The sequence below is a fragment of the Streptomyces sp. Ru72 genome, from assembly GCF_002920635.1.
Taxonomy (GTDB): Bacteria; Actinomycetota; Actinomycetes; order Streptomycetales; family Streptomycetaceae; genus Streptomyces.
The window spans coordinates 57,672-114,730 of record NZ_PQSR01000012.1; the positions used below are offsets into that span (position 1 = coordinate 57,672).

Here is a 57,059-nt window from a genome sequence, read left to right on the forward strand (position 1 = left end):
GCGTGATGACCGGGAAGCCGTAGTGGCTGTCGACGGCGGTGTCGCCGTGACCCGGGAAGTGCTTGACGGTCGCCGCGACGCCGGAGGACTGATAGCCCCTCACCTCCGCGGCGACCAGGCCCGCCACCGCCTCCGGGTCGGCGCCGAAGGACCGTACGCCGATGACCGGGTTGGCCGGGTTGACGTTCACGTCGGCGTCGGGGGAGTAGTCCTGGCCGACGCCGAGGGCGCGCAGCTCGGCGCCGGCGATCCGGCCCAGGGTCTGCGCGTCTGCCCGGGAGCCGCCGGCTCCGATCGCCATCGCGCCCGGGAACAGGGTCGCGGGCCTGCCCACGCGGGCGACGATCCCGTGCTCCTGGTCGGTGGCGATGAGCACGGGCAGTCCGCGGGGCTGGTCGAGCGACGCCTTCTGGATGCCGTTGGACAGTTCGGCGATCTGCCGGGGATCGCGGGTGTTGTGCGCCCAGGTGAAGTAGATGATGCCGCCGACGCGGTACCTGGCGATCAGCTCGGCGGCCGTGCGGACGCCGATCTCCTTGAGGTTGGCCTCGATGTCGGCCTGGTCGGGGGCGGTCGCCGAGTGGCCGTAGACCCGCATCACGAAGAGCTGCCCGGCCTTCTCCTCGAGTGACATGCGGGAGATGAGGCCCTTGAGCCGTTCGTCGTCGTACCCGGCGGCCCGAGCGGCGCCCGGGGTGAGGGCGAGGGCCGCCGTCACACCAGCGGTGGCGGCGAGGAGCGTGCGTCTGGAGGGCTGTGCGGTGCTTCCCGTGCCGGAGTCGTGCACGTGCGCTCCTTCCGGAGGAGAACGCTGAAGGAAACTTCCGAGGAATCACCAATATCCGGGAAGTTTCTGCCGGTCAAGGCGCCGCACACGAGGTACCGCAATGAGGGGCCGCCATCGGCGCTGTGGAGGGGGGCGCGCCGACGGCGGCGTGCTGCCGGCCGCGTGCGGCGGAGAGGGTGGTCAGCGATCGCAGCCAGCAGCGAGGGCCGACACCGCAGCGCGGAGACTCATCCGGCAACCTGCCCATGGGACGAAGGCGTACCGGGTCGGGTTCCCCGGAAACGGCCGGACGCCGGAATTCGGTACGAGGGTGGTCAACGGGGCGTGTGCGCCGACACCGTGGGCCAGTGGTGCTGGAGGGTGCGTACGGTCTCGGCGATCGCCGGGCGCCGGGCCGCACCCCTGCGCCACAGTGCGTACAGGTGCCGTACGGGCAGGGGGTCCAGGGGCACCTCGACGACCCCCTCGGGCAGCGGGCCCCGGCCCAGCCGCGGGATCAGGGCGATCCCGAGCCCGGCGGCGACCAGGGCGACCAGGGTCGGGTTCTCGTCGGCCTGGTGGACCACCTCGGGCTCGTGTCCGGCCGCGCGCAGCGTCCGCACCAGCCACTCGTGGCAGACCCGGCCCGGCGGCTGGCAGATCCACCGCTCGCCGCCCAGCTCCTCGCGGCGCACCGCCGTCCGCCCGGCGAAACGGTGGCCGGCGGGCACGAGCAGATCGCACAGGTCGTCCCCGATCACCGCCTGTTCGACCCCCTCCGGGGCGGGCAGCGGCGCGATGTCCCAGTCGTGCGCCACGGCGACGTCGACCACGCCCTTGGCCACCAGGTCGACGGACAGATGCGGGTCCACCTCGGTCAGCCGGGTGTCCAGGGCGGGGTGCCGGCGCGCCAGATCCGCGAGCACCCCCGGCATCAGCCCCCGCGCGGCCGACGCGAACGCCGCCACCGTCAGCCGCCCTGCGGGCAGCCCCCGCCGCTCCTCCAGCTCGGTCTCGGCACGCTCCACGATCGCCATCAACTCCTGGGCGGTGGCGACCAGTTGCAGCGCCTCGTCGGTGAGCCGTACGCCGCGCCCCTCCCGTTCGAGCAGGACGGTCCTGGTCTCCCGCTCCAGCTTGGCGATCTGCTGGGAGACGGCGGACGGTGTGTAGCCGAGCGCGGTGGCCGCGGCGCCGACCGTGCCGTGGACGGAGACGGCGTGCAGAGCGCGCAGGCGCTGAAGATCGAGCAAGACGACCCCCTCAAGGATTAGAGGTACTTCATCCCACCATGCAGCAATCATCGCTGGTGCTTCACGGTCGTGGGCCGTGATCATCGACGTATGCGACCCGCACACCTTTGCCTCGCCGTCCTCGTCGCCGCCGTCTGGGGCGTCAACTTCACCGTCATCGAACTCGGCCTCGGCCACTTCCCGCCGCTGCTGTTCTCGGCCCTGCGCTTCCTGGCCGCGGCCGTCCCCGCCGTCTTCCTCGTGGGCCGCCCCAAGGTGGCGTGGAAGTGGATCGTGGCGGTGGGCCTGGTGCTGGGCGTGGCGAAGTTCGGGCTGCTGTTCCTCGGCATGGCCGCCGGGATGCCCGCCGGACTGTCCTCCCTGGTGCTCCAGATCCAGGCCGTGTTCACGGCGCTCATGGCCTTCGCGTTCCTCGGCGAGCGCCCCACGCGCCTGAGGGCGCTCGGGATGGTGGTGGCCCTCGGCGGCGTCGCCCTCGCCGCCGTCGACGAGGGAACGGCCGGCCCGCTCGGCGCGTTCGCCCTGGTCATGGTGGCGGCGGCCTGCTGGGGCCTGTCCAACGTCCTCACCCGCAAGGCGTCCCCGCCGGACCCCTTGAACTTCATGGTGTGGGTGAGCACGGTCCCGGTCCTGCCCCTGCTCGGGCTGTCCCTCCTCACGGAGGGCCCGTCCCGCGACCTCGCCGCGCTGCGCGCCCTCGACTGGCAGGGCGCCGGCATCGTCCTCTACGTCGCCTGGATCACCACGGTCTTCGGCTTCGGCGCGTGGGGCTGGCTGCTGCGCCGTCACCCCGCGTCCACGGTCGCCCCCTTCTCCCTCCTGGTCCCGGTCTTCGGCATGTCGTCGGCGGCCCTGTTCCTGGGCGAACCGATCAGCCCCCTGCGCTGGGGCGCCGCGGCGCTGCTGGTGGGCGGGGTGGCGCTGACGTCGCTGGCCCCGGCGGGGAGGGTCCGGGTCCTGTCGAAGAAGGTCCAGTCGGCGGGCGTGCCGGCGCGCGAGTCCGTCGGCGAGCCGGCCTGAGGCCCTGCCCGAGCCGGCATGTGGGCGGGTGACGGTGGGGGCTCTCGGTGCGACACGTGCGGCGGATCTGTCGCGGTGCGGGGGTGCGCGGGGTCGGCCCGCGCATTTCGTTCGACGAACCCGGGTGCGTACGAAAGAATTTTCCGGGTTCTGACGAGGTGTCCGCGGCGCTGCGGGGCGGGGTTGCCGGGCTGAGAGGGCTGGAGAGCGTTGACGTTCAAGCTGGAGGGGCCGGTTCTGGAGGGTCTGCCGCCATCTCGTCCCCCTGTTCAACGGCGGCTTCCAGTGTATTGGGGGAATGGGAAGCCCGTTGTGGGACTGGGGAGTTCGGACGGCTGGTGCGGGGTGGGAGAGGGCTGTCGTGCGACACATCCGGCGGATCTGTCGCACTCCGGGAGGCGGCAGGACCCGGGTGGGCCGACGGGTGTCGCCGAGCGGGGGGAACTGATCAAGGCGTGCGAGAACTGGACCTGTCGGTGCCGATCGGGAACGATCGCCGAATGAGCGCCTACCTCATCCTCCACGGCTGGCAGAACCACCGCCCGAAGGACCACTGGCAGCACTGGCTGGCCGACCGGCTCACCGGACTCGGCCACCACGTCGCCTATCCGCAGCTGCCCGACCCCGACGATCCCGAACTGGAGGTGTGGCTCGCGGAGTTGGCCCGCCACCTCGACGAGCTGCCGGGCGCGGGCCCGGAGCGGGTCGTCGTCGCCCACAGTCTGTCCGCCGTGCTGTGGCTGCACGCCGTGGCGCGCGGGATGAAGGGCCTCGACGTGGACCGCGTGCTGCTCGTCGCCCCGCCGTCCGCCTCCGTCCTCGTACGGCACCCGGAGGTGGCAGCCTTCGCCCCGCCGCCCCTGGACGGCCTGACGCCGCCCGGCCCCACCCGTCTCGTCGCGGGCGACGACGACCCGTACTGCCCGGAGGGCGCGCGCACCGACTTCGGTGACCCCCTCGGCATCCCGACGGAGCTCATCCCCGGCGCCGCCCATCTCGACCTGGACGCCGGCTACGGCTCCTGGCCCGCCGTGCTGGAGTGGTGCCTGGACGGCTCGGCGCGCCTCACGGCACGTCCGGCGTGATCCGGGCGCGCAGCGTACGGGCCACGCTCGTGAGCCGGCGGCGGGTGGCATGTCGCGGGGCGCGGCGCGTGAGGTCGACGGGCGCCCTGTCCGGCGGCCACCGAACAACGGCGGCCGCCGGGCCGGGGCTCCCCCAGCCGACTGGTCGAGCCGGGTTCCTAAGCCGACTCGTTCAGCAGCCGCCCCAAGTGCTCCCGTCCCGCGCCCAGCAGCTCCGGAAGCGGTGTCGCCGACTCGTACCAGCGCTTCTCGTACTCCCAGCACAGCCAGCCGTCCCAGCCGTGACGGGACAGGACCTCCACGCACTCGGCGAGCGGGAGGACGCCGGAGCCCAGCGGCAGCGGGGTCCTGTCGTCGGCGGACGCGATGTCCTTGACCTGGACGTAGCCGAGGTACGGGGACAGCGCCGCGTACGTCTCCTGCGGCTGCTCGCCGCCCAGCCAGGTGTGCATCACGTCCCACAGCGCGCCCGCGTTCCGGTGGCCGACGGCGCCGAGGACCCGCAGGGCGTCCGCGCCGGTGCGGTGCGAGTCGTGCGTCTCCAGCAGGATCCGCACACCGGCGTCGGCGGCGTACTCGGCGGCGGTGCCCAGGCGCCGGGCGGCCGTCGCGTCGGCCTCCTCCGCGCTCTGCTCGGTGCCACCGCCGGGGAAGACGCGGACGAAGGGCGCGCCCACGTCGCGCGCCAGGTCCAGGAGGTCGCGGATCTCCGCCAGGACCGGCGCGTCGTCACCGGGCGCGGCCACGCGTGCGTACCCCGCGAGCCCCAGGATCTCGACACCGGCCGCCTTGAACGCGGCGGCGGCGTCGGCCCGTTCGCCGGGGCCGATGCCCGGGTGCACGGGTTCGTCGGGATGCGCGCGCAGTTCGACACCGTGGTAGCCGTGGGTGGCCGCGAGGTGGACCACATCGGATATGGGCAGGCCGGGGACACCGAGGGTGGAGAACGCGAGCTTCATGCTCATGGACCCTACTCGGCACGTGTGGGGAGCGCCCGTCGGCGACACTCGGGCGCGCCCCGGCCGCGCGGCGCGCCCGAGGACCCCGTACGCGCCTATCTCCGCGGCGCCCCCGTGGAACCCCGCACCATCAACTCGCCCCGCACCGTCGCGATCCCGCCCGGCGGCGGTTCCTCGCGCCCCATCGCGATACGGCCCGCGCGGGCCCCCGCCTCCGAGAGCGGGAGGCGGACCGTCGTCAGGGCCGGTACCGCGTCGATCGCGAAGGGGAGGTCGTCGAAGCCCGCCACCGACACGTCGTCGGGGATGCGCAGCCCGGAGTCCCGCAGCGCCGCGCACGCGCCCAGCGCCACCGTGTCATTCGCGGCCACGATCGCCGTGAGCGACGGGTCCCTGCGCAGGAGTTCGAGTGTCGCCTCGTAACCGGCGCGGCGGTCGTAGCGGCCGTGCACCGTCAGCTTCGGGTCGTCCTCGAGCCCGGCGGCGGCCAGCGCCTCCCGGTGGCCCTCCAGGCGGTGCCGCGTCGTCGTGCGCTCCTCCGGGCCCGCGATGTAGCCGAGCCGCCGGTGCCCAAGCCCGATCAGGTGCTCGGTGAGCTGCCGGCCGCCGCCGCGGTTGTCGAAGGTGAGTGCGATGGCCTCCGGTGCCGGGGGCCGGCCGCACAGCACCACCTTCGTCCCCGCCGCCGCGAGCTTGCGCAGCTTCGCGCCCACGGCCTCCACATGTGTGCTGAGCTCCACCGCGCCACCGGTGAGCACCACGGCCGCCGCCCGCTGCCGTTGCAGCAGCGTCAGATACGTCAGCTCCCGCTCCGGCGAGCCGACGGTGTTGCACACCACGGCGAGCCGTTCACCACCGGCCCGTCCGCCCGGGCCCCCGATCTCCGACTGGATCGCGCTCGCCATGATGCCGAAGAAGGGGTCGGCGATGTCGTTGACCAGGATGCCGACCAGGTCGGAGGTGGCAGCCGCCAGCGAGCTCGCCGGGCCGTTGAGGACGTAGTCCAGCTCGTCCACCGCCCGCAGCACCCGCTCCCGGGTCGACGCCGCCACGGGATAGTTCCCGTTCAGCACGCGCGACACGGTGGCGGGCGACACCTGTGCGCGTGCCGCCACGTCTGCCAGGGTCACCGTCATCGTCGTCGTCCTCCGGTCGCCTGTCTCGTCATACCCGTCGTGCTCGGCGGCGTCCGTCGTGTCCGTCCAGCGACATCCACCGACATCCGCCGAGATCCATCTACAGCTCTACAGACACCCGTGTACAGGCCCGCGGTTCTCCGTGTTCGACGGACCGACCAACTTCACGCTCCCGGACCGGCCGACTTCACGGCACCGTGTCCGTCGTGTCACGTGCTGTGACGCTGTATGCGGACACGTGCATCCCGTCGGCCCCGCGGTCTTGTCCGAGCCGCCGCACAGAGGCTAGCGTCTTCCTGTATAGAAAGCGCTTGCTGTCACGCTCGTCCCGGAGCGTACGAGGCGCCGGACGCGTACGAAGGGATCGACGTGACACGCAAGACGGTGCGTATCGCCATGAACGGCGTGACGGGGCGCATGGGCTACCGCCAGCACCTCGTCCGTTCCATCCTGGCCCTCCGCGAGCAGGGCGGCCTCGACCTGGGCGACGGCGCCGTGCTGTGGCCCGAGCCGGTGCTCGTCGGCCGCCGGGAGCACGCGCTGAAGGCGCTCGCCGAGCGGCACGGCCTGGAGCACTGGTCGACGGACGTGGACGCGGTCCTCGCCGACCCGACCGTCGAGGTCTACTTCGACGCGCAGGTCACCTCCGCACGCGAGGAGTCGATCAAGAAGGCGATCGCGGCGGGCAAGCACATCTACACCGAGAAGCCGACGGCCACGGGCCTTGAGGGCGCCCTGGAACTGGCCCGCCTCGCTCATGAGAAGGGCGTCAAGCACGGCGTCGTCCAGGACAAGCTCTTCCTGCCCGGCCTGCTGAAGCTGAAGCGGCTCATCGACGGCGGCTTCTTCGGCCGGATCCTTTCGGTGCGCGGCGAGTTCGGCTACTGGGTGTTCGAGGGCGACTGGCAGCCCGCCCAGCGTCCCTCCTGGAACTACCGTGCCGAGGACGGCGGTGGCATCGTTGTCGACATGTTCCCGCACTGGGAGTACGTGCTGCACGAGCTGTTCGGCCGTGTGAAGTCCGTACAGGCCCTGGCGGCGACCCACATCCCGCAGCGCTGGGACGAGAACGGCAAGCCCTACGACGCGACGGCGGACGACGCCGCGTACGGCATCTTCGAACTCGAGGGCGGCGCGATCGCCCAGATCAACTCCTCCTGGTCGGTGCGCGTCAACCGCGACGAGCTGGTGGAGTTCCAGGTGGACGGCACGGAGGGCTCGGCGGTCGCGGGACTGCGCAAGTGCCGCGTGCAGCACCGTTCGGCGACCCCGAAGCCCGTGTGGAACCCGGACATCCCCGCCACCGAGGTCTTCCGCGACCAGTGGCAGGAGGTCCCGGACAACGGCGAGTTCGACAACGGCTTCAAGGCCCAGTGGGAGCTGTTCCTCAAGCACGTCTACGCCGACGCCCCCTACCACTGGGACCTGCTGGCCGGCGCCCGCGGCGTCCAGCTCGCCGAACTGGGGCTGAAGTCCTCGGCCGAGGGCCGCCGCATCGACGTACCGGAGATCTCGCTGTGACCATCCACCTCCCCGACGCGAGTGGGCGGCTCAGGGCGTACGAGCCGCGCCGCGAGCCCCTCGCCCTCACCTCCGGCACGCCGTTCACCTCCCGTACGGTCTTCTCGGCGGCGCACGTCGTCGCGGACCCGTACGCGGACGTCTCGCCCGACTCGCCCGCCGCCGTCGACTGGGACGCCACGCTCGCCTTCCGCCGCCATCTGTGGTCGCACGGGCTCGGTGTCGCGGAGGCCATGGACACCGCGCAGCGCGGGATGGGCCTCGACTGGGCGGGAGCGGCGGAGCTGATCCGCCGGTCCGCCGCCGAGGCGAAGGCGGTCGGCGGGCGGATCGCCTGCGGCGTCGGCACCGACCAGCTCGCCGCCGGGTCCCTGGAGGAGATCCGCAAGGCGTACGAGGAGCAGCTCGCCGTGGTGGAGGAGGCGGGCGCGCAGGCGATCCTCATGGCGTCCCGCGCCCTGGCCGCCACCGCGAAGGGTCCCGAGGACTACCTGGAGACCTACGGCCACCTGCTGCGCCAGGCCGCCGAACCGGTCGTCCTGCACTGGCTCGGCCCCATGTTCGACCCCGCGCTGGAGGGCTACTGGGGCTCGAGCGACCTGGACGCCGCCACGGACGTGTTCCTCGAGGTCATCGCCGCCCACCCGGACAAGGTGGACGGCGTCAAGATCTCCCTGCTCGACGCCCAGCGCGAGATCGACCTGCGCCGCCGCCTCCCACAGGGCGTGCGCTGCTACACCGGTGACGACTTCAACTACCCCGAGCTGATCGCCGGAGACGAGCAGGGCTTCAGCCACGCCCTGCTCGGCATCTTCGACCCGCTCGGCCCACTGGCCGCCGAGGCGGTACGGGTCCTGGACACCGGTGACGTGAAGGGCTTCCGGGAACTCCTCGACCCCACGGTGGAGCTGTCCCGCCACCTGTTCCAGGCGCCCACCCGCTTCTACAAGACGGGTGTGGTCTTCCTGGCCTGGCTCGCGGGTCACCAGGAGCACTTCACGATGGTCGGCGGCCTGCAGTCGGCGCGCTCGCTGCCGCACTTCGCGAAGGCGTACGAACTGGCCGACGGACTCGGTCTGTTCCCCGACCCGTCACTGGCCGAGACGCGGATGAAGACGCTGCTGTCCCTGTACGGGGTGGCCCAGTGAGCACGGCACCGGGGCGGTTCTCCATCAACCAGATGACGGTGAAGCAGCTGTCCGTGCCCGAACTGGTCGATGCCTGCCAGGAGTCGGGCGTGCGGGGCGTGGGCCTGTGGCGGGAGCCCGTGCAGTCGCACGGCCTGGAGGCGACGGCGAAGCTGGTCCGCGACGCCGGGCTGACGGTGACGACCCTGTGCCGGGGCGGCTTCTTCACCGCGATCGACCCCGACGAGCGGGCGCGCGCCCTGGACGACAACCGCCGGGCGGTGGACGAGGCGGCCACGCTGGGCACGGACACGCTGGTCCTGGTCTCGGGCGGGCTTCCGGCCGGCTCCAAGGACCTGCGCGGGGCGCGCGAGCGGATCGCGGACGCGCTCGCGGAACTGGGCCCGTACGCGGCCGAGCGCGGTGTGCGACTGGCCATCGAGCCGCTCCACCCGATGTACGCCTCGGACCGCTGTGTGGTCTCGACCCTGGCCCAGGCCCTCGACCTGGCCGAGCGCTTCCCGGCGGAGCAGGTGGGCGTCACGGTGGACACGTACCACATCTGGTGGGACGACACGGCCCCCGAGCAGATCGCCCGCGCGGGCGCCGGTGGCCGCATCCACACCTTCCAGCTCGCCGACTGGACCACCCCGCTGCCGGAGGGCGTCCTCAACGGCCGCGGGCAGATCGGCGACGGCGCGATCGACATGCGCGAGTGGAAGGGATACGTGGAGGCCGCCGGCTACACCGGCCCCATCGAGGTCGAGCTGTTCAACGACGCGCTGTGGGCGCGGGACGGCCGGGAGGTCCTCGCGGAGACGGTGGAGCGGTTCGTGGAGCACGTGATCCGGTGACGCCCCGGGCGGACCGGGCCCGCGCGGCCCGGTCCGTTCACAGCTCTCAGGGCGGAAGCAGCGTGCCCAGCGGGCCCAGGTCGATGTTGAGGTCGGCCATGGTGAGGCCGTACTGGTCGCACAGGTCGGCCATCCGGTCGTGCAGCAGCATCAGGGTCAGTCCGAGCCGTTCCTCCTGCTCCTCGCTGAGGTCGCCCTCGTCGACGCGGTGCAGCGCCTGCCGCTCCATCAGCTGGCGCAGCAACTCGACGATGGTGAGGACCAGTTTGACCAGGTCCCGTTCCACCGTGTCCGGGTCGGCGTGCAGACGGCGCGCGAGTTCCGTGCCCCGGCCGGTGGACGGCGGGGGGACCTCGTCCGGGCGGGCGGGCAGCAGCGAGAAGGCGCGGGTCGCCGCCTCGGCGACCTCCCGCAGCCGGTCCGTGCCCGGGCCGTCAGGCGGGCCCGTCACCGTGGCTCCCGTGGACGGGAAGCGCGGAGCTCCCCGGGGGCAGGAACGTCGCCCACCCCTCGTCCAGCTCCTCGCGGATCGCGACGATCACCGCGCGCAGCGAGATCCGCACCAGGTCCACGTCGGCGATGGACAGCACGAGATCGCCGGTGAGCACCACACCGCCGCTCAGCAGCCGGTCCAGCAGGTCGATCAACGCCACCTGCGGCTGAGCGACCGGGCGCTCGTCGAACGGGCCGTACTCGCTCACCGCTGCCCGGCCCCTTCCCGCGCGTCGGGCGCGAGCGGCGCGGTGAAGGAGTACGGCGCCCACGGCCCGGTGACGTCCACGCGGACCCCGGGCAGGCCGTCGGCGGCGTGCAGCATCCGGTCGCGGAACTCCTCGGACAGCCGACGCGGGACCAGATAGGCGTCGTTGGCGATGTTCTCGCCCGGCACCTGCGCGAGGCCCCCCTGCTGCGGCCGGTGCCGGGTGCGTTCCACCGCCAGGCCCCTGGCCTCCTGCTCGGTCCGCCGCACGGCCTCCTCGGCGAGCCGCCAGGCGTCCTCGCGTGCCCGCCGCTGGTGCCGACGGCCGCGCAGATACGCCCGACCCGGGGTCTCCTCGCCCGCCGGGGCGCCGGTGGGCGACCGGGCGGGCGGGGGCTCGGGCGGCGCCTCGACGTAGACCTTCACGCCCCACTCCACGTGCGCGGCGAGCCGGTCTAGGAGCGCGGCGAACTCCGCCTCCCGCCCGGCCAGCATCTCCCGCACCCGGCTCTCGTCCAGGTAGACGGTGGCCAGCCGCAGGGGAAGGACCGTGGTGTGCCCGGCCAGGGTCTCGATCACGAAGTGGTGCGCCCGGGCCGTCGCCTCCAGCCACCGCAGGTCCTCGAGACCGGCCCTCAGGGCCGCCTCCGAGAACTCGGCCGCGGGCACCGCGCTCACCGCGGCCGCCACCTGGCCGTGGCGGACCAGGGTGACGGGGGCGTCCGCCACGCCCCGGACAGGCGCGAGCGCCGTCTCGTCCAGGGCCGAAGCTCCCAGCACGGCATACGCATAGCACAGCCGCTCGTCCACCGTCCTCAGCTCCGGTCCTCGTCCTCATCGGCCCTGCGCCGGGTGCGCCGCGGCTCGGTGCGCCGCTCTCGTTCGGTGTCGCGGTCGCGTCGTGGCTCTCGTTCGGTGTCGCGGTCGCGTCGTGGCTCTCGTTCGGTGTCGCGGTCGCGTCGTGGCTCTCGCTCGACGTCGCGTTCCCGTCGTGGCTCCCGCTCGGTGTCGCGTTCCCGTCGTGGCTCCCGCTCGGTGTCGCGTTCCCGTCGTGGCTCCCGCTCGGTGTCGCGGTCGCGTCGTGGCTCCCGCTCGACGTCGCGTTCCCGTCGTGGCTCCCGCTCGGCTTCACGGTCCTCCCGCGGCCGGCTGCGGCGACCGGACGCGCCCTCCGACAGCTCGGGCGGTGGGGACGACGCGAGTCGTTTGCGCAGCTCCTCCACCTCTGCCCGCAGCCGCTCGTTCTGTTCCCGCAGGTTGCGTCGGCCGTCGGCGCGGGAGGACAGCGCCGGGTCGTGCTCCCACCAGTCGATGCCGATCTCCCGGGCCTTGTCCACGGAGGCCACCAGGAGCCGGAGTTTGATGGTGAGCAACTCGATGTCGAGCAGGTTGATCTTGATGTCGCCGACGATCACGATGCCCTTGTCGAGCACACGTTCAAGGATGTCGGCCAGGTTCGCGCCGGAGGACCCCTGACTGTAGGGGGTCAGGGGCCGCGACGCGGGGACGGCGGGCTCGGACACGGCACACTCGACCTCGTTTCCTTGCGCACCCGACGCCGGCCACGCGAAGACCGGCGAGCTCACGCACCTCAGCGCCCGCGACTACTCGCGGCGCCGACGCCCTTCGGGTGCCTCCCTCTCGTCGTAGCGGTCGTCGGGTTGCTCGTCTTCGTCCTCCTCCCACTCGTCTTCCTCCTCGGAGGACTCGGGCTCCTCGTCGCCCTCGTCCTCTTCGTCCTCTTCGTCCTCGTCCCGGCGTCCCCGGCGTCCCTCTTCTCTGTCCGCCTCTTCTTCCTCTTCTTCCTCTTCCTCGTCCCGGCGGCGCTCCTCGGGCTCCTCTTCCCGCTCCTCGGCCTTCTCTTCGCGCTCCCCGCGGCCCTCCTTCTCAGCCTCTTCCTCTTCCTCGCGTTCGACCTCCTCCGAGCTGCGGACCACCTCCCCGTCGCGGATCTCGCCGCGCCAGGCGCCGGTGGCCTCACCGCGGGTCATGACGAACGAGCGGTACAGCTTGAGATCGAGCCGCGTTCGCCGCCCCTGGGCGCGCCACAGGCTGCCCGTCTTCTCGAACAGGCCCTTGGGGTAGTACTGCAGGACCAGCAGCACCTTGGTGAGGTTGTCGCCGAGCGGGTGGAAGGTGACGACGCCCTTGTTCGTGCCCTTGGGACCCTCGGTGGTCCAGGCGATGCGCTCGTCGGGCACCTGCTCGGTCACGACGCCCCGCCATTGGCGACGTGACTTGGCGATCTTCGCCTGCCAGTGGGTCGAGGTCTCGTCGTCCTGCCGGACGTCCTCGACACCCTTGGCGAACTTCTCGAAGTCCGGGAACTGCGTCCACTGGTTGTAGGCCTCGCGGACGGGCACGCCCACGTCGACGTCCTCGATGATGGTCAGTCCCCGCTGCGGTCCGCCGGGCTTGTTCTTCTTGCCGCCTACGCCCGCCGCCTCCTTGGCCTTGCCGAGCAGCGTGTCCTTCGCCTGGGACAGCATCCCGCCCGCCCCCGCCCCCGCGCCTTCCCCTCCGAGGAGCTTCTTGCCGCCCTTGAGGGCGAGTTTGCCCAGCATGCCGGGACCGACGTGCGTCTCCGCCAGCCGGCGTGCCCCCTCACCCAGCCGCTCGCCCATGCCCTCGAGCATCACCTGGAGCCGGGCCTGCAGGTAGTCCTCCAGCTCTGCCTTGAGCCGGTCCGCGCCAGGGTTCCCCTGCACCTGATCACGAACCTTGTTGAGGGTGCCCTCAACCATCGTCCGGCCTCCTTGATCGCGCGGACCCGCTCTTCGCCTTCTTCTCCCGCCCCTCGCTCCGGCGCCCCGGCTCCTGACCTGCTCCGCTCCGGCGTTCTCTCCGGCTTCCGTCGTCCCGGCCGCCCCCGTCCCGGCCGCCCTCGTCCCGGCCGCCCCCGTCCCGGTCCCCTTCCTCGTCCGCGTCCTCCTCGTCGCGGGCTTCCTCGTGCCGACCGCGCCCGCCTTCGCCGTGCGCCCTCTCCTTCAGCCCCGCGGTGCGTTCGTGCAGGGCGTCGGCCAGGCTCTCGGCCTTCGCCGACAGCACGGTGGTGGCCGCGGCCTTGCCCGCGCTCGCCAGCTCACCGCGCACCTGCTTGCTGACGTTGCCGAGCACGGGGGAGTCCTGGAGCAGCTTGCCGACCTGCCCGGGCCTCATCCGCGACCCGGCCATCGCCGCCCCCAGGCTCAGCGCGAGCTTGCCCTTCTTCGTCCGGCCCAGCAGATAGCCGCCGAGAACAGCCGCGCCGATCTTGGCGTTGTTCATGGTTCCTTCTTCCTTCTTTCGCCGACGGTCAGAGCCCGCCCTGCGCACGCCGCAGGTGGTAGGCCCTGATCTCCTCCAGGCGGTGCAGCAGCGCCTCCTCGCGCTGCGCGAACTCCTCCTCGGCGATACGGCCCTCGGTCCGCGCCTGCTCCAGGTTCACCAGCTCCTCCTGGATGGGAGCCGGGTCGTAGTACTCCTGCTCCGCGGTCTTGACGACCTTGTCGAGCACCCAGCCGATGCCCTTGACCGGGGCGAACGGCAGCCCCAGGATGCCGCTGACCAGTCCTCCCACAGCGCTTCCTCCTCATGCCGTCCGGGCCGGTCGGTCAGGGCGGTCAGGCGAAGCTGTACGGCGGCAGCGGCCCCCGTACCCGCACCTCGATGCCCTCGCCGAGGCGCTCGGCCAGCTCCTGCCCGGCCCGTGTGAACTCCTCCGCCCGCTCGCCCTCCACCAGGAAGGACGCGTTCACGAAGTACTGCTTGGACGGCGGGGACACCTTCTCGGACAGTGCGAGCGGCCGCAGCGCGGCGAGGACCTCCTCCGCCTGCGCGTCCTGGCGGCTCTGCACCTCCTGCGCGATGAGCTGACCGAGCGCCAGGCGGTCGTCGTAGCTGCCGCCCTCGCGGGTCCGCGCGCTCAGCGCCCGGGCCTGCTCGGACTCCTCGAGGATGGTCCGCAGCAGGGCGTCCTCTTCCTGCACGCCCTTGACGTTGAACTCGGCCCGCCCGGTGAGCTCGTCCAGACGCTGGGAGAACTCCTCGGCCCGCGACTCCAGCACGGCGCGCACGGCGTCCTCGCTCTCCGCGACGTATCCGAAGCCGAGCGGCAGGATGCTCCCGCCGGCCCACAGACGTCCCTGGACCTCGTTGTGCGCCTCCAGGTCGCGGCGCGCGACCGACAGGTCCTGGGGGGCGTCACTGACCACGGCGCACAGCGAGCCGCTGCGGACGGTCCGCAACTCGGCGGGGGCCTCGCCCACGCCCTTGACACCGTCCAGATCCAGCGGATGCGAGTCCTTGGTGATCGCGTACACGTACAGCGACATCGGCTCGCTCACTCCTCCCGGTCCTTCGAGGAGCGGTGGCTCGAGCCGCGTTCGATGTGCTCGGGCTCCCTCTCGCGCTCCTTGCTCCCCTTCTGGAGCGATTCGGTGAACGCCTCCACCGCGCCGGTCAGCGCGCCCTTGCTCTTGCCCCGGGCACCACCCTCGGTGATGCTCTGGGTGATGTCCGTCAGCGTCGCGGGGGCCTTGCGGCCGGACTCCAGGTCCAGCCGGTTGCAGGCCTCGGCGAAGCGCAGATACGTGTCGACGCTGGCGACGACCACGCGGGCGTCCACCTTCAGAATCTCGATTCCGATGAGGGACAACCGTACGAATGCGTCGATGACGAGGCCCCGGTCGAGAACCAGTTCCAGTACGTCGTAGAGGTTGCCGGAGCCTCCGCCGCCCCCGCCGGCCGGCAGACCACCGCCCTGCGGCATTACAGTCACAATCTTCTGTCCCTTCAAGCGAAGGGCGTCAGCCGCTGTCAGCGGCCCTCTTTGTCGACCTGCGCGCGGGTGTAGCGGCGTACTTGTTCGTAGCCCATCAGATTGCCCGCGGGGTCCAGAACGACCCGGTAGCTGGCCATCACACTGCTCGTGTCCGGAACGCGCTCCAGCTCCACGACCTCGACGAGGGCCTCCCAGCCATGGTCCGTCGGTCTCAGCGCCGAAACGGACTGAGGAGCCCGCCCGAGCAGCTCGGTCAGCTGTTCGGCCGCGCTCCGCATGGCCTGGGGAGCGCTCACTCGCTGAGGAGCGGACGCCTCCCGCGACGAGGAGTCTGCCTTGTCCGGCTCACGGTCGTTCGTGATCCATCACCTTCTTGCTCTTCTTCCATCATCGACCCTGTCCACATCCCCTGCCAGTTCTTGCGCCGCCCGCGCCGGACGCCTCGGAAAAATCCCCGGCGAGAAGTGCAACCCTTGCCGCCCTCTGCGTGTCGTAAGGGGAGTCAGGACTCCCCGGGGGGATCCGGGGGGACAAGGGGGTTCTGGCGAGGAGGGGGAAAGCCGAGGGGCCCGGGTCGTGACCGGGCCCCTCGAAGTATCCCGGGCAGAGCCGCCGGTTCAGAAGAAGACGCCGCAGCGCAGGAGTACGTTCGCGTACGGGCGGGCCTCGCCGGTGCGGACCACCAGGTGGGCGTCGGCCGTCAGCCGCTTCAGCTCCTCGTGCGGGACCAGCTCGAGGTCCGGGAAGCGGGCCTCCAGCAGCGCCGTGGCCTGCGGGTTGGCGTCCCGCACCTCGTGCGCGGCCGTGGCGCCCTCCACCACCAGCTCCTGCAGCAGACCGTCCAGGACCTCGGCGAAGGACGGCACCCCGGCGCGGAACGCCAGGTCCACGACCCGGGGGCCCTCCGGGATCGGCATCCCGGCGTCGCATATCAGGACCCCGTGCCCGTGCCCCAACTCGGCCAGGGCGCCCGCGAGATGACGGTTCAGGATTCCGGCCTTCTTCACAGGGACTCACCTCGCGGGGATGTTCCCGGCTCGCCGACTCGGGCGGGGGGCCGGGGGCCCTCCCCGCGGCCGGCGCGGCACAGTGCGTCGACCTCCTCGGCGGTGGGGTAGGACTCCTGAGCGCCGGGGCGCGTCACCGCCGCCGCCCCCACCCGCGCCGCGTACGCCGCCGCGTCGGGCAGCGCCGCGCCCGTGCCCAGCCGCCAGGCCAGCGCCGCCGTGAACGCGTCGCCCGCGCCCGTCGTGTCGACGGCGTCCACCTTCACCGACGGCACGCGGGTCATCGAGCCGTCGGCCGCCACCACAGCGCCCTCCGCGCCCAGCGTCACCACCACCGAGCGGGGGCCCAGCGCCAGCAGCGCCCGCGCCCAGTCCTCGGGCGTCCCGCCCAGCTCGTCGCCCGCGATGACCCGTGCCTCGTGCTCGTTCACGATCAGCGGGTCACAGGCCGCCAGCACCTCGGCGGGCAGTGGCCTCGGCGGCGACGGGTTCAGCACGAACCGGGTGCCGGACGGCAGGTTCCGCACGACCTCCTCCACGGTCTCCAGCGGGATCTCCAGCTGCGCCGACACCACCCGGGAGGCGTGCAGCAGGCTCTGCGCGGCCCGTACGTCCTCGGGGGCGAGCCGCCCGTTGGCGCCAGGTGAGACCACGATGCTGTTGTCCCCCGACGGGTCCACCGTGATCAGCGCGACCCCCGTGGGCGCCCCGCCGACCAGGACCCCCACCGTGTCGACGCCCGCCTCGCGCTGCGCGTCCAGCAGCAGCCGGCCGTGCGCGTCGTCGCCGACCCGGGCCAGCAGCGCCGTACGGGCACCGAGGCGGGCGGCGGCCACCGCCTGGTTCGCGCCCTTGCCGCCCGGGTGGACGGCCAGGTCGGAGCCGAGCACGGTCTCCCCGGCCGCGGGCCGCCGCTCGACCCCGATCACCAGGTCGGCGTTGGCCGATCCCACGACCAGCAGGTCGTAGTCGTACATGAACTGTCTCCCAACGGATCCCAGCGGATCCCCGTGGATCCGACAAAGCGGTGAATCCGGCGCCACGGCCGCGGACCGCGCGTGCTGCGCGGCCCGCCGCCGTGGCGACCGGACGGGGCGGGTCAGCCGGTGAACCCGGCCACGTTCTCCTTCGTGACCACCTTCACCGGCACCATGACCGTCTCCTCGACCTTCTTGCCCTCAGCGGCCCGCAGCGCGTTGTCGATCGCGATCCGGCCCAGCTGCGAGGGCTGCTGCGCCACCGACGCGTACAGCGTGCCCGCCCTGACCGCGGCGAGTCCGTCCGGCTCACCGTCGAAGCCGACCACCTGGACGGACGTCCCGGCCTTCGACCCCAGCGCCTTGATCGCGCCGAGGGCCATCTCGTCGTTCTCGGCGAAGACGCCCTGGATGTCCGGGTGGGCCTGGAGCAGGTTCGTCATCACGTCGAGGCCCTTGGTGCGGTCGAAGTCGGCGGGCTGCTTGGCGACGACCTGGATGCCCGGGTAGGCCTTCAGGCCCTCCGCGAAGCCCGCGCCGCGCTCACGGCTCGCGGACGTGCCGGCCAGACCCTGCAGGATCACGATCTTGCCCTTGCCGCCGAGCTTCTCGGCCAGCGCCTTGGCGCCCAGCTTGCCGCCCTCGACGTTGTCGGAGGCGACCAGCGCGGCCGTCCGCGCCTTGTTGACGCCGCGGTCGACGCCCACGACGGGGACGCCCGCCTTGTTCGCGGCCCGCACGGCCGGGCCCGCGGCGTCCGAGTCCACCGGGTTGACGACGATCGCGCCGAGGCCCGAGCTGGTGAAGTTCTGCAGTTGGTTGGCCTGCTGCGAGGCGTCGTTCTGCGCGTCCGTGACGGTCAGGTCGACGCCCAGCTTCTTCGCCTCCGCCTGCGCGCCCTGCTTGATCTGCACGAAGAAGGGGTTGTTGAGGGTGGACAGCGACAGGCCGACCTTCGGCGTGGTGGAGGACGAGCCTCCGTGCAGGAAGGACATCCCGCCCACCACGGCCACCGCGACCACGGCCGCGAGCGCGTACGTCAGCGTCTGCCTGCCCCGGCCGCCCGGAGAGGTGCCGGCGGCCACGGGGGTTGCCCCGGCCTTGCGGCGCACGGTGTCGAGGAGCACCGCCAGGGCGATCACCACACCGATGACGACCTGCTGCCAGAAGGCGGACACCGACAGGAGGTTGAGGCCGTTGCGCAGCACCGCCAGGATCAGCGCGCCGATCAGCGTGCCCGACGCCTTGCCGGTGCCGCCCGCGAGGGAGGCGCCGCCGATGACGACCGCGGCGATCGCGTCCAGCTCGTAGCCGTTGGCGGCCTGCGGCTGCGCGGAGGAAAGGCGCGCGGCGAGCACGATGCCCGCGGCCGCGGCGAACAGACCCGACAGCGCGTAGATCGCGATCTTCTGCTTCTTCACCCGCAGACCCGACAGACGGGCCGCCTCCTCGTTGCCGCCGATCGCGTACATGGAGCGGCCGATGTACGTACGGCCGAGGACGAACGCGGTGATCAGGCCCATGACGACCATGACGAGGACCGGCACCGGCAGCCAGCCGCCCAGCGTGTCACCGAGGTGCGACACCGAGTTCGGGAACGCGATCGGGGAGCCCTGCGAGATGACCAGCGACAGACCGCGGCCCACCGACAGCATGGCGAGGGTCGCGATGAACGGCGGGAGCTTCCCGTACGAGATCAGGATGCCGTTGACGAGTCCGGCGGCGAGGCCGGTCGCGATCGCGAGGATCACCGCTATCGCGACGGGGACGCCCGCCGACGTGGCGCTCCAGGCCAGGACGGTGGCCGACAGCGCGGCGACCGACCCCACCGACAGGTCGATGCCCGCCGAGACGATCACGAAGGTGACGCCGAAGGCGAGGATGGCCGTGACGGCCGCCTGGACGCCGATGTTGAGGAGGTTGTCGGTCGTCAGGAAGTCACCGGACAGCGCGGACATCGCGATGACCAGGACGATCAGCGCGGTGAGCGCGCCGTTGTCGAGCAGGAGTCTGCGGACCCCCCCGGCGCCACCGGCGCCCGCCCGGCTCTTGAGCGTGTCAGTGGCCACGGGTGGCCTCCATTTCGTTCACAGACGTGGTGGGTGTGCTGACGGCGAGCGCCATGACGGAGTCCTGCGTCGCCTCGTCGGCGGAGAGTTCGCCCGCGATGCGGCCCTGGGCCATCACCAGCACCCGGTCGCTCATGCCGAGCACCTCGGGCAGATCGCTGGAGATCATCAGGACGGCGGCGCCCGCGGCCGTGAGTTCGTTGATCAGTTGGTAGATCTCGACCTTGGCGCCGACGTCGATGCCGCGCGTCGGCTCGTCGAGGATGAGCACCTTGGTGTTCGCCAGGAGCCACTTGCCGATGACGACCTTCTGCTGGTTGCCACCGGAGAGCGTGCGCACGTGCTGGCCGAGACCGGCCATCCGCACGCGGAGTCGGTCGGCGACCTCGGACGCGGCGGCGTGCTGCCCCTTGCGGTCGACGAGCCCGCCGCGGGTCGCGGCCCGCATGGTCACGAGCCCGAGGTTCTCCTCGATGGACGCGTCCAGGACGAGCCCCTGGCCCTTGCGGTCCTCGGGCACGAGCCCGATCCCGGCCTCCATCGCGGCGTTCACGTCGTACCGGCGCACCTGAGAGCCGGCCACGCGCACGACTCCCCGGTCATAGGGATCGGCGCCGAACACGGCCCGTACGACCTCCGTACGGCCGGCACCCACCAGCCCCGCGATGCCGACGACCTCGCCGGCCCGCACCTCGAACGACACGTCGTGGAAGACCCCGTCCCGGGTGAGCCCCTCGACGGTGAGCAACGCCGCTCCGGTATCGGGCCGTTCGCGCGGGTACTGCTGCTCGATGGACCGTCCCACCATGAGGCGCACGAGTTCGTCCTCGGGCGTGGAGGCGGGCACCTGGCCGACGCTCCTGCCGTCGCGGATCACGGTCACCCGGTCCCCGAGAGCGGCGATCTCCTCCAGATGGTGGGTGATGAAGACGATGCCGACGCCGTCCTCGCGCAGTGTGCGCACGATGGCGAACAGCTTCTCGACCTCTTCGGAGGTGAGCACGGCCGTCGGCTCGTCCATGATGAGCACGCGCGCGTTCAGGCTGAGCGCCTTCGCGATCTCGACCATCTGGAGCCGGGCGATGCCCAGTTCACGCACCCGCGCGCGGGGCGACACGTTCACGCCGACGCGTTCGAGGAGTTCGGCGGCGTCCGCCTCCATCTTCTTGCGGTCGATCATGCCGAAGCGGCGCGGCTGGCGGCCCAGGAAGATGTTCTCGGCGACGGTCAGGTCGGGGACGAGGTTGAACTCCTGGTAGATGGTGGCGATCCCGAGGCGCTCGGAGTCCTGCGCACCGTGGATGCGCACCTCCTTGCCGCCGACCAGGATCCGCCCGGCATCGGGGCGGTAGGCGCCGGAGAGCATCTTGATGAGGGTGCTCTTGCCCGCGCCGTTCTCACCGAGCAGCACGTGCACCTCGCCGCGGCGCAGATCGAAGTCGACGCCGTCGAGCGCGACCACGCCGGGGAAGGTCTTGCGTATGCCTTCGATGCGCAGCAACTCGTCAGGGTTGCTCACGACTGGCTCCTTTGTACGGGGAACTGCACAGCGGGGGCCTGTGCAGGCGGCTCGCCGCACGAGCGGCGTACGACGAGACGGGCGGGGAGGGTGAGGGACTCGGGGTGCCGCCCCTCGATGCGGTCGACCAGCGCGCGCACGGCGGCGCGTCCCTGCCGGCCCGTGGGCTGGGCGATCGCGGTGATCGGCGGATCGGTGTGCACGAACCAGGGGATGTCGTCGAACGCGGCGAGCGCGATGTCGTCCGGCACCCGAAGTCCGCGCGCCCGGACGGCGTCCAGCGCGCCGAGCGCCATCAGGTTGTCGGCGGCGAAGACGACCTCGGGCGGCTCGGGCAGGTCGAGGAACTCCTCGGTGGCGCGCCGCCCGCTCTCCGCCTGGAAGTCCCCCTGGCCGATGTAGGCGTCCGGGAGGGGAAGTCCGTACTCGGCCAGGGCCTCGCGGAAGGCCTCGACGCGCTCACGGCCGGTCGTGGTCGCCGCCGGACCCGCGATGATCGCGAGCCGCCGGTGGCCGAGCCCGTGCAGATGACGGACGAGGTCGTGGACGGCGGCGCGGCCGTCGGAGCGTACGACGGGTACGTCGACGCCCGCGATCCACCGGTCGACGAAGACCATGGGGGTGCCGGCCCGCGCGGCTTCCAGCATGAGCGGCGACCCGCCGTCCGTCGGGGAGACGAGCAGTCCGTCGATCCGCCGGTCCAGCAGGGTCCGCACATGGTGGTCCTGGAGGTCGGGCCGCTCGTCGGCGTTGCCGATGATCACGCTGTAGCCGAGGGCGCGGGCCTCCTCCTCGACGGAGCGGGCCAGATGGGTGAAGTAGGGGTTGAGTACGTCGCTGATGACCAGGCCGAGGGTGTGGGTCTGGTCGGTGCGCAGGGACCGGGCGACGGCGTTCGGGCGGTAGCCCAGCGCCTCGACGGCGGCCAGCACACGGGTGCGTGCCTCGGCGCTGACCGACGGGTGGTCGTTCAGGACGCGTGACACCGTGGCGACGGAGACCCCCGCCTCGGCGGCGACGTCCTTGATGCTCGCCATCGCCGGACCACCTCCTTGTGAGTCCGTGGAATCGTTTTCACGAATGACAAAGAGGATTGGAAACGATTACATTCCCCCCTTCAAGGGGTGGAGCGAGGGCGAGACCGGATTGTGACCTGTGTGACGGGGGTCACTTGGGGCGGGCGGGGTCGTGGGGCGACGCAGTCGGCGGTGGGCGGTCGGTGGGGCGGTCGTCAACCCCCGTCGGGGCGTCGGTCGTTGAGGGCGGCCGTCGTGTGACGTCGCGTCAGGGGCGCACGACCGGCCGGGAGCTGCGCCGCCGGGTGCCCATCGTGGTCCGGACCGCCCGCCCCCGTCTGTCACACCTCGGCGGTAGCGTCGGATCATGACCAAGGAGGCCAGTCGGGCAGGGCAGGCGGCCGACGCCGGAGAGCGGCGGCTCGCTGTGCTCGAAGGCGTGCTCGAGCGGATCACTTACGCCAACGAGGAGAACGGCTACACCGTCGCCCGCGTCGACACCGGCCGCGGCTCCGGTGACCTGCTCACCGTCGTCGGCGCGCTCCTCGGTGCCCAGGTGGGGGAGTCGCTGCGGATGGAGGGCCGCTGGGGGTCGCACCCCCAGTACGGCCGGCAGTTCACCGTGGAGAACTACACGACCGTCCTCCCGGCCACCGTCCAGGGCATCCGCCGCTACCTCGGCTCGGGCCTGGTCAAGGGCATCGGGCCCGTCTTCGCCGACCGGATCACCCAGCACTTCGGGCTGGACACCCTGAAGATCATCGAGGAGGAGCCGGAGCGGCTCATCGAGGTCCCCGGCCTCGGCCCGAAGCGGACCAAGAAGATCGCCGACGCCTGGGAGGAGCAGAAGGCGATCAAGGAGGTCATGCTCTTCCTGCAGACCGTAGAGGTGTCCACCTCCATCGCCGTCCGCATCTACAAGAAGTACGGCGACGCCTCCATCTCCGTCGTCAAGAACCAGCCGTACCGCCTCGCCGCCGACGTCTGGGGCATCGGCTTCCTCACCGCCGACCGCATCGCCCAGTCCGTCGGCATCCCGCACGACAGTCCGGAGCGCGTCAAGGCCGGCCTGCAGTACGCGCTGTCGCAGTCCGCCGACCAGGGCCACTGCTACCTCCCTCAGGAGCGGCTCATCGCCGACGCGGTCAAGCTCCTCCAGGTCGACACCGGGCTCGTCATCGAGTGCCTCGCCGAGCTGGCCGAGCCACCGGAGGACGGCGAGGACCCCGGTGTCGTGCGGGAGAAGGTGCCCGGGCCGGACGGAGGGGACCCCGTCACCGCCGTCTACCTGGTCCCCTTCCATCGCGCCGAACTCTCCCTCTCCGCCCAGCTGCTGCGCCTCCTGCGCACCGACGAGGACCGCATGCCCGGCTTCCGGGACGTGGCCTGGGACAAGGCCCTGGGCTGGCTCAAGGGGCGTACGGGCGCCGACCTGGCGCCCGAGCAGGAGCAGGCCGTACGGCTCGCGCTGACCGAGAAGGTCGCCGTGCTCACCGGCGGGCCCGGATGCGGCAAGTCGTTCACCGTACGGTCCATCGTCGAGCTGGCCCGGGCCAAGCGGGCCAAGGTCGTGCTCGCCGCGCCCACCGGACGCGCCGCCAAGCGCCTGTCCGAGCTGACCGGCGCCGAGGCCTCCACCGTCCACCGGCTGCTTGAGCTGAAGCCCGGCGGCGACGCGGCGTACGACAGGGACCGCCCGCTGGACGCCGACCTGGTCGTGGTGGACGAGGCCTCCATGCTCGACCTGCTGCTCGCCAACAAGCTGGTCAAGGCCGTGCCGCCCGGCGCCCACCTCCTCTTCGTCGGCGACGTCGACCAGCTGCCGAGCGTGGGCGCCGGCGAGGTCCTCAGGGACCTGCTCGCCGACGGCAGCCCGATCCCGGCCGTCCGGCTCACCCGCGTCTTCCGCCAGGCCCAGCAGTCCGGCGTCGTCACCAACGCGCACCGCATCAACGCCGGACAGCACCCCCTCACCGACGGCCTGAAGGACTTCTTCCTCTTCGTCGAGGACGACACCGAGGCGGCCGGCCGCCTCACCGTGGACGTGGCGGCACGGCGGATCCCGGCCCGCTTCGGCCTCGACCCGCGCCGCGACGTTCAGGTGCTCGCGCCCATGCACCGCGGACCCGCCGGCGCGGGCACCCTCAACGGCCTGCTCCAGCAGGCGATCACCCCGTCCCGCCCGGACCTGCCCGAGAAGCGGTTCGGCGGCCGCGTCTTCCGTGTCGGCGACAAGGTGACCCAGATTCGCAACAATTACGAGAAGGGGGAGAACGGTGTCTTCAACGGCACCGTCGGCGTGGTCACCGCGCTCGACCCGGTCGACCAGCGCCTGACGGTGCTGACGGACGAGGACGAGGAGGTGGCGTACGAGTTCGACGAGCTCGACGAGCTGGCCCACGCCTACGCGGTGACGATCCACCGGTCCCAGGGCAGCGAGTATCCGGCGGTGGTCATCCCGGTCACCACCGGAGCCTGGATGATGCTCCAGCGGAACCTGCTCTACACCGCCGTCACCCGGGCCAAGAAGCTGGTGGTGCTCGTCGGTTCACGCAAGGCGATCGGGCAGGCGGTACGCACGGTGTCGGCCGGCCGCCGCTGCACGGCACTGGACTTCAGACTGTCGCCGCGGCCCCTGGAGAGCTGAACCCTCCCGTCGACCCGGCGTGCCGCCCTGCCCACCTGGGCCATCGAAAAAATGATCGATCAAATGAGTCGCGAAGGTCACAGAGCACTTCCGGAACCGGTCGGACGGGGGCAGGATGAGCAGGTTGACGGCACTCAGTGCCGCCGATGAGCCCAACGGCCGACCCCGAGTGCACTCTCCTGCGCCAAATGGGGGATGGTAGAGACAGTCAGGGCACCTCGAAGATGAGGCACTACGTCGGTGAGGGAAGACGTGAGCGACAACTCTGTAGTACTGCGGTACGACGGCAACGAGTACACCTACCCGGTGGTCGACAGCACCGTCGGTGACAAGGGCTTCGACATCGGAAAGCTCCGCGCCCAGACCGGTCTGGTGACCCTGGACAGCGGCTACGGCAACACCGCCGCCTACAAATCCGCCATCACCTACCTCGACGGCGAGCAGGGCATCCTCCGGTACCGCGGCTACCCGATCGAGCAGCTGGCCGAGCGCTCCACCTTCCTGGAGGTCGCCTACCTGCTGATCAACGGCGAGCTGCCCACGGTCGACGAGCTCTCCGCCTTCAAGAACGACATCACGCAGCACACCCTGCTGCACGAGGACGTCAAGAACTTCTACAAGGGCTTCCCGCGCGACGCCCACCCGATGGCGATGCTGTCCTCGGTGGTCTCCGCGCTGTCCACCTTCTACCAGGACAGCCACAACCCGTTCGACGAGAAGCAGCGCAACCTCTCCACCATCCGGCTGCTCGCCAAGCTTCCGACCATCGCGGCGTACGCCTATAAGAAGTCGATCGGCCACCCGTTCGTCTACCCGCGCAACGACCTCGGCTACGTCGAGAACTTCCTGCGCATGACCTTCTCGGTCCCCGCGCAGGAGTTCGAGCTGGACCCGGTCGTCGTCTCCGCGCTCGACAAGCTGCTGATCCTGCACGCCGACCACGAGCAGAACTGTTCGACCTCCACGGTCCGCCTGGTGGGCTCCTCGCAGGCCAACATGTTCGCCTCGATCTCGGCCGGCATCAACGCGCTGTGGGGTCCGCTGCACGGCGGCGCCAACCAGTCCGTCCTGGAGATGCTCGAGGGCATCCGTGACTCCGGCAACGACGTCGACACCTTCATCCGCAAGGTGAAGAACAAGGAGGACGGCGTCCGCCTGATGGGCTTCGGCCACCGGGTCTACAAGAACTTCGACCCGCGCGCCAAGATCATCAAGGCCGCGGCGCACGACGTCCTCTCCGCCCTGGGCAAGGAGGACGAGCTCCTCGAGATCGCGCTCAAGCTGGAGGAGCACGCGCTGTCCGACGACTACTTCGTCGAGCGCAAGCTCTACCCGAACGTGGACTTCTACACCGGCCTGATCTACCGCGCCATGGGCTTCCCGACCGAGATGTTCACGGTCCTGTTCGCCCTCGGCCGCCTGCCGGGCTGGATCGCCCAGTGGCACGAGATGATCAAGGAGCCGGGCTCCCGCATCGGCCGCCCCCGCCAGATCTACACGGGTGTCGTCGAGCGCGACTTCGTCCCGGTCGAGGAGCGCTGACCCCCTTCTTCAGGGCTCGGTTCCTCCGGGGTGCTCAGTGCCGGTGTCGAGACCGCGATCGTGCTCAGCCCTTCGGGCCTCCGCACTCCCCCGAGCTCTCGGCTTCGCTCGAGCAGGGGGACCCCCGTCGCCCTCGAGACCGGCACGCCCCTTCGGCTCACTCGCCGCGTGGCGTGAGCGTCGGTGACAGAGCTTGACAAGCAGAAGGCGCCCCGGCGCGCCGGTCCCCCCACGGGCCGACGACCAGGGCGCCTTCCCATGTCCCGGTGCGGATTCCCCCCACGGGATCCGGCCGGGCGTCTGCGGGACAGCGCCTGAATCGCTGTGAGCAAAACGAGCAGAACTCGGCGTACCACTGCGGTGCGGTCTGCCGGGACGCGTACGGACGGGAGGGCCGCTCAAAGCTCCCCGGTGTACGTGCCCCGGCAACGCAGTTTCCCGGGGACGTCCCCCAAGACATCCCCAGATGTCAGTCACGCCCCCCAAGACGCTTCCGACATCGCCAACTTAGACCCACGAACCCTTCCGCTGGTTACGTTCACGTCACTGTGATCTGTGTCTCTTGCGCACCTCCTGAAAATGCGCAAGAGCCTCGACACGTTGATCGAGGCCCCAGCGTAAGGATGCTGCGCGGGCCTTGTGAAGAGCTTATGTGAGGCTCGCTTCCGACTCTAGAGGGACTCTTACCGCTCCGTCCCGGGAACCGCGCCACGAGGCCGGCTTCCCTGCGGCCCGCTCATGAGAACGCCCGCAGCCGCAGGCTGTTCGTGACCACGAACACCGACGAGAAGGCCATGGCCGCACCCGCGATCATGGGGTTGAGGAAGCCCGCCGCGGCCAGCGGCAGGGCGGCCACGTTGTACCCGAAGGCCCATGCCAGGTTCCCCTTGATCGTGGTGAGCGTGCGCCGTGACAACCGGATCGCGTCCGCGGCCACCCGCAGGTCCCCGCGCACCAGCGTCAGATCGCCCGCCTCGATCGCCGCGTCCGTCCCGGTGCCCATGGCCAGGCCCAGATCGGCGGTGGCGAGGGCGGCCGCGTCGTTGACGCCGTCGCCGACCATGGCGACGGTCCGCCCCTCGCCCTGGAGCCGCCGGACGACGCCGACCTTGTCCTCGGGCAGCACCTCGGCGATCACGTCCGCGCCGTCGATGCCGACGGCCCGCGCCACCGCCTCGGCCACCGCCCGGTTGTCCCCCGTCAGCAGCACCGGCCGCAGCCCGAGCGCGCGCAGGTCCCGTACGGCTTCGGCGCTGGTCTCCTTGATCGCGTCGGCCACGGTGACGACACCGAGTGCCGCATCGTCCCGGACGACCACGACGGCCGTACGCCCCTCCGACTCGGCCCCGGCCTTCGCGCGGGCCAGCGGCTCCGGGAGCTCGCCGGGGAAGCGGCCCACCGTGACCTCGTGTCCCTCGACACGGCCCCGCACGCCGAGTCCGGGCACGTTCTCGAAGTGCTCCGGCGCGGGAAGGTCACCGAGGCGCTCCTGAGCGCCTTCCGCGACCGCCCGGGCGATCGGGTGCTCGGAGGCGTGTTCCAGGGCCCCTGCGAGCCGCAGAACCTCCTTCTCGTCGCTGTCCTCGACGGCGTGCACCTCCTGGAGTTGCATCCGGCCGGTGGTCACCGTTCCGGTCTTGTCCAGGACCACGGTGTCCACCCGCCGTGTGGACTCCAGCACCTCGGGGCCCTTGATCAGGATGCCGAGCTGGGCGCCGCGGCCCGTGCCGACCATCAGGGCGGTCGGGGTGGCGAGGCCCAGCGCGCAGGGACAGGCGATGATCAGCACCGCGACCGCCGCCGTGAAGGCGGCGACGGTGTCCCCGGTGACGCCGAGCCACACCCCGAAGGTGCCGAGCGCGATCAGCAGCACCACGGGCACGAAGATCCCGGAGATGCGGTCGGCGAGGCGCTGCACCTCGGCCTTGCCGTTCTGCGCGTCCTCCACCAGCCGCGCCATCCGCGCGAGCTGGGTGTCCGCGCCGACCCGGGTCGCCTCGACCACCAGCCGGCCCCCGGCGTTCACGGTCGCGCCGGTGACGGAATCGCCGACCGCCACGTCGACCGGCACCGACTCGCCGGTGAGCATGGACACGTCTACCGCGGAGACGCCCTCCACCACGATCCCGTCGGTGGCGATCTTCTCGCCGGGCCGGACCACGAACCGGTCGCCGACGGCCAGCCGCGCCACCGGAACGCGTACCTCACGTCCCTCCCGCAGCACCGCGACGTCCTTCGCGCCCAGTTCGAGCAGCGCCCTCAGGGCCGCGCCCGCGCGCCGCTTGGAGCGGGCCTCCAGGTAGCGGCCGAGCAGGATGAACGAGACGACACCGGCGGCCACCTCGAGGTAGATGGTGGACGCGCCGTCCGTACGGGAGACGGTGAGCTCGAAGCCGTGGCGCATGCCGGGCATGCCCGCGTGTCCCCAGAACAGTGCCCACAGCGACCAGCCGAAGGCGGCGAGCGTGCCGACCGAGACGAGGGTGTCCATGGTGGCCGCGCCGTGCCGGGCATTGGTGAACGCCGCCCTGTGAAACGGCAGTCCCCCCCACACGACGACGGGTGAGGCGAGGGTGAGCGAGAGCCACTGCCAGTTGTCGAACTGCAGGGCGGGAACCATCGCGAGCAGCACGACGGGCAGCGCGAGCAGAGCGGAGACGGTCAGGCGCCGGCGCAGAGAGGCGAGCTCCGGGTCTTCCCCGAGCCCCGCGGGCTCCTCGGTCCCGGCGGGCCGTTCCGGCTGCGGCGGCGGGGGTTCCTCGGCGGTGTAGCCGGTCTTCACCACCGTCGCGATCAGATCGGCGACCTCGGTCCCCTCGGGGTAGGAGATCTTCGCCTTCTCCGTCGCGAAGTTGACCGTGGCGGTGACGCCGTCCATCCGGTTGAGCTTCTTCTCGACACGTGCCGCGCAGGAGGCACAGGTCATGCCGCCGATCGTGAGCTCGACCTCGGAACGCGCGGTCGTGTCGTTCATCGGGGCTGGTGCTGTGGTGCTGGTCATGTCCGGACTCCAGACAACGGACCGGGCTGTGCGGAGCCAGTATCAGCTGGTCGGCACGGCCCGGTGCGGTGGGCGATGCCGGTGGTTCAGGCCTTGCCGACGAGTTCGAAGCCCGCCTCGTCCACCGCGGCGCGCACGGCCTCCTCGTCGAGCGGGGCGGCGGAGACGACCGTGACCTCGCCGGTGGACGCCACGGCGGTGACCGAGGTGACGCCGTCGATGCCGGAGATCTCGCCGGAGACGGAGCCTTCACAGTGCCCGCAGCTCATCCCGCTCACCTTGTAGACGGTCGTCACGGAACCCGGGGTGTCGGTCTGCGCGGTCATGGCATTACTCCTCAGGGAGGCGTGTGGGGCTTACGAGAATCACACTATACCCCCTGGGGGTACCTGACGGGGAGGCGGGGCGCATCGGTGGGGCGCGTTCCGTTCGGCCGCCGGCAGCGGGGATCGCATGTCGGTGCGAAGGGCGGGACGAGGCCCGGGGACGGGACCCGGGTGGGGGACTAGCGTTCGGCAGGAGACGATCCGGCGGGCAGGGATCGCGGACAGGACGGAGGGTCGGTCGTATGCGTGCGGTGGTGTTCGAGCGGTACGGGGAGCGGGCCGAGGTGCGTGAGGTGGCGGACCCGGAGCCGTCCGAGCACGGGGCCGTGGTGCGGGTCGAGGCGACGGGGCTGTGCCGCAGCGACTGGCACGGCTGGATGGGGCACGACCCGGACGTCACGCTCCCGCACGTGCCCGGTCATGAACTCGCCGGTGTCGTCGAGGCGGTCGGCACCCGGGTGACGCGCTGGCGGCCCGGCGACCGGGTCACGGTGCCGTTCGTCTGCGCCTGCGGGAGCTGTCCGTCCTGTGCGGCGGGCGATCAGCAGGTGTGCGAGCGGCAGACCCAGCCGGGGTTCACCCACTGGGGGTCCTTCGCACAGTACGTGGCGCTGGAGCACGTGGACGTGAACCTGGTCGCGGTGCCGGAGGAGATGTCGTTCCGGACGGCGGCGGCGCTCGGGTGCCGGTTCGCCACGGCGTTCCGCGCGGTCGTCCAGCAGGGCCGGCCGGCCGCGGGGGAGTGGGTCGCCGTGCACGGCTGCGGAGGTGTCGGACTGTCGGCGGTGATGATCGCGGCGGCCGTGGGGGCGCGGGTCGTGGCCGTCGACGTGTCGCCCCAGGCCCTCGAGCTGGCACGGAAGCTCGGCGCGGCGGAGTGCGTGGACGCGACGGGCACCGGCGACACGGCAGCGGCGGTCCGCACCCTGACCGGCGGCGGCGCCCACGTCTCCCTCGACGCGCTCGGCTCCCCGGCGACGTGCGCCGCGTCGGTGAACGGACTGCGCCGCCGCGGACGTCACGTCCAGGTCGGTCTGCTGCCCTCCGGCGACGGCACCACCCCCGTCCCCATGTCCCGGGTGATCGCCCTGGAACTGGAGATCCTCGGCAGCCACGGGATGGCGGCACACTCGTATCCGCCGATGCTGGAACTGGTCCGGTCCGGCGCCGTGCGCCCCGACCTCCTGGTCACGTCCGCCATCCCGCTGGCCGCGTCCCCGGAGGCGCTGGCGGCCATGGGTACGGCACCGGGGCAGGGCGTGACGGTCGTCGAGCCGTGGCGCTGAGCCGGCCGGCCACCGGCGGCGACAGCCGAGTGGCCCGCCCCGGCCGGGACGGGCCACTCGGGGGCACCGGGGGAAGCGGTCAGGGCTCTCCGCGGCCGCGGTTGCCCGGGCGGGAGGCCACCCAGGCCCGGACCGTGTCGGCGTACCAGTAGGGCTTTCCGCCCTCCACGTGGTCCGGGGGTGGAAGCAGCCCGTGTTTGCGATAGGACCTGACGGTGTCCGGCTGCACGCTGATGTGGGCGGCGATCTCCTTGTAGGACCAGAGGCGACGGTCGGTCATCTTCAAGCACCTCCTCGCGCACGCCACGGCGGCGACCGGGGGGAGGTCGTCGGGGGAGCCGGGCCCGCGCTGGCGATCACAAAGCCTGTGCCGGGTCAACGATCCGCGGCGCGCCTGGGAAAGGCCCTGTGAACCGGCTGTGACACAAGGGCCGCACAGCCGGGACATGCGTGACCGGAGCGAGTTCTTTGTGACGCGGGTGGCGCATTGGGGCCGCAGTGCTTCGCTGATGAAACGGCCCAGGGGCAGCGCCCGGAGTGGACGCCGCCCCTGGGCGGAGAACTGAGGGTGTGACCTGTGAACGACGGCACGGGTGCCGGACGCGGGACGCCCGGCACCCGGCGCGCTACCGGCGGGAGGTGACCCGCCCCCGTCGGTACAGGATGAGCCCGCCGGTCAGCATCGCGACGCTGACGGCCGAGGCCGCGAGGAGGCCCTCACTACCGGTCTCGGCCAGCGCGGGCAGGGTGCGCGAGGCCGCGACGGGCTGCACGCCGGCCCCGCCCTGCGGGACGTTGGCCTGCGGGACACCTGCCTGGGGCGGCAGCGTTCCCTGCGGCGGCAGCGTTCCCTGCGGCGGCAGCGTTCCTTCCGGCGGGGTCGTCCCGGTGCCCGGCGTCTGGGGCGTCGCGCCGGAGCCCGGCGGGTTCGTGGTGCCGGACCCGGGCGGGGTGGTCGGGGTGCCGGAACCGTTGCCCTGCGGCGGCGTCTGCACCGGGACGGTCGGGGTGGGGGCGGGGGTCACGGGTGCAGGGGATGCCGTGGCGCCCCGGCCGTTGGCACAGGCGTTGCCGAACGCCGGGTTCAGCACGGCGATCACGTTGACCGTGTTGCCGCAGACATTGACGGGGACGTTCACGGGGGCCTGGACGGTGTTGCCGGACGCGAGGCCCGGTGATCCGGACGTCGAGCCGTCGGCGGTCGAGTCGGCGAACACCGGGCTGCCGCACAGGGACAGAATGCCCGTCGCGGCGGCTGCCGCGACCATTCCCCTGCTCAGGGTCTGTCGCAATCTCGTTGTCTTCCTGCTGGTAGAGGTGGGAGAAGAGGTAAAGCCGGCCCTGGAACCGAGAAGAGCAGTCCAAGGCCGGCCGTGACACAGCCGGACGGCTGGTGCGTGACGACCTCAGCCGTGCGCGGCCATGGCGTCAGGTGTTGGAGCACGCGTTGCCGAGCGTGGGGTTCAGCAGCGCGATGATGCCGAGGCTGTTGCCACAGGCGTTGACGGGCACGTGCACGGGAACCTGGATCACGTTCCCGGACAGGACACCCGGGGAATTGGTCGCGGACGCGTCGGCTCCGGAGTCCGCCATGGCCGGGGCGGCCATTCCCAGAGTCATGATGGCGCCGGCCACGACGGCGGCGCTCTTCTTGTACTTCACGGAGTTTCCCTTCTGTGCGGTCGTGCCCCTGTGACGGCCGAGACCGAGCGAGCACGGCTTGAAACGGCTCGCCGCACGACCTGCATCTGTGAAACGAGGAATAGACGGCCGAAGCAACTCCCTCGCACAGGCCGCTGCGCAATTCACCCGAACGCCGATCGGGAATACACGCGAAAGGCGGTGCGGGCCGGCGCGTGGCTTCGCGCGATCGAAAGCCATTCGAGAGGAGGCCGGGACAAGAAAGAACATTCCGCCAACCGCCCGTACCAGGGCCGCCCGACGATGCGAAAGACGGGCGGCCGACGGGTACGCGGCAGCGGTCAGCTGTTGCCGGTGCCGTTGCCGGACAGGACCGGAACGTCGTCCACGATGTGTGACAGCGGCTCGTCGCCCTTGGCCTGGGTGGAGTTCTCGGTGCACTGCTGGTTCTGCGGAGCCGACAGGACCGGTACGTCCTGCACGGCGACCGGCACCAGGCCGACGAGCGAACCGGCGTTGGCCTTGGCCGGCACACCGAGGCACAGCTTGTTCAGGGAGCCCTGCACCAGGGACAGCTGCGGGCTCATGGCGCCCGAGGTCGCCGCGTTGCCGAACGACTCCGAGACGGTGTTCGAGTTGGTGGACGTGGTCCCGGTGTCGTCACCGAGCGCCAGGGCCTGCGGAGCGGCCGCCGCCGAGACACCCACCACGGAAGCCGCGACCGCCGCCGCGGCCATCGCCTTCTTCAACATGTCGGTTCCTTTCCTGACAGAAGACACGTGTTCCTGCTCTGCGACCAACCCGGCACCCTCGAATTGGTTGCGGCCATTCACCCGGTCGGGCCGTTCTGCGGGCAGTAATTCTGGAAATACGCGCCCGGCATACGGGTCCGCTTGCGCCTCTCGATATCGGCCATCGGAGTGAAGGGGAGCAACCATGACACCGTGCGGCAGTTGTCCAGAGCGCTCCGGTGGACGGGGTTTCTCCAGAAGGGACTAGCAAGTGATGAAGAGGTTCATGGCCGCCGCGGCGGTCGCTGCTTCCGTGGTGGGCGTCTCGGCGGCGGCCGCTCCCCAGGCGCTGGCGGTCGGCAACGACACCGGGACGACGTCCACCAACGGCAACACCTCGACGCAGCAGTACGGCAACTCGGCCACCTACGGCACGATGAGCCCCCAGATGGCGCTCATCCAGGGCTCGCTGAACAAGCCCTGTGTCGGTCTGCCGGCGAAGGTCAACGCCGGTTCGCTCGTCGGCCTGGTGCCGGTCGGCGTCCAGGACATCCCGGTCCTGTCGGCGTCGCAGAACCAGCAGTGCACCGAGAACTCCACCCAGGCCAAGGGCGACGAGCCGCTGTCGCACATCCTGGACGACGTTCCGGTCCTGTCCGCGAACGGCACCAACAACAGCTGAGTCCGGCCCGTCCGGCGCACGAGGAGCGGCCCGCCGAACGATTCGGCGGGCCGCTCCTGTCTGCGCCCCGACCCATGTGCTGCGGGGACGGGCTGTGCTACGAGACGACGTCCTTGCGGGCGAAACCGCGGAAGGCCAGAGCGAACAGCACGAGCGCGTACGTCACCGAGATCGCCGTGCCCTGGACCATGCCGGCCCACTCCGGTCGGGTCTGCACCGCGTCGGCCCAGGCGAACTGCCAGTGCGCCGGCAGGAAGTCGCGCCAGTGTCCGAGAGCGGTGACCGCGTCCAGCACGTTCCCCACGATGGTCAGCCCGACCGCGCCGCCCACCGCGCCCAGCGGGGCGTCCGTCCTCGTCGACAGCCAGAACGCGAGCCCGGCCGTGACCAGTTGGGACACGAAGATGTACGCCACCACGACGACGAGGCGCTGAGCCGCCGTGCCCGGTGAGAGGGAGCCGCCGGTCGGCATCTCCAGCGGCCCCCAGCCGTAGGCGGCCGTACCCACCGCGAGCGCGACGACCGGCAGCAGCACCATGGCCGCGAGGCTCATGCCGAGTCCCACCGCGAGCTTGGACCACAGCAGGCGGGCGCGGGGCACCGGTGCCGCGAGCAGATAGCGCAGCGAGGACCAGCTCGCCTCCGAGGCGACCGTGTCACCGCAGAACAGGGCCACCGGAATGACCAGCAGGAACCCGGCGGACACGAACAGGTTCACCGCGGCGAAGTTGGCACCCGACGCGGTCGCCGTGTCCATCAGCGTCACCTGGCCGTTGCGCGAGCCCGGGTCGCCTCCGACGGCGAACGCGACGACCAGGACGAACGGCAGCAGGGCCAGGATGGCACCCATCACGAGGGTGCGGCGCCGCTTCAACTGCCGGACGAGCTCCACGCGCAGCGGCAGCGTCCGCCGCGCCCGGTACCCGTCGGCCGTCTCCGCCCGCTCGGCGAGCGCACTCATGCGGAACCTCCGATCAGGGTCAGGAAGGCGTCCTCCAGACGCCGGTGGGGGCCCACGGACTCCACGGGGACGTCCAGCCGCACCAGCTCCGCGACCAGCCGCCGCGCGCTGCCGCCCGCGTCGAGCCGGACCAGCAACCCGTCCTCCGTGCGCACCACCGAGGCGACGCCCGGCAGCGCGCCCACCTTCTCGACGAGGGGCTCCTCCACGGGTGCGGCGGTGCCGACGAGCAGGGTGTCGCCCGAGCCGACGATCTCCTTGACCGGGCCCGCCTGGAGCAGCCGGCCGCGGTCCATGACCACCAGGTGGGTGCAGGACTGCTCCACCTCCGCCAGCAGGTGGCTGGAGACGATGACCGTGCGGCCGCCCGCCGCGTACCGGATCATGACCTCGCGCATCTCGCGGATCTGCGGCGGGTCCAGGCCGTTGGTCGGTTCGTCCAGGATCAGCAGGTCCGGCAGGCCGAGCATCGCCTGCGCGATGGCGAGACGCTGCCGCATGCCCTGGGAGTACGTGCGCACCGCGCGCTCCAGCGCGTCGCCGAGCCCCGCGATCTCCAGCGCCTCGTCCAGGTGAGCGTCCTCAGGCGGGCGGCCCGTCGCCCGCCAGTACAGCTCCAGATTCTCCCGGCCGGACAGGTGCGGCAGGAAGCCGGCGCCCTCCACGAAGGCCCCGACCCGTGACAGCACCGGCGCACCGGGGCGCACCGCATGGCCGAAGACGCGGATCTCGCCGCCGTCCGGCCGGATCAGGCCCATCAGCATGCGCAGTGTGGTCGTCTTGCCCGCGCCGTTCGGCCCCAGCAGGCCCAGCACCTGTCCCTTCTCCACCCGGAAGGACAGGTCCTTCACCGCATACCGGTCCGCCGACTTCGCGTACCGCTTGCTCAGGCCGGTGATCTGCAGCGGTACCTCCGCCAGCGCGGGGTCGGGCGCCGGTGCCGTCGTACGGCGGCGGGCCGTGAGCAGCAGGGCTGCCGCGACGACCGCTCCGGTCACCGGGAGCCACCACACCCAGGAGGGGAGCGGGGCCACCGCGGTCGCGACCCCGGGTGCCGTCGGCACCTTCAGTCCGCTCCTCAGGGAGACCGTGTACGTGGCGGGTGCGGCCGGGGAGGCGTAACCGAGGTCCGTGGACGCGAGGACCAGCCGCAGCCGGTGGCCCTTCTGCACCTCGTGGTCGACGGCGGGCAGGGTCAGCGTGACGTCCTTGCCGGCCTTGGCTCCCTCCACCCGGACCGGGGCGACCAGTTGCGACGGCAGCACCGGCTGTCCCTTGCCGGGGCCGACGTCGTACACCTTCCCGAACAGCACGGCGTCGTCGCTCGTCGAGGTGACACGCACCGTCACGGTCGGCGAGCCGGTGATCCACAGGTCCTGGCGCACGGGACGCGAGTCGAACTGCGCGTACTGTCCGGGGAAGTCGAGCGACACCCCGACGCCCAGCGACGACAGCTGGGCGAGGCCGCCCGAGCCGCCGAGGCCGGGGAGCGCGGAGACCGCGGGCGGGGTGGCGCCGGCCGGGTTGGTGAAGCGCTGCTGTGGGCCGCTGAGCCCGACCGTCCGCTGCCCGCTCTCCAGCCCCGGGTACGAGGCGCCGCTCGCGCCCTTCAACTGGGCCGCGCCGTCCGTGGAGTCGATGCCTCCGGTGCGGGTGATCCGGAAGGCGGGCCCCGTGTCGACGCCCTTGTCACCCTTCAGATAGCGGTCGAACCAGGCGGTGTCACGGGCCTGCACGCGGCTGGTCTCCATGTCCCCGCCGTCATGACCGCCCGCGATCCAGTCGACGTCCACGGGGGCGCCGTTGGCCCGGATCGCCCGTGCCGCCGCGTCCGCCTGGCCGAGCGGGAACAGCGAGTCGGACTGGCCCTGCACCAGCAGGGTGGGCACCTTGATGTCCTTGCCCACGGCGGACGGCGAACGCGCCTGGAGCAGGGCACGCGCCTCGGCGTCCGGCGTGCCGGACTCGGCCACCCGCTCGTACATCCTGCACAGCTCGGCGGTGAACTTCGCACAGCCGCCGCCGGAGTTCACGAAGACGCCGGCCCACAGCTTCTTGAACACGCCGTTCGGGAACAGGGCGTCCGCCAGGTCCCAGTACGTGATCGCCGGAGCGATGGCGTCCACCCGGTGGTCGTACCCCGCGGCCAGCAGCGCGATCGCCCCGCCGTAGGAGGCGCCGGCCATGCCCACGCGCGGATCGCCCGGCTTGTCCAGCTGGACCTCCGGCCGCTTCGCCAGCCAGTCGATGAGCCGGGAGACATCGGCGACCTCGCCCTTCGGGTCGTTCAGCCCGATCTTCCCCGTGGACCTGCCGAAGCCGCGTGCCGACCAGGTCAGCACCGCGTATCCGTCCCGGGCGAGCGTGACCGCCTGGTCCGTCATGTCGTCCTTGCTGCCGCCGAAGCCGTGCGCGAGCAGGACGGCCGGGCGGCGGCCGGCGGATCCGGACGTGAAGAAAGAGGTGTCGATCCGTACTCCGCCGCCCATGTCCATGACTCTGTCGCTGCGGTGCACGGCCGGTGTGTCGTCCGATGCGGCGGCCGTCCACGTCCCGACACCGGCCAGCACGAGGAGGACCGCGACCACAGCGGCCACGGCCCCTCGGCGCAGCCCACGGAATGCGGGCAGTCGAAGATCCATGTGTCAACGGTAGAGGCCACCACCGACAACCGGGGCAGCCGCAGGGCTGAACCACGGCCCCTCCTGCGGGCGTACGGGCCTGCTGCGGCGTACCGCAGCCGTGGTACGACGACGCGGTCGCCCCTGCCGCCAGTCATGGTGCGGGCGGCAGGGGCGAAGGGGCGAGGGGGACGCGGCTCAGGCGCGCGCGTCCTCCGGGAGCGACACCAGCCAGCGGGTCGCGCGGCGCGGGCGGAGGTAGAGGGCCCAGTAGAGGGTGGCGGCGGCCGTGATGCCGCCCGTCCACAGCAGGTAGGTCGCCTCCTGCTGGGTGAGGATGTAGCCCAGGACCGCGATCAGCAGGACCGGCATCGCGGGCCACAGCGGCATCCGCCAGGCCGGCGTGTGCGCGTGCGCGCCGCGCCGGGCGAGCAGGGCGGCCACCGCGACGAGCAGGTACATGCCGGTGACCGAGACGCCCGTGACACCGTAGAGCGTGTCCAGGTTGACGAAGCAGAGCAGTGCGCCGGGGACGCCGACGACGAGAGTGGCGACCCACGGGGAGCCGAACCGGCCGAGCTTGGCGAGCGCGTTGTTGACCGGCTCGGGCCAGGCCTTGTCGCGGGCCGAGGCGAACAGCACGCGGGAGTTCTGGATGACCATGACGATGCCCGCGTTGATGATCGCGAGTGCCACGCACAGGCTCACGAAGGTGCCGACGGCGGTGTTCGACCAGGCGGTGACCATGCTGCTGAGGTCGCCGCCGGTCAGCGCCTTGAGGTCGGGGGCGCCCATGGTGATGGCGACGACCGGGACCAGGATGACGACCGAGGAGATGGCGAGGGTGGCGAGGACCGTGCGGGCGACGGTGCGGCGCGGGTTCTCCAGTTCCTCGGAGAGGTAGACGGCGGTCGAGAAGCCCTGGGTGACGAAGAGGGCGATGGCGAGGCCGGAGACCACCATCATGGCCGTGACGTGGTCCGTGTGCCCGCCGGCGCCGGTCACCTGCATCGACACCAGACTGCCGGCCCCGCGCTCGCCGTGGGCGAAGCCGAGGACCGCGACGACGCCCGCAGCCACGACCTCCAGGACCAGGAAGACGCCGGTGATCCAGGCGTTGGCGCGCAGGTCCAGCAGGCCGGCGAGGGTGGCCAGGAGCATGACCCCGGCGCCCGTCATGGCCGGGTCGAGGTGCACCACCGGTGCCAGGTAGTCCGCCGTGCCCATCGCGATCACGGGCGGCACGATCATGACGACCAGCAGGGACAGCACGAACACCAGCCAGCCCGCGAGGCGTCCGGCCAGCGTCGACACCATCGCGTACTCGCCGCCCGCGCTGGGGATCAGGGTGCCCAGTTCGGAGTAGCAGAACGCCACCGCGATACAGAGGACGGAGCCGATGGCGATGGTGAGGGCGGTGGCCGTGCCCAGCGAGCCGAACAGGTCGGGGACGACCACGAAGAGCGTGGACGCGGGCGTCACGCACGACAGGGTGAGCAGGGTGCCGCCGACGACGCCGATGGACCGCTTGAGTTTCTGGGGACTGCCCGATGCCGGGACGGGGGCGTTCTCGACAGGGCGGAGCGTGTCGGTCATGCGGCGGTTCCGATCGACTCGTGCGACATGGTGGGGTCGGGAGCGTTATCGCCTCCGCGGCTCAGGTCGTACATGCTCTGGTCCGCTCCCGGCGCACGCATCGAACCCCGACGAAAACCGCTGCGTCAATGGGTGTTCACCTACGGAATCCGCAGAATAAAAGCGATCGACGACTGAATCAGAGGGCAATCGGTCAGTGTGTTCGGCTTCTTGCACGCCTACGGGAACCGTACTTTCCGTGCCGGAATCCGCGGAATTTCGTCCGGACTCCGGACACCTGCCGGAGCTGAGCCCGGCCCACAACCCGTCGCAGGCGTGTCAGCGGGGCCCGCTAGAGTCGCCGTTCACAACCGAATCACAGCAATGGGGTGGGACAGATGAGACTGCGACACACCGCGGCCTGGGCGGGGGTCACGGCCGCGGCGCTGATGGCGATGTCCGGGTGCGGCACCGATGGCGCGAAGACTGCGGTCAAGGCGGTCGACGATGCCGACAAGATCATGGCGGCGCTTGCGCGGGCGACCGACCGGACCGAGAACGTCGGGTCCGCCGAAGTCAGGATGACGACGGAGATGCCGACGACCGGCCCGATCACCATGGACGGCACGTACTCCTGGGGCCACGGCTTCGCGTTCGATGTCGAGATGGACACCAAGGCCGTCCAGATGCAGCGGCTGCACGCCGCCGCGAAGACCCGCATGGTGTTCGTGGACGGCGCCTACTACTACGACATCGACCCACAGCCCTCCGGCCCGCTCAAGGGCAAGGAGTGGATGAAGATCGACGCGTCGGCCGTGTTCGGCGACAAGGGCGCCCAGGCGTTCCAGGGGAACACCGGCGGTGGCAGCCCGGCGGACGCCATGAGAGGCCTGAAGTACGCCAACAACGTCGACGACCTCGGCAAGGAGACCGTGGACGGGCAGAGCGCGACCCACTACCGGGCCGTGGTCGACCGGGAGCACATGGGCAAGTTCAAGGAGGCCTACGGCAACAAGGACAACGCCTTCGGCTCGCTGACCGGTGGCGCCGACTCGATCACCATGGACATCTGGGTCGGCGCCAAGGACCTCCCGGTCCGGATGAAGCAGCGGTTCGGCAGGGCGACCGTGACGATGGACTTCGAGAAGTTCGGTGCCACCGCCGCGATCAAGGCCCCGCCCGCCGCGCAGACCGGTGACATCACCGAACAGCTGGAGAAGGCCACCGGACGGCAGGGCTGAGCCGGCCCGGACAGCCGGTGTCCCGCCCCACATGGGGCGGGACACCGGCCGGCCTCAGTGGTTGCGCGGGAACCCCAGGTCCACGCCCGCCGGGGCGTCGGCCGGGTCGGGCCAGCGGGAGGTGACCACCTTGCCGCGGGTGTAGAAGTGCGTGCCGTCGTTGCCGTAGATGTGGTGGTCGCCGAAGAGCGAGTCCTTCCAGCCGCCGAAGGAGTGGTAGCCCACCGGCACCGGGATCGGCACGTTCACGCCGACCATGCCGGCCTCGACCTCCAGCTGGAAGCGGCGGGCGGCGCCGCCGTCCCGGGTGAAGATCGCCGTGCCGTTGCCGAAGGGCGAGGAGTTGATGAGCGCCACGCCGTCGTCGTAGGTGTCCACGCGCAGGACGCACAGCACCGGACCGAAGATCTCGTCCTGGTACGCCTTCGCCGTGGTCGGCACCTTGTCCAGCAGCGAGATGCCGATCCAGTGGCCGTCCTCGTAGCCGTCGACGGTGTACCCGGTGCCGTCGAGGACGACGTCGGCTCCCTCCGCCGCCGCGCCCGCGACGTACGACGCCACCTTGTCGCGGTGCGCCTTCGTGATCAGCGGGCCCATCTCGGACGCCGGGTCGTCGCCCGGACCGATCTTGATCTTCTCGGCGCGCTCGCGGATCTTCTCCACCAGCTCGTCGCCGATCGAGCCGACCGCGACGACCGCGGAGATCGCCATGCAGCGCTCACCCGCCGAGCCGTACGCCGCGGAGACCGCCGCGTCGGCCGCCGCGTCCAGGTCGGCGTCCGGCAGGACCAGCATGTGGTTCTTGGCGCCGCCCAGGGCCTGCACGCGCTTGCCGTTCGCGGAGGCCGTGGTGTGGATGTAGCGGGCGATCGGGGTGGAGCCGACGAACGACACCGCCTTGACGTCCGGGTGCTCCAGCAGCCGGTCCACGGCCACCTTGTCGCCGTGCACGACGTTGAAGACGCCGTCCGGCAGGCCCGCCTCCGCGAGCAGCTCGGCCAGGCGGATCGACGCCGACGGGTCCTTCTCGGACGGCTTCAGCACGAAGGTGTTGCCGCACGCGATGGCGATCGGGAACATCCACATCGGCACCATCGCCGGGAAGTTGAACGGCGTGATGCCCGCGACCACGCCCAGCGGCTGCCGGATCGAGGCCACGTCCACCCGGCTCGCCACCTGCGTGGACAGCTCGCCCTTCAGCTGCACGCTGATGCCGCAGGCCAGGTCGACGATCTCCAGGCCGCGCGCCACCTCGCCGAGCGCGTCGCCGTGCACCTTGCCGTGCTCGGCGGTGATCAGCTCCGCGATCTCGTCGCGGTGCTCGTCCAGCAGCGCCCGGAACCTGAACAGGATCGAGGTGCGCTGCGCGAGCGAGGACTGGCCCCAGGTCGCGAAGGCCTCCTTGGCCGCCGCGACGGCCGCGTCCACCTCCTCCACGGTCGCGAACGCGACCTTCGTGGTGACCGCGCCGGTGGCCGGATCCGTCACCGGTCCGTATGTGCCCGACGCGCCTTCGGCGGTCTTGCCGCCGATCCAGTGGTTGACGATCTTCGTCATGCCCGAGAACTCCTTCACAGATGGCGGCGTCGAGTGGCAGCGTGCCGTTCGTAGACCTCGCGCGCCTTGACCGCGGACGGCCGGGTCGCGGTCTCGGCCACGGGTACATCCCACCAGGCCTGCGCCGGGGGCGCGCCCGACACAGTGTCTGCGGTTTCGGTCTCCACATAGACACATGTGGGAGTGTCCGCGGCGCGCGCCTCGGCGAGCGCGTCACCCAGGTCGCGTACGGTCCTGGCGCGCAGCACCCGCATCCCGAGGCTGGCCGCGTTGGCGGCGAGGTCCACGGGCAGCTTCGCCCCCGTGTACGTGCCGTCGTCGGAGCGGAAGCGGTAGGCGGTGCCGAACCGCTCGCCGCCCACCGACTCCGACAGGCCGCCGATGGATTCGTAGCCGTGGTTCTGCACGATCAACACCTTGATCGCGACGCCCTCCTGCACGGCCGTCACGATCTCCGTCGGCATCATCAGATAGGTGCCGTCGCCGACCAGCGCCCACACGGGCCGGTCCGGCGCGGCCAGCTTCACCCCCATCGCTGCCGGGATCTCGTAACCCATGCACGAGTAGCCGTACTCGACGTGGTACTGGTCGGGGGAGCGGGACCGCCACAGCTTGTGCAGGTCACCGGGGAGCGACCCGGCCGCGCCCACGATCACGTCCGACTCGTCCACCACCGTGTCCAGAGCGCCGATGACCTGCGGCTGCGTCGGTCGCAGATCCGGTTCCTCGGCCTCGAAGCAGGCCTCGACGCGCTGCTCCCAGCGCTCCTTGTCCTCCGTGTACTCGATGACGTACCCGGGATCGACCCGGTGGTCGTGCAGCTCCAGCGCCTCGGTCAGCTCCTCCAGGGCGCTGCGGGCGTCCGCGACCAACGGCGTCCCGGACATCTTGTGCCCGTCGAACGACGCGATGTTCAGGTTGAGGAAGCGAACGCCCTCGCCGGCGAAGAGGGTGCCGGAGGCCGTGGTGAAGTCCGTGTACCGGGTGCCGACCCCGATGACCAGGTCGGCGGTGCGGGCCAGCTCGTCGGCGGCCGCCGTGCCGGTGTGGCCGATGCCGCCGACGTCCTGGGGGTGGTCCCAGCGCAGTGAGCCCTTGCCGGCCTGCGTGGAGGCGACCGGGATGCCGGTGGCCTCGGCGAACTCGGCGAGGGCCTCCTCGGCGCGGCTGTGGTGGACACCGCCGCCCGCGATCACGAGCGGGCGCCGGGCGGTGCGGATCGCCCGGACGGCCTCGCCGAGTTCGACCGGGTCGGGGCCCGGGCGGCGCACGCTCCAGGTGCGCTCGGCGAAGAACCCCTCCGGCCAGTCGAAGCCCTCCGCCTGCACGTCCTGCGGCAGCGCCAGCGTGACCGCGCCCGTCTCCACCGGGTCGGTGAGCACGCGCATCGCCTGGAGGGCGGCCGGGATCAGCGCCTCCGGGCGGGTGATCCGGTCGAAGTACTTCGACACCGGGCGCAGACAGTCGTTGACGGACACATCGCCGGCCTGCGGGACCTCCAGCTGCTGCAGGACAGGGTCGGCAGGGCGGGTGGCGAAGACGTCGCCGGGCAGCAGGAGGACCGGGAGGTGGTTGATCGTGGCGAGGGCGGCACCGGTCACCAGGTTGGTCGCGCCCGGTCCGACGGACGTCGTCACCGCGTGCGTGGACAGCCGGTTCGACTGGCGGGCGTAGCCGACCGCCGCGTGCACCATCGACTGCTCGTTGCGGCCCTGGTGGTACGGCATGGCGTCGGGGTACTCGACCAGCGCCTGCCCGAGGCCCGCGACGTTGCCGTGCCCGAAGATGCCCCAGGTGGCGGCGATCAGCCGGCGCCGCACGCCGTCGCGCTCGGTGTACTGGGCGGCCAGGAAGCGTACGAGCGCCTGAGCGACCGTGAGCCTCGTCGTTGAGGTCATCGGTATCCCTCCGTGTGGTCCGGGTGGAAGCAGATCCGCACCTGGGGTACGGCCCTGCCGCCCTGCACGTCTCGACCGTACGTCGGTCGGACCTCCGGCGCGGGGCCGTAGCGGGCGGGGAGTCTGCGCTCGCACTTCGCTCCTGCCAGGGCGAAGCGGTCTCCCGCGCCGGAGGCGATCGGTGCCCGGGCGACCCGGACGCGTGCGCGAGGTCGGTCATCCTCGCGAAGACGGCGTCCCTGCCCGGGAGTTGTTGATTTTTGTCCGCTATGTTCCAGCCGTGGCGGTCACTGCACCGCTCCCGCCGTGATCGCCGCCTCCACCTCGTCGGCCGTGGGCATCGCGGACGAGCACTCGAGGCGGGAGGCGACGATGGCGCCCGCCGCGTTGCCGTACCGCATGATCCGCTCCAGGTCCCAGCCGGCCAGCAGCCCGTGGCACAGCGAACCGCCGAAGGCGTCGCCCGCGCCGAGGCCGTTGAGGACCTGCACCGGGAGCGGCGGCACCTCGGCCGACTCGCCCGTGCTGCTGACCGCGAGGACGCCCTTGGGTCCCTGTTTGACCACCGCCAGCTCGACACCGGCGTCGAGCAGGGCGCGTGCGGCCGTGTGCGGATCGCGCTCACCGGTGGCGATCTCCACCTCGTCGACGTTGCCGACCGCGACGGTGGTGTGGCGCAGGGCCTGGGCGTAGAAGGCGCGCGCGGTGTCCGGGTCGCGCCAGAACATGGGCCGCCAGTCGAGGTCGAAGACCGTCGTACCGGCCTTGGCGCGGTGGGCGAGCGCCGCGAGCGTGGCGGTGCGGCTGGGCTCCTCGCACAGGCCCGTGCCCGTGATCCAGAAGACGCGCGCGGCACGGATCGCGTCCAGGTCCAGCTCGTGCGCGTCGATCTCCAGGTCCGGCGCCTTGGGCTGCCGGTAGAAGTACAGCGGGAAGTCGTCCGGGGGGAACACCTCGCAGAACGTGACCGGTGTCGGCAGCCCCGCCACCGGCGTGACCCAGCGGTCGTCGACGCCGAAGCCGTGCAGCGCCTCGTGGAGGTAGGTGCCGAAGGGGTCGTCGCCCGTGCGCGTGATCACCGCCGTACGCCGCCCGAGCCGGGCGGCGGCGACCGCGACGTTCGTCGCCGAACCGCCCAGGAACTTCCCGAAGGAGGTCACCTGCGGCAGGGGCACCCCGGTCTGCAGTGGATAGAGGTCCACGCCGATCCGGCCCATGGTGATCAGGTCGTAGGCCTCCATCGGGTTCCCTTCGCATCGGCTGTCCCCCAGGTCTAGCCGTGCCGGGGAGCCCTGTCAATGTTTTGTCCAGACATTCGGATGACACCTTGACGTGGTTTCGGGACACCGAGGCCCGGTGGGCTTTCGGCGGCTGTGGCGGGTGGGCACCATGGGTGGTTTCCGGGGGTGCCGGGAGGGCGTATGGCGAGCGGGATGGTGGCGCGCAGTGGGCGCGGACCGCGCGGGAGTTGGGAAACCGTGGTCGCGCGGCCGCATCCCCGGCTGCGCCCCGGTGTGATCGGCTACCGCGGGATCCGGCTCGCGCTCGACGGCCCGCGCAGCCGCCTGGAGACCCCCATCGGCGCGGCCACGCTGCTGCTCGGCTTCGAGGGCTCCGTCCGTATCGCGCGGCACGGACGGCCCCCGACGACCCTTGAGTCGGTGTACTCCGGATTGAACACCACCGCGGCCGTCGGCGAGCACGGCGGCCGCATCTTCGGCATCGAGATCCTGCTCACCCCCTGGACCGGGTTCACGCTCTTCGGCACCTCTCAGTACGAGTTGACCAACCGGCCCGTCGACCCCGACCGGTTGCCGCATCCCCCAGGTCGTGGCGGCCGGGCGGGCGTGGCCGAACTCGCCGTCGCACTGGCCGCGCTGCCCGGCTGGACGGACCGTTTCCGGCTGCTCGACGACGTGCTCGCACGCTGGACGCAGGCGGGGCCCCCGAGTTCGGCCCGCGTGGTGCGCGCCTGCTCGCTGCTGCGGCGCAGTGGCGGTGCCGTGCCGGTGACGCGGCTCGCGGACGAGGTCGGGTGGAGCGTACGGCAGTTGGAGAACCGGTTCCGCGAACAGATCGGGCTCGGCCCGAAGGCCGCGGCCCGTGTGCTGCGGTTGCAACGCGCCCGGCGGCTGCTCGCCTCCGGACGGTCGGCCGCGGAGACCGCGGCGCTCTGCGGCTTCTACGACCAGGCGCATCTGGGCGGGGAGTTCCGGGCGATGACCGGGTGCACACCCCGGGAGTTCGCCGCGGCGCGCAGGGCGGTGGCGGCGGCGCGGTCCGGGCTGCCCGGGCCGGACCGGATGACGGGGGAGGCGACGAGCCTGGTGCTCTCGCCGAACGGCAGTGCGCATTTTTCCAAGACCGGAAGGATCGCCTGACGGCAGGCTGGGCCCGTGGCGGTCGCTGCGGGGGGAACGCGCGGACCGGCGGGCCGGGCCCGGCGCAGCGGGTCCGGCCCGCCCTGCACGGGGGGGCAGGGTCGGGCCGGGGTGGCCTGGTCGGCCGGGACCGTGCGCGTCACCGGTTCGCATGGGGCGGCAGCGGCCGCCCGGCCGCGGCCGAGGCGCCGACTCCTGCGGTGTCCGGGCTGCCGCGCCGCGCGAAACCAGTCAAGTGTGCCGGAAGGGTGAATCGCGCCCATTCCGGATATCACTCCATCGGAGGCGCAACCCGGGCGGGTGCCTCGCAGTTGACTCAACGTCGGGCATTCCGCCCGGCTGTTGTGACGATCCCCAAGGAGCACCTCTCCATGTCGCGTATCGCGAAGGGCCTTGCCCTGACCTCCGTTGCCGCCGCGGCCGTGGCGGGCACCGCCGGCATCGCCGCCGCCGACAGCGGCGCAAGCGCCGCCGCCGACAACTCTCCGGGCGTTCTGTCGGGCAACGTCGTGCAGGTCCCGATTCACGTTCCGGTCAACGTGTGCGGGAACACGATCGACGTCGTCGGCCTGCTGAACCCGGCGTTCGGCAACACCTGCGCCAACGGCTGACGCCCGACAGCGGACCCTTCTGCCGGCCGTTCCCCCCTCGGGGGGACGGCCGGTTGGCGTCCTTGCGCCCGTTCGGCGTTGCACCGAACGGGTGGCACCGTCGCCGACCCACTCAGATGGCCTCTCATCAGCGAAAACGTGGTGCAAGACGGGCGGCGGACGCTACTGCGGGCAGCCGATCTGTTGCACGCCCCGGCGGCTCCTTCCACGGTGAGCACAAGCACCCTCACCAACCATGAAGGGACCACTCATGCCCGCTCTGTCCGCCCGTCGCCTCGCTTCCTCCGCTGTCTGCGCCACCTTGCTGCTCGGCATCACCGGCCCCGCCGCGGTGGCGGCCGACCACGACTCACCCCGCGGCCGTACCCACGCCTCCGCCCCCCTGCCCGGCCCGGAGGTGCTCCTGCCCCGGGTCCAGCGGCTCGCCGAAGCCGACCGTGCCGTGGCCCCGGTCTCCGAACTCCTCAAGGCCGCGCTCACGGCGCACAACCACCAGCTGCCCGCCAAGGAGGCGGCCAAGCTCAGCAGAGCCGCGCAGGACGCCGTCACCAGGATGGCCCCGCCCTCCCCGGCGCCGACCGTGCCCATACCCTCGCGCAACGACGTGCGGGGCGACGCGCTCGCCGCTCTGCGCAAGGCGGTCGACGACCTGGCCGCGGCGACCACGTCCGGCAACGGCGGTCAGGTGCTCCCCGCGGCCACGACCGTGCTCAACAAGCTCATCAGCGTCCTCGTCGCCTTCGTGGCGGGCGGGGTGACCATGCCGCCCCTTCCCAGCCTGCCGAGCATGCCCAGCCTTCCGCCGTCGCTGATGCCGAAGCCGAGCGGGATGCCCACTGCCAAGCCCACGGCTCCTCCGACGTCCGGCTCGAAGCTCGCGCCGGCCGGCACGCCCACGGACCCGCCGCAGCACACGGTCTCGGCCATGCCGTACCCGCCCAAGCGCTGAACCGGACCGGTCCGCACCGGGAGGCCGTAAGGGTTTCCGCCGGGTCGGGGGCTCGTTAGCCAGGACGCAACCGTCCCCTCCGGTGACTTGGGTCACCGAAGCTCCGGTGACTTCGGTCGCCGAAGAAAGGAACACGGATGAAGTCCCACAAGGCCGTCGCGGTCGTCGCCGGGTCCCTGGTCGTCGCCGGCGTCGCCGCACCCGCCTTCGCCGACGACGCCTCCGACCTGACGCCCACCAGCCTCAACGGTGCTCTGCAGACCGTCACCACCCAGAAGACCCTCGACGTCCGCCCCATCGCCCACCAGTCCGACACCCTGGACACCGAGAACAAGCACTCCGTGCTGAGCACCGTGAACGGCGCGGCGGCCGCCCTCAACCGGCAGGCCGGCCCGGCCCGGCTGCTCGGCGGTCTTCCGCTCCGGGGCCGCTAAGGCCTGTTGCGAAGTGGCGCCTGCCGCCCTCCGGGCGACGACGCCACTTTCGCAGCAGCCCCGAGGCCCGGTCCCTCGTTCGTGTGGTCGCCGCCGTCCGCATCCCCCGGTCGGGCGAGAAACAGACCGGTGGCCCGCCGGGGCGTCGATACGGTTCCGCGGTGACCACAACTTCCAGCGCAACGCGTCCCTTCCGCGCCGCCGACCTCGGCACGCTCGTCGTCCTGGCCTGGAGCGGCGAGGCCCCCGGCGGGGAGATGCCCTACCTGCTCGCCTACTCCCTCGGCGACGGGGAGAGCGGTCCGGAGGGCTCGGCGGCCGCCGTCGAGGCGCTGCTGCGCGCCAACGGGCTGCACCCGGGCGATCCCCTCATCGACGGCACCCAGCGCCCGGGACTGCCCGTGACGCTGCTGGCCGAGGCGGGCCAGGCCGTCGTCACGATGCCGTATCTGAACGCCCAGTGCACCGTGCCGCCTCAGTGGCTCGCCGCCCTCCGCGCACGCGGCCACGCCTACTTCCTGTTCGCCACCCGCCCCTGGCCCGAGGCCGCGCCCGGCAGGCCCGTCGAGCCGGAGCTGCTGGCGGCGTTCGCGGGCGCCGAGGAGACGCTGAGCACGGCAGCGCACGTGCTGGTGCCGGCCCTCAGCCTGCGCGGCTGACCCTCCGCGGCCGCCGCTCAGCCGAGGCGGCGCACCGGCTTCCCGGCCAGGTACGCCTGGATGTCCTCCACGGCCTGGCCGTAGTACGTCGCGTAGTTGTCGCGCGAGACGTAGCCCAGGTGCGGGGTGGCGAGCAGGCGCGGGGCGGTGCGCATCGGGTGGTCGGCCGGAAGCGGCTCCACATCGAACACGTCCACGCCCGCGCCCGCGATACGGCCCTCGTGCAGGGCCGCGAGCAGGGCGTCCTGGTCGACGATGGCGGCACGTGAGGTGTTGATCAGGTAGGCGGTCGGCTTCATGAGCGCCAGTTCCGGGGTACCGACCAGGTCGCGGGTGCGCTCACCGAGCGCGAGGTGCACCGAGACGAAGTCGCTCGCCGCGAGCAACTCCTCCTTGGACCCGGCGAGTTCCACCCCCACCTCGTCCGCGCGCTCCTTCGTGAGGTTCTCGCTCCAGGCGGCGACCTCCATTCCGAACGCCAGCCCGACCCGCGCCACCCGGCTGCCGATCCTGCCGAGACCGAGGAGCCCGAGCCGCCGTCCGTGCAGGTCCGCGCCCACGGTGCTCTGCCATGGGCCGCCGCTGCGCAGGGCGTTGTTCTCCTCGACGATGCCGCGCGCGAGCCCGAGCAGCAGGGCCCAGGTCAGCTCGACGGGCGGTGTGCCGGAACTCTCCGTGCCGCAGACGGTCACCCCGTGCGCCTCCGCGGCGGCGTGGTCGATGACGCTGTTGCGCATCCCGGAGGCGACGAGCAGTCGCAGCCTGGGCAGCCGGGCGAACAACGAGCCCGGGAACGGCACGCGCTCGCGCAGTGTGACCACGATGTCGAACTCCGCCAGCGCCGTGGCCAGGGCGTCCTCGTCGTCGAAGTGCTCGGTGAAGGACACCACCTCCACCCGGTCCCCGATCGGTGACCAGTCCGCGACGGTCGTCGCGATCTCCTGGAAGTCGTCGAGCACGGCACAGCGAAGCCGCATGTCAGCCCCCTTCGATCAACCGGGGCACCTTATCGGACGCCGTACGGCGGCCTGGTGACCCTGTGGACGGCTGCCCGGGAATGCGCCGTGCGGCTACTCTCCCTTCCTGGTGCCCCAGAGGTAGACGCTGTCACCGATGCGGAGCAGGGACCAGAGCGCCTTGGCGTCGTCGTACCGCAGATTCACGCACCCGTGCGATCCCGGGTCCTCGAAAATCGGCCGGTAGCTCGCGTGGAGGGCCTCACCGCGGTCGAAGAACTGGCTGTACGGCATGGGACCGGGAAACTGCGTCGAATAGAAGTCCTTCACGCGCCGGTAGATCTTGTGCCGGCCGTTGCGGGTGAGGTAACCCGGCCTGCCGGTACGCGCGGGGACGGGACCGAAGACGATCTTCTTGTTCTTCCGCACCCACAGCAGCTGACGGTTCTGGTCCACGCAGACGACGACTTTCGCCCCCGTGGGGCATCCGGTGAGGGACTTCTTGTGAGCCGCGGCCCAGGTCACGCTCGCGGCTCGGTAGCTGATGAGGCCGGCATACCCGTCCGCCGGGTCGATCTCGTACTTCTGCTGCATCTTCTGGATGGCCGCGCAGTCCGCCGCGGACTGCTCCCCGTCCTGGCGCAGGCCCAGATACTTCTCCACCTGTCGTTGATAAGGTCCCGCGGTGAGCCGGCATTCCGGGGTTTCGTCGTCGGTGGAGCGGATGTGAGGAGTGCTCGCGGCCGAAGGCGCCGAGGTGACGGCGAGCGTCATGGGAAATGCCATGCCCGCGGTGGCCCAGATGCGAATCCAACGGAAGGGGATTCGTTTCCTCCTTGCCATCAGGTTCCCTCTCGGTACCGGCCCATGGGATGCGCGGGCGTGCGTCGACGGGGAACCAGTTGACATTTCCCGTTCCTGCCAAACGGGGGCGCCGCGGGCATCACCCCAATGCCCCCGGCGGCACTCCCGGCACGGTGCCTTCCATTCCTCGACGGTCCGTCAGGCCTACCGTCAGCCCTCGAAGCCCTGGGCGCGCAGGATCGCGTCGACGCGGGCGCGGTGAGCCTCCTCCCACGCGTCCAGGCTCTCGGTGGCCTCCTTGGCCAACTTGGCCCGGGCCGTGCCGAGCACCTCGTCCGCGCGGGCGGCGGGGACCACGACGACGCCCTCCTCGTCGGCCACCACCAGGTCGCCGGCGCGCACCGACACCCCACCGCAGCGGACCTCCACGTTGAGGGGTTCCACGACGGACTTGCCGCCGGGGATCGGGATGACGCCCCGCGCGAAGACGGGGAAGCCCATGGCGCGGACCTCGGCGAGATCGCGGATCAGTCCGTCGGCGACGAAGCCCCTGACGCCGCGTCGCCGGGCCACGGCGCAGACGTTTCCACCGGCGAGCGCGTAGTCCAGGTCGCCCGACTCGACGACGACGACCGACCCGGGCGCGGCGCGGTGGACGGCCGCGTGCAGCATGAGGTTGTCGCCGGGAGCGCACCGCACGGTGAACGCCGGTCCGGCCGTGCGCGGCACCGGCGACCACAGGGGGCGTATGCCGATGTCCATGACCTGCTCGCGGCCCAGGATGTCGGCGAGGGTGGTCGTGGGGATGTCCGCGAAGACCGACGGACCGGCGGAGTCGATGGCTTCAGAGGCGTCTGTCATGGTCGCTCCGTTCGTCGTACGTCGTGGTGACCTAGACATCCCCTGTGACCTGCGGAGATGCGCTGGTCATGGCCATGTCGACGAGCCTATCGAAGACGCGCGTCGGCTGACGTCGTGATCGTGGCCCTTCTGATTGGTCGAGGACCGAGGTCACCGGTACGGATCCGTGCAAGGCTCCGACCGGGGCGGGGCGTCCACTGGTGCCGCGGCGGCCAACGGACCGGCGGCTGGGCGTGCGGCCGGCCGCCGGGTTGACTGGGCGTGCGGCCGGCGCCGGGCTGATGGGCATTCAGGCGATCCGGCGGGTCGAGGTCGGCGACGGGTTCGGGCCGGCGCGGCAGTGGACGCGGCAGTGGACGGTGGGCGCTAGCCTCAACTTCGTTGATACGTATGCAGCTTCCCCTATGTTGGTCCCTACGGGCTTTCAGCGGATCAACGGCCGGCTGACGCGACCGCGCCCGAGACGCGCCGCTCGGAGCGACCCGTACCCTGCTCCCCGCCGTGTGCGTCGACGTACTGCGCCGGCATCGTGAGCCCCGGTCGAGGTGGGGGGCGGACAGCAGCGTCAAGCCTCCAGGCTGCTCAGGTCCCGACGAAGAACCGTGCGAGCGGCTCGGGTCGCATCTCCGTGCGCTTGCCTGGCGGCGTCATAGTCCGCCGATGTGATGGTGCAACCCGAAGCAAGGACCTCACGGACCTCGCGCAGCGAGTGGTAGGACGCGTCGATCGCCGCCGCCACGTCTTCGGCTGCTGTGAGTATCAGACGTTCCCGGGCCTCATCACATCCCGACGTCTGGAACGCCTGCCTGATCCTGGTGGCCCTGGCCTGCGGGCTCTCATGGTCCTCGTCCGCGGCCAACCGCATGGCCTCGTGTGCGCGGCGAAAGGAGACGAGACAGTCCACGTACGCGGTCCGCCGATCCTGGAGCCTGCTCGCCCTGCTGGTGCGTCGCCACCGCACGTGGTCACCGGCCAAAGTGGCTCCCACACCAAGCACTGCTCCAAGGCCGGTACCTACCAGGCTTCCCCACTCCACGCCGGCGATCGTGCCACACGGACGAAGGACCGGAGACGGCAGACGCCCGAGGCGGTGCACAACTCCAGGCATTGGCTTGGCCAGAGACGCTCGAACTGTGTGTCAGTGCCGGTTCCGAGTACGTAGAGATCCTTTCCGGAGGAACGTTGACCGGGGCATGCTGGCGGCTGTCCATGTGGTCGACTCGGGCAGCTCATGCTGAACCAGGCCGTCCACGGCCAGCCGGTGACCGTCGGCGCGGATTTCACCGCCGGCAGCCGCGCCGCGGCCGGTACTGCGGCGTTCACCCGCGGCGGCCGGAACCGCGGATGCGCGCCTGACCGGGACGGCCGGCGACATCCTGCGCGGCGACGGCCTCCTCGGTACGACCGTCAATGTCTTCCTCGCCGTCGGCCTGGCGATCGCGGCCTTCGGGGCGCGGCTGTTCTGATCGCGGCTCCACCGGCCTGTTCCCGTACGGATCACGCGCTGCAGACGTCCTCCAGCCCGGCGTTCTGCTGTGCCGGTCACGGATGGGCACGGCTAAGCTGACACGCTGCGACAGCCTGAAGCGTCGGCCGTGCGGGGGTGGGGGATGGTGGGGCGGGGGGCAGCGCTGCGCGGTCTGCGATTCGGTCTACGGGTGGGAACGCTTCCAGCGATCGTCTGGGGCGACCTGTTCCTCGTCGGGACAGTGTTCTCGTTTCGCCATGACCCACTCGCGATCCTCGGGCAAGGCTTGTTCGTCGTTGTGGGCAGCCTGGGAGTGGGATCACTGCTCGGTGTGGTGATCGGAGCGGTGCTGGCGATCGCACCCGTGTGGTTGGTCTCTCGCGGCCTGCTCAGAGGGCTACTGGCAGCGTTCCTCGGGGGAGGACTGCCTGGCGAGCAAAGGACACCGACTGCTGCGGATGCTCTGGTAGTCGATCAAGCGCGAGGGTGCAGGCGAACGGTTGCCGGGTCTGACGTCAGGCGGCTGATCGCTGCCGCGCGGACGGGCGCCGGCCGGGCCGGAGCGGGGCGGAGACAGCGGCGCAGCCCGCAATCCCGCCCGCCCAGGTGGCGGAGTGGGCCGGGAGAAGCATCACCGCCTCTGCGGAGCGGGTCGCCGGTGGAACTTCGACACGGATTCGACACGTGGTGTCCTGGCGGGTCGGTACGGTGCCAACGACACACATGCTAGGGACGAAACTGTTGGGGGCGGGCATGACGGAGTATCTGTCTGAGGTTGATCCGCGATGGGCTGAGCACTCTGGCGAAGAGGCGCATTACGGTGCCCCTGAATGGGGCCCGGAGGACCTGGAGCGCGCTACAAGGTTCTTGGCTGAACTCGCACCGCAGGCCCGGCAGATGCTCGAGTACCTGCTGCGCAACCCCGGCCGGAAGATCCACTGCACGGAACTGGTGGATATGGCCCTGGGCGGTCCGAATGAGGGTGCTCCGGCGCAGCGTGTGGCAGGCGTGGTGAGGGGAATGAGCAAGGGACACAGCAACAGTGGGCGGCGGCTTCCGTTCTACTGGTGGGAAGCTCCTGAGGGGAGCGCGGGCGCAACGTACGCAGTCCGCCCCTCGGTGGCGGCGGTGTTCCTGGCCGCTCAGCTCGGCCAGTGACTCCGCCGCGGGCGCCGGCATCCACCAGTCAGGCGGCGTCACCGCATCGGCCTGAACCGGCTGGCGCCGAGCACCGCTTTAGGAGCTCGGTCACTGCGTGGCACTGCCGGGGTGCCGTCTGGCCACGCCGGCCGTGCCAGACCGCCCGGGAGTGCTGACGCCCGGCGCCGTTGATGTCACTGGTGGATGTCGGGACGGGGCCACCGCATGCGCTCGCTGACACTCTGGTCCCGTGGTTGACCTGGAGCGCTCCTGACAGGCCGAGCGATCGATCCGGAAGAGGATCCGCCGGAGGCGATGCCGGCCGAGGAGTTCCTGCGGGTATGAAAATCAGGCCTTGCCCGACAACGTCCGCCCCGAGATGATCGTCGATCATGCGCCTTGATGAACTAAGCCCCGGCGAGCGCCAGTTGTGGGTCTCCTTCCCGCAGGGAGGCGCCGTGGATGTGCGCGACGGTGCGTCATCGGAGGAACCGGCCGTACGGGCCGAGATCATCGCGGCGCTGCTGCTCGGCGCCGGCGACGAGCCCGCCCGAGGGGAGCGTCCAGCACTGCGCCTGAGCGGAGCCCACATCACCGGCAGCCTGGACATACGCTTCGCCGAGATCCCCGCGCCTGTCATCGTGACCGACTGTCGTTTCGACGAGGCCCCGCTGCTGCAGGGTGCCAGGATGCATGAGGTGGTCCTCGCTGGATGCGTCCTGCCGGGCATAGACGTCAGCACGATTCAGGTCGACGGCAGGCTGGTGCTGTCCCAGTGCCACCTGAGCGGCCCCCTCGTGCTCACCAGGGCCCAGATTCACGGCGACGTGGACCTGACGGGCACGGTGATCAGTGCGCCGGGCACCGAGGCGATATCTGCCGTCCATCTTCGCGCCGGCGGCGACATGCTGTGCGCCGACCTGGAGGTCCACGGCGGATTCCGTCTGTCCGGTGCCGCCGTCTCCGGCGAGTTCGACCTGGAGGGCGCCACTCTGCGCAACCCGCAGGGTTACGCCCTGGATGCCTACCACGTTCAGATCACCGAGGACCTCACCTTCCACCCGAGCTTCACAGCCGAGGGGCGGATCATCCTCTCCGGCGCCACGGTCGGCGCGGCGATCGGCTTCTGCGGCGCCCGGTTGCGCAACCCCGGCGACATCGCCCTGGAGGCCGTCGACGTCAGCGTGAACCGAAACTTCGACCTGGGGGAAGGCCTGAGCGCCGAAGGCGGCATCAAACTGGACGGCGCCCGCATCGGTACGCGGCTCAGCTTCCGCGACGCCACCGTGAGGAACCCCGGCGGCACGGCAGTGTCCCTGCGCCTGGCTCAGGCTCGGGAGACCGACCTCCGCACCCGGCAGCCGATCGGCGGCACTGCCGACCTGAGCCACGCCCAACTCGGCACTCTCTACGACGCCGCGGACTCCTGGCCCGCCGACCTCCGACTCGCCGAGACCGCGTACGACGCTCTGGCCACACCGCTCACGGCTGCCGATCGCCTCCGCTGGCTCCAGCGCGGCACCGGCGGATATCTTCCGCAACCGTACGAGCAACTTGCGGCCTCCTATCGCCGCCTTGGCCACGAAGACGAAGCACGCACGGTACTCCTGGCCAAACAACGCCACCGCCGCGCCGCTCTTCCGCTCCATCGCCGCTTGTGGGGTCACATACAGGACGCCACTGTCGGCTACGGCTACCGGCCCCTTCGCGCCGCCCTGTGGCTCCTGGCACTGCTCGCCGTCGGCACGCTCTCCTTCACACTGCATCCACCGGCGTCCATCGAACCGGGCAAGGCGCCACCGTTCAACGCTCTCTTCTACACGGTGGACCTACTGCTCCCGATCGCTGGCTTTGGCCAAGAAGCCGCCTTCGTGCCCCACGGCACCGGCCAATGGCTCGCCTACGGGCTGACCGCTGCCGGCTGGGTCCTCGCCACGACCGTAGCCACCGGCATCTCCCGGGCGATCAGCCGCCAGTAGCACGTGCAGCAGACCCGTTATACCGGCCGAAGTCGAGGCTTTGGCGAGCATCGCAGAACGAGGGCGGTCGCTGGGGTTGTGGTACGTCGCTGCTGTACGGGTAGCGTCCGCGTGGTGGATCTCAACCTCATCAACGATGTGCCCGACGGGCTGACTCGGAGGGCTCGCCACTTTGTCGCTGTGCACGGCATCAGGGTCGATACCCGGCCCGTCGACCAGCACAGGCAGTGGTGGCTTGACCGCGGTATCCCGGCGGATGCCGTTGACCGTATGGCGTCCTACCAGGAGCGCTGGGGCGGCCTGCTCTTGCCGCCGGCCTCTCAATACGACGGAGGGCCGAAGTACTTCGACGCCGACTCACCCGAAGGAACGTCTTCCGAAGGCTGGTGGTTCGAGGCCGGTAGGCAACGGACCGCCGTTCCTTACGCATTCATGATCGGGCCGACCGGTGAGTTCGGCATCCACGCGAATCACTGGGTGCCACTGCACGCGACCGTCGAAGGGTGGATCGAGGCGCTCGCGCTGACTCATCACGCGTCGATGTGGGCCAAGCAGATCACGAAGATCACGGGCGATGACGTCGATGGCCTCAAACTCGACGCCATGAAGCCGGTCCCCGAGGTACAAGGGCTCGCCGATACCTGGTGGCGCGGTGCAGATTCGCTGGTCGCGATCTACACGGGTGAGGCGCAAGGCTTGTCGTATCCGAGGGGGCGTACCGCGTTGGTCTACTCCGGCCTTGACGAGTGGGGGCTTTACGGAGGTGTCGGCGAGGAGCCGTCTCAGGGCGTGGAGCAGTCTTGAAAACCGTCGTGGCGCAAGCCACCGTGGGTTCAAATCCCACACCCTCCGCCAGGCGGAACGGCCCCTGACCAGGTAATACGGTCGGGGCCGCTTCGCTGTGCGGAGCCCGCACGTCCCCGTGGTTCCCCGGGTTTGCCGCACGATCGGGCACGGGTGGGGCACGGGCACCTTCTGATCCGTAAACCTAAGCTGCGCCCATGTGGAAAGAAGCCGCTGCCGAAGCATTGCCCGCGGTCGAGTTCCGCGCACCCGTTGACGCGACTGCTCTAGCCGAGGCGGAGCGGCGCCTTGGCCGAGGCTTGCCGGCGCAGCTGACTGCTCTGCTGATGGAGACCAACGGGGTGGTCGGCGAGTACGGGACTGACGTCGTATGGTCCTTGGATCGGATTGTGGAGCAGAACCTGCTGTTCTGGTCCCCCGATACGTTTCCGGGCCTGTACATGCCCTTCGATCCACTGTTGTTCTTCGGCGACAACGGCGGGGGCAACCAGTTCGCGTTCGTGCTAACGCCTGAGCGTCCGGACATCTTCGTC

52 protein-coding genes and 2 pseudogenes (2 of these 54 cut by a window edge) are annotated in these 57,059 nt (G+C 71.3%); 19 read left to right on the top strand and 35 right to left on the bottom strand.

Translation table 11 applies throughout. From position 1 onward, the window contains the following. Together C3488_RS08460 and C3488_RS08465 are read right to left on the bottom strand one after the other, a co-directional pair. Positions 1–787, bottom strand: the start of a protein-coding gene (locus tag C3488_RS08460) for a glycoside hydrolase family 3 protein (RefSeq protein WP_103838703.1). 1,040 nt of this gene lie to the left of the window's left edge; the window shows 787 of its 1,827 coding nt (coding positions 1–787); it begins with the start codon at positions 785–787; its stop codon lies beyond the left edge, outside the window. Positions 788–1,101: 314 nt separating this feature from the next. Next, the gene (locus tag C3488_RS08465; protein WP_103838704.1) at positions 1,102–2,019 is read right to left on the bottom strand and encodes a LysR family transcriptional regulator; all 918 of its coding nucleotides are present in this window, start codon (positions 2,017–2,019) and stop codon (positions 1,102–1,104) included. Positions 2,020–2,109: 90 nt separating this feature from the next. Here C3488_RS08465 and C3488_RS08470 point away from each other — a divergent pair, with 90 nt between their 5' ends. Next, a complete protein-coding gene (locus C3488_RS08470; RefSeq protein ID WP_103838705.1) occupies positions 2,110–3,039 on the top strand; it encodes an EamA family transporter in 930 nt (309 codons plus the stop codon). A 500-nt stretch (positions 3,040–3,539) separates the two neighbouring features. Further along, complete coding sequence (locus C3488_RS08475; protein WP_103838706.1) at positions 3,540–4,124, top strand: alpha/beta hydrolase; 585 nt, start codon at positions 3,540–3,542, stop codon at positions 4,122–4,124. A gap of 158 nt (positions 4,125–4,282) precedes the next feature. Here the strand turns inward: C3488_RS08475 and C3488_RS08480 are convergent, their stop codons facing one another. Further along, complete coding sequence (locus C3488_RS08480; protein ID WP_181138939.1) at positions 4,283–5,083, bottom strand: sugar phosphate isomerase/epimerase; 801 nt, start codon at positions 5,081–5,083, stop codon at positions 4,283–4,285. Positions 5,084–5,178: 95 nt separating this feature from the next. Next, positions 5,179–6,219 carry a LacI family DNA-binding transcriptional regulator gene (locus C3488_RS08485; protein WP_103838708.1) on the bottom strand — a complete coding sequence of 347 codons (1,041 nt, stop codon included), beginning with the start codon at positions 6,217–6,219 and terminating at the stop codon, positions 5,179–5,181. A 369-nt stretch (positions 6,220–6,588) separates the two neighbouring features. On the opposite strand from C3488_RS08485, the gene C3488_RS08490 reads away from it, so the two are divergent. The 3 genes from C3488_RS08490 to C3488_RS08500 are packed head-to-tail and all read left to right on the top strand — an operon-like array spanning position 6,589 to position 9,721. Then, positions 6,589–7,740 carry a Gfo/Idh/MocA family protein gene (locus C3488_RS08490; protein WP_103838709.1) on the top strand — a complete coding sequence of 384 codons (1,152 nt, stop codon included), beginning with the start codon at positions 6,589–6,591 and terminating at the stop codon, positions 7,738–7,740. Then, positions 7,737–8,888 (top strand): dihydrodipicolinate synthase family protein, encoded by a 1,152-nt coding sequence (locus C3488_RS08495; RefSeq protein WP_103838710.1) that lies wholly within the window; start codon positions 7,737–7,739, stop codon positions 8,886–8,888. The genes C3488_RS08490 and C3488_RS08495 overlap by 4 nt, the downstream gene beginning before the upstream one ends. A gap of 32 nt (positions 8,889–8,920) precedes the next feature. Beyond that, complete coding sequence (locus C3488_RS08500; protein WP_103838760.1) at positions 8,921–9,721, top strand: sugar phosphate isomerase/epimerase; 801 nt, start codon at positions 8,921–8,923, stop codon at positions 9,719–9,721. A 46-nt stretch (positions 9,722–9,767) separates the two neighbouring features. On the opposite strand, the gene C3488_RS08505 is transcribed toward C3488_RS08500, so the two are convergent. The 15 genes and pseudogenes from C3488_RS08505 to C3488_RS08575 all read right to left on the bottom strand — a co-directional run bounded on the left by C3488_RS08505 (position 9,768) and on the right by C3488_RS08575 (position 21,792). Next, a complete protein-coding gene (locus C3488_RS08505; RefSeq protein WP_103838711.1) occupies positions 9,768–10,172 on the bottom strand; it encodes a gas vesicle protein K in 405 nt (134 codons plus the stop codon). Next, positions 10,156–10,422: a gas vesicle protein gene (locus C3488_RS08510; RefSeq protein WP_103838712.1), complete on the bottom strand. Its 267-nt coding sequence runs from the start codon at positions 10,420–10,422 to the stop codon at positions 10,156–10,158. The genes C3488_RS08505 and C3488_RS08510 overlap by 17 nt, the downstream gene beginning before the upstream one ends. After that, complete coding sequence (locus tag C3488_RS08515; RefSeq protein WP_103838713.1) at positions 10,419–11,231, bottom strand: GvpL/GvpF family gas vesicle protein; 813 nt, start codon at positions 11,229–11,231, stop codon at positions 10,419–10,421. Before C3488_RS08515 ends, C3488_RS08510 begins: the two co-directional genes overlap by 4 nt. A gap of 397 nt (positions 11,232–11,628) precedes the next feature. Further along, a pseudogene (locus tag C3488_RS41425) lies at positions 11,629–11,949 on the bottom strand (gas vesicle protein); the annotation flags it as partial. Positions 11,950–12,025: 76 nt separating this feature from the next. Further along, positions 12,026–13,165, bottom strand: coding sequence for an SRPBCC family protein (locus C3488_RS08525; protein ID WP_103838715.1), 1,140 nt, complete (start codon positions 13,163–13,165; stop codon positions 12,026–12,028). Continuing rightward, positions 13,158–13,688, bottom strand: a complete 531-nt coding sequence (locus C3488_RS40435) for an ABC transporter substrate-binding protein (protein WP_181138932.1) — start codon at positions 13,686–13,688, stop codon at positions 13,158–13,160. Before C3488_RS40435 ends, C3488_RS08525 begins: the two co-directional genes overlap by 8 nt. Before the next feature lie 28 nt (positions 13,689–13,716). Beyond that, positions 13,717–13,980 carry a gas vesicle protein GvpG gene (locus tag C3488_RS08535; protein WP_103838716.1) on the bottom strand — a complete coding sequence of 88 codons (264 nt, stop codon included), beginning with the start codon at positions 13,978–13,980 and terminating at the stop codon, positions 13,717–13,719. 43 nt (positions 13,981–14,023) lie between these two features. Next, positions 14,024–14,746, bottom strand: coding sequence for a GvpL/GvpF family gas vesicle protein (locus C3488_RS08540; RefSeq protein WP_103838717.1), 723 nt, complete (start codon positions 14,744–14,746; stop codon positions 14,024–14,026). Then, a complete protein-coding gene (locus tag C3488_RS08545) occupies positions 14,743–15,171 on the bottom strand; it encodes a gas vesicle structural protein GvpA (protein ID WP_103838718.1) in 429 nt (142 codons plus the stop codon). Before C3488_RS08545 ends, C3488_RS08540 begins: the two co-directional genes overlap by 4 nt. A 47-nt stretch (positions 15,172–15,218) precedes the next feature. Then, the gene (locus C3488_RS08550; protein ID WP_103838719.1) at positions 15,219–15,545 is read right to left on the bottom strand and encodes a gas vesicle protein; all 327 of its coding nucleotides are present in this window, start codon (positions 15,543–15,545) and stop codon (positions 15,219–15,221) included. 255 nt (positions 15,546–15,800) lie between these two features. Then, positions 15,801–16,190, bottom strand: coding sequence for a D-ribose pyranase (rbsD, locus tag C3488_RS08555; protein WP_103838720.1), 390 nt, complete (start codon positions 16,188–16,190; stop codon positions 15,801–15,803). Next, positions 16,187–17,167 carry a ribokinase gene (locus C3488_RS08560; protein WP_103838721.1) on the bottom strand — a complete coding sequence of 327 codons (981 nt, stop codon included), beginning with the start codon at positions 17,165–17,167 and terminating at the stop codon, positions 16,187–16,189. The genes rbsD and C3488_RS08560 overlap by 4 nt, the downstream gene beginning before the upstream one ends. A 122-nt stretch (positions 17,168–17,289) precedes the next feature. Further along, positions 17,290–19,236 (bottom strand): substrate-binding domain-containing protein, encoded by a 1,947-nt coding sequence (locus C3488_RS08565; protein WP_103838722.1) that lies wholly within the window; start codon positions 19,234–19,236, stop codon positions 17,290–17,292. After that, complete coding sequence (locus tag C3488_RS08570) at positions 19,226–20,755, bottom strand: sugar ABC transporter ATP-binding protein (RefSeq protein WP_103838723.1); 1,530 nt, start codon at positions 20,753–20,755, stop codon at positions 19,226–19,228. The genes C3488_RS08565 and C3488_RS08570 overlap by 11 nt, the downstream gene beginning before the upstream one ends. Continuing rightward, a complete protein-coding gene (locus C3488_RS08575; RefSeq protein ID WP_103838724.1) occupies positions 20,752–21,792 on the bottom strand; it encodes a LacI family DNA-binding transcriptional regulator in 1,041 nt (346 codons plus the stop codon). The genes C3488_RS08570 and C3488_RS08575 overlap by 4 nt, the downstream gene beginning before the upstream one ends. A 346-nt stretch (positions 21,793–22,138) precedes the next feature. On the opposite strand from C3488_RS08575, the gene C3488_RS08580 reads away from it, so the two are divergent. Both C3488_RS08580 and C3488_RS08590 read left to right on the top strand, forming a co-directional pair. Next, positions 22,139–24,418 (top strand): ATP-dependent RecD-like DNA helicase, encoded by a 2,280-nt coding sequence (locus C3488_RS08580; protein ID WP_103838725.1) that lies wholly within the window; start codon positions 22,139–22,141, stop codon positions 24,416–24,418. A gap of 252 nt (positions 24,419–24,670) precedes the next feature. Further along, entirely contained in the window at positions 24,671–25,960 is a 1,290-nt protein-coding gene (locus C3488_RS08590) for a citrate synthase (protein WP_103838727.1), read from the top strand. 736 nt (positions 25,961–26,696) lie between these two features. Here the strand turns inward: C3488_RS08590 and C3488_RS08595 are convergent. Beyond that, positions 26,697–28,961, bottom strand: coding sequence for a cation-translocating P-type ATPase (locus C3488_RS08595; RefSeq protein ID WP_103838728.1), 2,265 nt, complete (start codon positions 28,959–28,961; stop codon positions 26,697–26,699). Positions 28,962–29,047: 86 nt separating this feature from the next. Continuing rightward, positions 29,048–29,287, bottom strand: a complete 240-nt coding sequence (locus C3488_RS08600) for a heavy-metal-associated domain-containing protein (protein ID WP_103838729.1) — start codon at positions 29,285–29,287, stop codon at positions 29,048–29,050. 242 nt (positions 29,288–29,529) lie between these two features. Here C3488_RS08600 and C3488_RS08605 point away from each other — a divergent pair, with 242 nt between their 5' ends. Further along, the gene (locus C3488_RS08605) at positions 29,530–30,573 is read left to right on the top strand and encodes a zinc-dependent alcohol dehydrogenase family protein (RefSeq protein WP_103838730.1); all 1,044 of its coding nucleotides are present in this window, start codon (positions 29,530–29,532) and stop codon (positions 30,571–30,573) included. Between the two features lie 79 nt (positions 30,574–30,652). Here the strand turns inward: C3488_RS08605 and C3488_RS08610 are convergent, their stop codons facing one another. The 4 genes from C3488_RS08610 to C3488_RS08625 form a co-directional block, all read right to left on the bottom strand. Beyond that, the gene (locus tag C3488_RS08610; RefSeq protein ID WP_103838731.1) at positions 30,653–30,853 is read right to left on the bottom strand and encodes an AlpA family transcriptional regulator; all 201 of its coding nucleotides are present in this window, start codon (positions 30,851–30,853) and stop codon (positions 30,653–30,655) included. 346 nt (positions 30,854–31,199) lie between these two features. Beyond that, complete coding sequence (locus tag C3488_RS42365; RefSeq protein ID WP_103838732.1) at positions 31,200–31,865, bottom strand: chaplin; 666 nt, start codon at positions 31,863–31,865, stop codon at positions 31,200–31,202. A gap of 136 nt (positions 31,866–32,001) precedes the next feature. After that, a complete protein-coding gene (locus C3488_RS41435) occupies positions 32,002–32,193 on the bottom strand; it encodes a chaplin (RefSeq protein WP_258053343.1) in 192 nt (63 codons plus the stop codon). Between the two features lie 362 nt (positions 32,194–32,555). Then, positions 32,556–32,966, bottom strand: coding sequence for a rodlin (locus C3488_RS08625; RefSeq protein WP_103838734.1), 411 nt, complete (start codon positions 32,964–32,966; stop codon positions 32,556–32,558). A gap of 253 nt (positions 32,967–33,219) precedes the next feature. Between C3488_RS08625 and C3488_RS08630 the strand changes: the two genes are divergently transcribed. Then, positions 33,220–33,627 (top strand): rodlin, encoded by a 408-nt coding sequence (locus tag C3488_RS08630; RefSeq protein ID WP_374955403.1) that lies wholly within the window; start codon positions 33,220–33,222, stop codon positions 33,625–33,627. A 97-nt stretch (positions 33,628–33,724) separates the two neighbouring features. Here C3488_RS08630 and C3488_RS08635 read toward each other — a convergent pair whose 3' ends face one another. The 3 genes from C3488_RS08635 to C3488_RS08645 form a co-directional block, all read right to left on the bottom strand. Continuing rightward, the gene (locus C3488_RS08635; RefSeq protein ID WP_103838735.1) at positions 33,725–34,588 is read right to left on the bottom strand and encodes an ABC transporter permease; all 864 of its coding nucleotides are present in this window, start codon (positions 34,586–34,588) and stop codon (positions 33,725–33,727) included. Then, on the bottom strand, positions 34,585–37,230 hold the full coding sequence (locus tag C3488_RS08640) for an alpha/beta fold hydrolase (RefSeq protein ID WP_181138934.1): 2,646 nt from the start codon (positions 37,228–37,230) through the stop codon (positions 34,585–34,587). The genes C3488_RS08635 and C3488_RS08640 overlap by 4 nt, the downstream gene beginning before the upstream one ends. Positions 37,231–37,407: 177 nt before the next feature. Further along, the gene (locus C3488_RS08645) at positions 37,408–38,805 is read right to left on the bottom strand and encodes an APC family permease (protein ID WP_103838737.1); all 1,398 of its coding nucleotides are present in this window, start codon (positions 38,803–38,805) and stop codon (positions 37,408–37,410) included. Between the two features lie 377 nt (positions 38,806–39,182). Here C3488_RS08645 and C3488_RS08650 point away from each other — a divergent pair, with 377 nt between their 5' ends. After that, the gene (locus C3488_RS08650; protein ID WP_103838738.1) at positions 39,183–40,025 is read left to right on the top strand and encodes a hypothetical protein; all 843 of its coding nucleotides are present in this window, start codon (positions 39,183–39,185) and stop codon (positions 40,023–40,025) included. Between the two features lie 54 nt (positions 40,026–40,079). Here C3488_RS08650 and mmsA read toward each other — a convergent pair whose 3' ends face one another. From mmsA to iolC, 4 genes and pseudogenes are all read right to left on the bottom strand, one after another. Continuing rightward, complete coding sequence (mmsA, locus tag C3488_RS08655; protein ID WP_103838739.1) at positions 40,080–41,582, bottom strand: CoA-acylating methylmalonate-semialdehyde dehydrogenase; 1,503 nt, start codon at positions 41,580–41,582, stop codon at positions 40,080–40,082. A 14-nt stretch (positions 41,583–41,596) separates the two neighbouring features. Then, positions 41,597–43,480 (bottom strand): 3D-(3,5/4)-trihydroxycyclohexane-1,2-dione acylhydrolase (decyclizing), encoded by a 1,884-nt coding sequence (iolD, locus tag C3488_RS08660; RefSeq protein WP_103838740.1) that lies wholly within the window; start codon positions 43,478–43,480, stop codon positions 41,597–41,599. 89 nt (positions 43,481–43,569) lie between these two features. After that, a pseudogene (locus C3488_RS41440) lies at positions 43,570–43,751 on the bottom strand (5-deoxy-glucuronate isomerase); the annotation flags it as partial. A gap of 16 nt (positions 43,752–43,767) precedes the next feature. Continuing rightward, entirely contained in the window at positions 43,768–44,721 is a 954-nt protein-coding gene (iolC, locus tag C3488_RS08670) for a 5-dehydro-2-deoxygluconokinase (RefSeq protein WP_103838741.1), read from the bottom strand. Between the two features lie 180 nt (positions 44,722–44,901). Between iolC and C3488_RS08675 the strand changes: the two genes are divergently transcribed. From C3488_RS08675 to C3488_RS08695, 5 genes are all read left to right on the top strand, one after another. Next, complete coding sequence (locus C3488_RS08675) at positions 44,902–45,861, top strand: helix-turn-helix domain-containing protein (protein WP_258053337.1); 960 nt, start codon at positions 44,902–44,904, stop codon at positions 45,859–45,861. Between the two features lie 371 nt (positions 45,862–46,232). Beyond that, positions 46,233–46,472 carry a chaplin ChpG gene (gene chpG, locus C3488_RS08680; protein WP_181138935.1) on the top strand — a complete coding sequence of 80 codons (240 nt, stop codon included), beginning with the start codon at positions 46,233–46,235 and terminating at the stop codon, positions 46,470–46,472. 235 nt (positions 46,473–46,707) lie between these two features. Continuing rightward, positions 46,708–47,421, top strand: coding sequence for a hypothetical protein (locus tag C3488_RS08685; RefSeq protein ID WP_181138936.1), 714 nt, complete (start codon positions 46,708–46,710; stop codon positions 47,419–47,421). Positions 47,422–47,558: 137 nt separating this feature from the next. Further along, positions 47,559–47,855 (top strand): hypothetical protein, encoded by a 297-nt coding sequence (locus C3488_RS08690; protein ID WP_103838743.1) that lies wholly within the window; start codon positions 47,559–47,561, stop codon positions 47,853–47,855. Between the two features lie 161 nt (positions 47,856–48,016). Then, positions 48,017–48,514: a DUF5949 family protein gene (locus C3488_RS08695; protein ID WP_103838744.1), complete on the top strand. Its 498-nt coding sequence runs from the start codon at positions 48,017–48,019 to the stop codon at positions 48,512–48,514. Between the two features lie 17 nt (positions 48,515–48,531). Here C3488_RS08695 and C3488_RS08700 read toward each other — a convergent pair whose 3' ends face one another. The 3 genes from C3488_RS08700 to C3488_RS08710 form a co-directional block, all read right to left on the bottom strand. After that, on the bottom strand, positions 48,532–49,491 hold the full coding sequence (locus tag C3488_RS08700) for a D-2-hydroxyacid dehydrogenase family protein (protein WP_103838745.1): 960 nt from the start codon (positions 49,489–49,491) through the stop codon (positions 48,532–48,534). Positions 49,492–49,584: 93 nt separating this feature from the next. Continuing rightward, positions 49,585–50,133, bottom strand: a complete 549-nt coding sequence (locus C3488_RS08705) for a L,D-transpeptidase (RefSeq protein WP_258053338.1) — start codon at positions 50,131–50,133, stop codon at positions 49,585–49,587. 351 nt (positions 50,134–50,484) lie between these two features. Beyond that, positions 50,485–51,135 carry an RraA family protein gene (locus tag C3488_RS08710; RefSeq protein ID WP_103838747.1) on the bottom strand — a complete coding sequence of 217 codons (651 nt, stop codon included), beginning with the start codon at positions 51,133–51,135 and terminating at the stop codon, positions 50,485–50,487. Between the two features lie 2,221 nt (positions 51,136–53,356). Here C3488_RS08710 and C3488_RS08720 point away from each other — a divergent pair. The 4 genes from C3488_RS08720 to C3488_RS08735 all read left to right on the top strand — a co-directional run. After that, the gene (locus C3488_RS08720) at positions 53,357–53,761 is read left to right on the top strand and encodes a DUF6416 domain-containing protein (RefSeq protein WP_258053339.1); all 405 of its coding nucleotides are present in this window, start codon (positions 53,357–53,359) and stop codon (positions 53,759–53,761) included. 374 nt (positions 53,762–54,135) lie between these two features. After that, a complete protein-coding gene (locus tag C3488_RS08725; RefSeq protein ID WP_103838749.1) occupies positions 54,136–55,722 on the top strand; it encodes an oxidoreductase in 1,587 nt (528 codons plus the stop codon). 114 nt (positions 55,723–55,836) lie between these two features. Further along, on the top strand, positions 55,837–56,526 hold the full coding sequence (locus C3488_RS08730; RefSeq protein WP_103838764.1) for a hypothetical protein: 690 nt from the start codon (positions 55,837–55,839) through the stop codon (positions 56,524–56,526). A 197-nt stretch (positions 56,527–56,723) separates the two neighbouring features. Beyond that, a protein-coding gene (locus tag C3488_RS08735; protein ID WP_103838750.1) for an SMI1/KNR4 family protein crosses the window boundary here: on the top strand, positions 56,724–57,059 show its 5' portion. Its footprint extends 96 nt past the window's final position; 336 of the gene's 432 nt are visible here — the first part of the coding sequence; its start codon is at positions 56,724–56,726; its stop codon lies beyond the right edge, outside the window.

Excerpts from the sequence above, each read along its gene's own strand:
- C3488_RS08720 (WP_258053339.1), top strand. The coding sequence starts at position 53,357 with ATGACGGAGTATCTGTCTGAGGTTGATCCGCGATGGGCTGAGCACTCT.
- C3488_RS08595 (WP_103838728.1), bottom strand. The coding sequence starts at position 28,961 with ATGACCAGCACCACAGCACCAGCCCCGATGAACGACACGACCGCGCGT.
- C3488_RS08545 (WP_103838718.1), bottom strand. The coding sequence starts at position 15,171 with ATGCCGCAGGGCGGTGGTCTGCCGGCCGGCGGGGGCGGCGGAGGCTCC.
- C3488_RS08725 (WP_103838749.1), top strand. The coding sequence starts at position 54,136 with ATGCGCCTTGATGAACTAAGCCCCGGCGAGCGCCAGTTGTGGGTCTCC.
- C3488_RS08645 (WP_103838737.1), bottom strand. The coding sequence starts at position 38,805 with ATGACCGACACGCTCCGCCCTGTCGAGAACGCCCCCGTCCCGGCATCG.
- C3488_RS08475 (WP_103838706.1), top strand. The coding sequence starts at position 3,540 with ATGAGCGCCTACCTCATCCTCCACGGCTGGCAGAACCACCGCCCGAAG.
- C3488_RS08485 (WP_103838708.1), bottom strand. The coding sequence starts at position 6,219 with ATGACGGTGACCCTGGCAGACGTGGCGGCACGCGCACAGGTGTCGCCC.
- iolD (WP_103838740.1), bottom strand. The coding sequence starts at position 43,480 with ATGACCTCAACGACGAGGCTCACGGTCGCTCAGGCGCTCGTACGCTTC.
- C3488_RS08580 (WP_103838725.1), top strand. The coding sequence starts at position 22,139 with ATGACCAAGGAGGCCAGTCGGGCAGGGCAGGCGGCCGACGCCGGAGAG.
- iolC (WP_103838741.1), bottom strand. The coding sequence starts at position 44,721 with ATGGAGGCCTACGACCTGATCACCATGGGCCGGATCGGCGTGGACCTC.
- mmsA (WP_103838739.1), bottom strand. The coding sequence starts at position 41,582 with ATGACGAAGATCGTCAACCACTGGATCGGCGGCAAGACCGCCGAAGGC.
- C3488_RS08635 (WP_103838735.1), bottom strand. The coding sequence starts at position 34,588 with ATGAGTGCGCTCGCCGAGCGGGCGGAGACGGCCGACGGGTACCGGGCG.
- C3488_RS08605 (WP_103838730.1), top strand. The coding sequence starts at position 29,530 with ATGCGTGCGGTGGTGTTCGAGCGGTACGGGGAGCGGGCCGAGGTGCGT.
- C3488_RS08525 (WP_103838715.1), bottom strand. The coding sequence starts at position 13,165 with ATGGTTGAGGGCACCCTCAACAAGGTTCGTGATCAGGTGCAGGGGAAC.
- C3488_RS08700 (WP_103838745.1), bottom strand. The coding sequence starts at position 49,491 with ATGCGGCTTCGCTGTGCCGTGCTCGACGACTTCCAGGAGATCGCGACG.
- C3488_RS08560 (WP_103838721.1), bottom strand. The coding sequence starts at position 17,167 with ATGTACGACTACGACCTGCTGGTCGTGGGATCGGCCAACGCCGACCTG.
- C3488_RS08610 (WP_103838731.1), bottom strand. The coding sequence starts at position 30,853 with ATGACCGACCGTCGCCTCTGGTCCTACAAGGAGATCGCCGCCCACATC.
- C3488_RS41435 (WP_258053343.1), bottom strand. The coding sequence starts at position 32,193 with ATGACTCTGGGAATGGCCGCCCCGGCCATGGCGGACTCCGGAGCCGAC.
- C3488_RS08650 (WP_103838738.1), top strand. The coding sequence starts at position 39,183 with ATGAGACTGCGACACACCGCGGCCTGGGCGGGGGTCACGGCCGCGGCG.
- C3488_RS40435 (WP_181138932.1), bottom strand. The coding sequence starts at position 13,688 with ATGAACAACGCCAAGATCGGCGCGGCTGTTCTCGGCGGCTATCTGCTG.
- C3488_RS08690 (WP_103838743.1), top strand. The coding sequence starts at position 47,559 with ATGAAGTCCCACAAGGCCGTCGCGGTCGTCGCCGGGTCCCTGGTCGTC.
- chpG (WP_181138935.1), top strand. The coding sequence starts at position 46,233 with ATGTCGCGTATCGCGAAGGGCCTTGCCCTGACCTCCGTTGCCGCCGCG.
- C3488_RS08685 (WP_181138936.1), top strand. The coding sequence starts at position 46,708 with ATGAAGGGACCACTCATGCCCGCTCTGTCCGCCCGTCGCCTCGCTTCC.
- C3488_RS08675 (WP_258053337.1), top strand. The coding sequence starts at position 44,902 with ATGGCGAGCGGGATGGTGGCGCGCAGTGGGCGCGGACCGCGCGGGAGT.
- C3488_RS08575 (WP_103838724.1), bottom strand. The coding sequence starts at position 21,792 with ATGGCGAGCATCAAGGACGTCGCCGCCGAGGCGGGGGTCTCCGTCGCC.
- C3488_RS08640 (WP_181138934.1), bottom strand. The coding sequence starts at position 37,230 with ATGGATCTTCGACTGCCCGCATTCCGTGGGCTGCGCCGAGGGGCCGTG.
- C3488_RS08630 (WP_374955403.1), top strand. The coding sequence starts at position 33,220 with ATGAAGAGGTTCATGGCCGCCGCGGCGGTCGCTGCTTCCGTGGTGGGC.
- C3488_RS08710 (WP_103838747.1), bottom strand. The coding sequence starts at position 51,135 with ATGACAGACGCCTCTGAAGCCATCGACTCCGCCGGTCCGTCGGTCTTC.
- C3488_RS08600 (WP_103838729.1), bottom strand. The coding sequence starts at position 29,287 with ATGACCGCGCAGACCGACACCCCGGGTTCCGTGACGACCGTCTACAAG.
- C3488_RS08500 (WP_103838760.1), top strand. The coding sequence starts at position 8,921 with ATGACGGTGAAGCAGCTGTCCGTGCCCGAACTGGTCGATGCCTGCCAG.
- C3488_RS08480 (WP_181138939.1), bottom strand. The coding sequence starts at position 5,083 with ATGAAGCTCGCGTTCTCCACCCTCGGTGTCCCCGGCCTGCCCATATCC.
- C3488_RS08625 (WP_103838734.1), bottom strand. The coding sequence starts at position 32,966 with ATGTTGAAGAAGGCGATGGCCGCGGCGGCGGTCGCGGCTTCCGTGGTG.
- C3488_RS08470 (WP_103838705.1), top strand. The coding sequence starts at position 2,110 with ATGCGACCCGCACACCTTTGCCTCGCCGTCCTCGTCGCCGCCGTCTGG.